Annotated in this window: 52 protein-coding genes (1 of these 52 cut by a window edge); 26 read left to right on the top strand and 26 right to left on the bottom strand. The window is 63.8% G+C overall.

Features of this window, described 5'->3' with window-relative positions:
• From ilvD to AB6809_RS33060, 3 genes are all read right to left on the bottom strand, one after another.
• Positions 1-1,134, bottom strand: partial view of a dihydroxy-acid dehydratase gene (gene ilvD / locus AB6809_RS33070; RefSeq protein WP_029971773.1) — the 5' portion only. Its footprint begins 726 nt before the window's first position; 1,134 of the gene's 1,860 nt are visible here — the first part of the coding sequence; it begins with the start codon at positions 1,132-1,134; its stop codon lies off the left edge, out of view.
• 316 nt (positions 1,135-1,450) lie between these two features.
• Positions 1,451-2,749 carry an MFS transporter gene (locus tag AB6809_RS33065; protein WP_053860241.1) on the bottom strand — a complete coding sequence of 433 codons (1,299 nt, stop codon included), beginning with the start codon at positions 2,747-2,749 and terminating at the stop codon, positions 1,451-1,453.
• Positions 2,750-2,781: 32 nt separating this feature from the next.
• Entirely contained in the window at positions 2,782-3,639 is an 858-nt protein-coding gene (locus AB6809_RS33060) for an NAD(P)-dependent oxidoreductase (RefSeq protein WP_006052347.1), read from the bottom strand.
• A 555-nt stretch (positions 3,640-4,194) separates the two neighbouring features.
• On the opposite strand from AB6809_RS33060, the gene AB6809_RS33055 reads away from it, so the two are divergent.
• From AB6809_RS33055 to AB6809_RS33040, 4 genes are all read left to right on the top strand, one after another.
• On the top strand, positions 4,195-5,607 hold the full coding sequence (locus tag AB6809_RS33055; protein ID WP_029971775.1) for a cytochrome ubiquinol oxidase subunit I: 1,413 nt from the start codon (positions 4,195-4,197) through the stop codon (positions 5,605-5,607).
• 30 nt (positions 5,608-5,637) lie between these two features.
• On the top strand, positions 5,638-6,642 hold the full coding sequence (gene cydB, locus AB6809_RS33050) for a cytochrome d ubiquinol oxidase subunit II (protein ID WP_006052349.1): 1,005 nt from the start codon (positions 5,638-5,640) through the stop codon (positions 6,640-6,642).
• Positions 6,617-6,775, top strand: a complete 159-nt coding sequence (locus AB6809_RS33045) for a hypothetical protein (protein WP_006052350.1) — start codon at positions 6,617-6,619, stop codon at positions 6,773-6,775. Before cydB ends, AB6809_RS33045 begins: the two co-directional genes overlap by 26 nt.
• Before the next feature lie 340 nt (positions 6,776-7,115).
• Positions 7,116-7,880 (top strand): response regulator transcription factor, encoded by a 765-nt coding sequence (locus tag AB6809_RS33040; protein WP_029971777.1) that lies wholly within the window; start codon positions 7,116-7,118, stop codon positions 7,878-7,880.
• Here AB6809_RS33040 and AB6809_RS33035 read toward each other — a convergent pair.
• Entirely contained in the window at positions 7,846-9,666 is a 1,821-nt protein-coding gene (locus AB6809_RS33035) for a hybrid sensor histidine kinase/response regulator (RefSeq protein ID WP_029971778.1), read from the bottom strand. The two genes, AB6809_RS33040 and AB6809_RS33035, sit on opposite strands and share 35 nt — an antisense overlap.
• A 354-nt stretch (positions 9,667-10,020) precedes the next feature.
• On the opposite strand from AB6809_RS33035, the gene AB6809_RS33030 reads away from it, so the two are divergent.
• Both AB6809_RS33030 and AB6809_RS33025 read left to right on the top strand, forming a co-directional pair.
• Entirely contained in the window at positions 10,021-10,812 is a 792-nt protein-coding gene (locus AB6809_RS33030; protein WP_029971779.1) for a hypothetical protein, read from the top strand.
• Between the two features lie 246 nt (positions 10,813-11,058).
• Complete coding sequence (locus tag AB6809_RS33025; protein ID WP_029971780.1) at positions 11,059-14,469, top strand: alpha/beta fold hydrolase; 3,411 nt, start codon at positions 11,059-11,061, stop codon at positions 14,467-14,469.
• Positions 14,470-14,491: 22 nt separating this feature from the next.
• Here AB6809_RS33025 and AB6809_RS33020 read toward each other — a convergent pair whose 3' ends face one another.
• Entirely contained in the window at positions 14,492-15,907 is a 1,416-nt protein-coding gene (locus tag AB6809_RS33020) for an FAD-binding oxidoreductase (protein ID WP_029971781.1), read from the bottom strand.
• A 13-nt stretch (positions 15,908-15,920) separates the two neighbouring features.
• Positions 15,921-16,910 carry an isopenicillin N synthase family oxygenase gene (locus AB6809_RS33015; protein ID WP_029971782.1) on the bottom strand — a complete coding sequence of 330 codons (990 nt, stop codon included), beginning with the start codon at positions 16,908-16,910 and terminating at the stop codon, positions 15,921-15,923.
• A gap of 281 nt (positions 16,911-17,191) precedes the next feature.
• Between AB6809_RS33015 and AB6809_RS33010 the strand changes: the two genes are divergently transcribed.
• The 5 genes from AB6809_RS33010 (at position 17,192) to hutC (AB6809_RS32990) (ending at position 21,174) form a co-directional block, all read left to right on the top strand.
• The gene (locus tag AB6809_RS33010) at positions 17,192-18,019 is read left to right on the top strand and encodes a transporter substrate-binding domain-containing protein (protein ID WP_029971783.1); all 828 of its coding nucleotides are present in this window, start codon (positions 17,192-17,194) and stop codon (positions 18,017-18,019) included.
• Between the two features lie 72 nt (positions 18,020-18,091).
• Positions 18,092-18,742: an amino acid ABC transporter permease gene (locus AB6809_RS33005; protein WP_029971785.1), complete on the top strand. Its 651-nt coding sequence runs from the start codon at positions 18,092-18,094 to the stop codon at positions 18,740-18,742.
• Between the two features lie 18 nt (positions 18,743-18,760).
• A complete protein-coding gene (locus AB6809_RS33000; protein WP_029971786.1) occupies positions 18,761-19,423 on the top strand; it encodes an amino acid ABC transporter permease in 663 nt (220 codons plus the stop codon).
• Between the two features lie 17 nt (positions 19,424-19,440).
• A complete protein-coding gene (locus tag AB6809_RS32995; RefSeq protein ID WP_029971787.1) occupies positions 19,441-20,313 on the top strand; it encodes an amino acid ABC transporter ATP-binding protein in 873 nt (290 codons plus the stop codon).
• A 51-nt stretch (positions 20,314-20,364) separates the two neighbouring features.
• Positions 20,365-21,174 (top strand): histidine utilization repressor, encoded by an 810-nt coding sequence (gene hutC / locus AB6809_RS32990; protein ID WP_029971788.1) that lies wholly within the window; start codon positions 20,365-20,367, stop codon positions 21,172-21,174.
• A 29-nt stretch (positions 21,175-21,203) separates the two neighbouring features.
• Here hutC (AB6809_RS32990) and hutC (AB6809_RS32985) read toward each other — a convergent pair whose 3' ends face one another.
• From hutC (AB6809_RS32985) to AB6809_RS32945, 9 genes are all read right to left on the bottom strand, one after another.
• A complete protein-coding gene (hutC, locus tag AB6809_RS32985) occupies positions 21,204-21,887 on the bottom strand; it encodes a histidine utilization repressor (protein ID WP_029971790.1) in 684 nt (227 codons plus the stop codon).
• 218 nt (positions 21,888-22,105) lie between these two features.
• Positions 22,106-23,761: a histidine ammonia-lyase gene (hutH, locus tag AB6809_RS32980; protein WP_029971791.1), complete on the bottom strand. Its 1,656-nt coding sequence runs from the start codon at positions 23,759-23,761 to the stop codon at positions 22,106-22,108.
• Positions 23,762-23,833: 72 nt separating this feature from the next.
• Complete coding sequence (locus AB6809_RS32975; protein WP_029971793.1) at positions 23,834-24,625, bottom strand: ABC transporter ATP-binding protein; 792 nt, start codon at positions 24,623-24,625, stop codon at positions 23,834-23,836.
• A 33-nt stretch (positions 24,626-24,658) separates the two neighbouring features.
• Positions 24,659-25,414: an ABC transporter permease gene (locus AB6809_RS32970; protein WP_006052366.1), complete on the bottom strand. Its 756-nt coding sequence runs from the start codon at positions 25,412-25,414 to the stop codon at positions 24,659-24,661.
• Positions 25,415-25,427: 13 nt separating this feature from the next.
• Complete coding sequence (locus AB6809_RS32965) at positions 25,428-26,150, bottom strand: ABC transporter permease (protein ID WP_006052367.1); 723 nt, start codon at positions 26,148-26,150, stop codon at positions 25,428-25,430.
• A 102-nt stretch (positions 26,151-26,252) separates the two neighbouring features.
• Complete coding sequence (locus AB6809_RS32960; protein WP_006052368.1) at positions 26,253-27,113, bottom strand: transporter substrate-binding domain-containing protein; 861 nt, start codon at positions 27,111-27,113, stop codon at positions 26,253-26,255.
• A 279-nt stretch (positions 27,114-27,392) separates the two neighbouring features.
• Entirely contained in the window at positions 27,393-28,073 is a 681-nt protein-coding gene (locus AB6809_RS32955) for an isoprenylcysteine carboxylmethyltransferase family protein (RefSeq protein ID WP_107710433.1), read from the bottom strand.
• A gap of 20 nt (positions 28,074-28,093) precedes the next feature.
• Complete coding sequence (locus AB6809_RS32950) at positions 28,094-28,930, bottom strand: arylamine N-acetyltransferase (protein ID WP_029971795.1); 837 nt, start codon at positions 28,928-28,930, stop codon at positions 28,094-28,096.
• 51 nt (positions 28,931-28,981) lie between these two features.
• On the bottom strand, positions 28,982-29,671 hold the full coding sequence (locus tag AB6809_RS32945) for a hypothetical protein (protein WP_029971796.1): 690 nt from the start codon (positions 29,669-29,671) through the stop codon (positions 28,982-28,984).
• A 252-nt stretch (positions 29,672-29,923) separates the two neighbouring features.
• On the opposite strand from AB6809_RS32945, the gene AB6809_RS32940 reads away from it, so the two are divergent.
• Positions 29,924-31,468 (top strand): carbohydrate porin, encoded by a 1,545-nt coding sequence (locus AB6809_RS32940; protein ID WP_029971799.1) that lies wholly within the window; start codon positions 29,924-29,926, stop codon positions 31,466-31,468.
• Positions 31,469-31,550: 82 nt separating this feature from the next.
• Here the strand turns inward: AB6809_RS32940 and AB6809_RS32935 are convergent, their stop codons facing one another.
• Positions 31,551-32,423 carry a LysR substrate-binding domain-containing protein gene (locus AB6809_RS32935; RefSeq protein WP_029971801.1) on the bottom strand — a complete coding sequence of 291 codons (873 nt, stop codon included), beginning with the start codon at positions 32,421-32,423 and terminating at the stop codon, positions 31,551-31,553.
• A 113-nt stretch (positions 32,424-32,536) separates the two neighbouring features.
• On the opposite strand from AB6809_RS32935, the gene AB6809_RS32930 reads away from it, so the two are divergent.
• Positions 32,537-33,469: a DMT family transporter gene (locus tag AB6809_RS32930; RefSeq protein WP_029971802.1), complete on the top strand. Its 933-nt coding sequence runs from the start codon at positions 32,537-32,539 to the stop codon at positions 33,467-33,469.
• A gap of 75 nt (positions 33,470-33,544) precedes the next feature.
• On the opposite strand, the gene AB6809_RS32925 is transcribed toward AB6809_RS32930, so the two are convergent.
• Positions 33,545-33,796, bottom strand: a complete 252-nt coding sequence (locus AB6809_RS32925) for a Txe/YoeB family addiction module toxin (protein WP_029971803.1) — start codon at positions 33,794-33,796, stop codon at positions 33,545-33,547.
• A gap of 10 nt (positions 33,797-33,806) precedes the next feature.
• Positions 33,807-34,100, bottom strand: a complete 294-nt coding sequence (locus AB6809_RS32920; RefSeq protein ID WP_029971804.1) for a type II toxin-antitoxin system Phd/YefM family antitoxin — start codon at positions 34,098-34,100, stop codon at positions 33,807-33,809.
• A 565-nt stretch (positions 34,101-34,665) separates the two neighbouring features.
• Between AB6809_RS32920 and AB6809_RS32915 the strand changes: the two genes are divergently transcribed.
• Genes AB6809_RS32915 through mdcH form a run of 8 tightly spaced genes read left to right on the top strand, consistent with a single transcriptional unit; the run spans position 34,666 to position 41,801 of the window.
• Positions 34,666-35,442, top strand: a complete 777-nt coding sequence (locus tag AB6809_RS32915) for a GntR family transcriptional regulator (protein ID WP_006052377.1) — start codon at positions 34,666-34,668, stop codon at positions 35,440-35,442.
• Positions 35,443-35,450: 8 nt separating this feature from the next.
• Entirely contained in the window at positions 35,451-37,112 is a 1,662-nt protein-coding gene (mdcA, locus tag AB6809_RS32910; protein WP_029971805.1) for a malonate decarboxylase subunit alpha, read from the top strand.
• Positions 37,112-38,149 carry a triphosphoribosyl-dephospho-CoA synthase gene (locus tag AB6809_RS32905; RefSeq protein ID WP_029971806.1) on the top strand — a complete coding sequence of 346 codons (1,038 nt, stop codon included), beginning with the start codon at positions 37,112-37,114 and terminating at the stop codon, positions 38,147-38,149. The genes mdcA and AB6809_RS32905 overlap by 1 nt, the downstream gene beginning before the upstream one ends.
• Before the next feature lie 5 nt (positions 38,150-38,154).
• Entirely contained in the window at positions 38,155-38,469 is a 315-nt protein-coding gene (locus tag AB6809_RS32900) for a malonate decarboxylase subunit delta (protein ID WP_029971807.1), read from the top strand.
• Positions 38,466-39,362 carry a biotin-independent malonate decarboxylase subunit beta gene (locus AB6809_RS32895; RefSeq protein ID WP_029971808.1) on the top strand — a complete coding sequence of 299 codons (897 nt, stop codon included), beginning with the start codon at positions 38,466-38,468 and terminating at the stop codon, positions 39,360-39,362. The genes AB6809_RS32900 and AB6809_RS32895 overlap by 4 nt, the downstream gene beginning before the upstream one ends.
• Positions 39,359-40,174 carry a biotin-independent malonate decarboxylase subunit gamma gene (mdcE, locus tag AB6809_RS32890; protein ID WP_029971809.1) on the top strand — a complete coding sequence of 272 codons (816 nt, stop codon included), beginning with the start codon at positions 39,359-39,361 and terminating at the stop codon, positions 40,172-40,174. The genes AB6809_RS32895 and mdcE overlap by 4 nt, the downstream gene beginning before the upstream one ends.
• On the top strand, positions 40,174-40,869 hold the full coding sequence (locus AB6809_RS32885; protein WP_029971810.1) for a malonate decarboxylase holo-ACP synthase: 696 nt from the start codon (positions 40,174-40,176) through the stop codon (positions 40,867-40,869). Before mdcE ends, AB6809_RS32885 begins: the two co-directional genes overlap by 1 nt.
• Positions 40,869-41,801, top strand: coding sequence for a malonate decarboxylase subunit epsilon (gene mdcH, locus AB6809_RS32880; RefSeq protein WP_029971811.1), 933 nt, complete (start codon positions 40,869-40,871; stop codon positions 41,799-41,801). Before AB6809_RS32885 ends, mdcH begins: the two co-directional genes overlap by 1 nt.
• Positions 41,802-41,828: 27 nt before the next feature.
• Here the strand turns inward: mdcH and AB6809_RS32875 are convergent, their stop codons facing one another.
• Positions 41,829-42,767, bottom strand: a complete 939-nt coding sequence (locus AB6809_RS32875) for a LysR family transcriptional regulator (RefSeq protein ID WP_029971812.1) — start codon at positions 42,765-42,767, stop codon at positions 41,829-41,831.
• 198 nt (positions 42,768-42,965) lie between these two features.
• On the opposite strand from AB6809_RS32875, the gene AB6809_RS32870 reads away from it, so the two are divergent.
• Both AB6809_RS32870 and AB6809_RS32865 read left to right on the top strand, forming a co-directional pair.
• The gene (locus AB6809_RS32870) at positions 42,966-43,745 is read left to right on the top strand and encodes a putative hydro-lyase (protein WP_029971813.1); all 780 of its coding nucleotides are present in this window, start codon (positions 42,966-42,968) and stop codon (positions 43,743-43,745) included.
• 68 nt (positions 43,746-43,813) lie between these two features.
• Complete coding sequence (locus AB6809_RS32865) at positions 43,814-45,115, top strand: MFS transporter (protein ID WP_029971814.1); 1,302 nt, start codon at positions 43,814-43,816, stop codon at positions 45,113-45,115.
• Between the two features lie 36 nt (positions 45,116-45,151).
• Here the strand turns inward: AB6809_RS32865 and yjfF are convergent, their stop codons facing one another.
• The 5 genes from yjfF to AB6809_RS32840 all read right to left on the bottom strand — a co-directional run bounded on the left by yjfF (position 45,152) and on the right by AB6809_RS32840 (position 51,418).
• Entirely contained in the window at positions 45,152-46,249 is a 1,098-nt protein-coding gene (yjfF, locus tag AB6809_RS32860) for a galactofuranose ABC transporter, permease protein YjfF (RefSeq protein WP_029971815.1), read from the bottom strand.
• Complete coding sequence (locus AB6809_RS32855) at positions 46,246-47,289, bottom strand: ABC transporter permease (RefSeq protein WP_029971816.1); 1,044 nt, start codon at positions 47,287-47,289, stop codon at positions 46,246-46,248. Before AB6809_RS32855 ends, yjfF begins: the two co-directional genes overlap by 4 nt.
• Entirely contained in the window at positions 47,286-48,899 is a 1,614-nt protein-coding gene (locus tag AB6809_RS32850) for a sugar ABC transporter ATP-binding protein (protein WP_006053250.1), read from the bottom strand. The genes AB6809_RS32855 and AB6809_RS32850 overlap by 4 nt, the downstream gene beginning before the upstream one ends.
• Before the next feature lie 294 nt (positions 48,900-49,193).
• On the bottom strand, positions 49,194-50,180 hold the full coding sequence (locus tag AB6809_RS32845; protein ID WP_006053251.1) for an ABC transporter substrate-binding protein: 987 nt from the start codon (positions 50,178-50,180) through the stop codon (positions 49,194-49,196).
• Between the two features lie 623 nt (positions 50,181-50,803).
• Complete coding sequence (locus tag AB6809_RS32840) at positions 50,804-51,418, bottom strand: alpha-ketoglutarate-dependent dioxygenase AlkB (protein WP_029971818.1); 615 nt, start codon at positions 51,416-51,418, stop codon at positions 50,804-50,806.
• Between the two features lie 346 nt (positions 51,419-51,764).
• Between AB6809_RS32840 and AB6809_RS32835 the strand changes: the two genes are divergently transcribed.
• On the top strand, positions 51,765-52,349 hold the full coding sequence (locus AB6809_RS32835) for a malonic semialdehyde reductase (protein ID WP_029971819.1): 585 nt from the start codon (positions 51,765-51,767) through the stop codon (positions 52,347-52,349).
• A 9-nt stretch (positions 52,350-52,358) separates the two neighbouring features.
• Here AB6809_RS32835 and AB6809_RS32830 read toward each other — a convergent pair whose 3' ends face one another.
• Positions 52,359-52,697 carry a hypothetical protein gene (locus AB6809_RS32830; RefSeq protein WP_029971820.1) on the bottom strand — a complete coding sequence of 113 codons (339 nt, stop codon included), beginning with the start codon at positions 52,695-52,697 and terminating at the stop codon, positions 52,359-52,361.
• A 416-nt stretch (positions 52,698-53,113) separates the two neighbouring features.
• Between AB6809_RS32830 and AB6809_RS32825 the strand changes: the two genes are divergently transcribed.
• On the top strand, positions 53,114-54,277 hold the full coding sequence (locus AB6809_RS32825) for a metallophosphoesterase (protein ID WP_029971821.1): 1,164 nt from the start codon (positions 53,114-53,116) through the stop codon (positions 54,275-54,277).
• A 98-nt stretch (positions 54,278-54,375) separates the two neighbouring features.
• Here AB6809_RS32825 and AB6809_RS32820 read toward each other — a convergent pair whose 3' ends face one another.
• Positions 54,376-54,909 (bottom strand): hypothetical protein, encoded by a 534-nt coding sequence (locus tag AB6809_RS32820; protein ID WP_029971822.1) that lies wholly within the window; start codon positions 54,907-54,909, stop codon positions 54,376-54,378.
• Between the two features lie 341 nt (positions 54,910-55,250).
• Here AB6809_RS32820 and AB6809_RS32815 point away from each other — a divergent pair, with 341 nt between their 5' ends.
• A complete protein-coding gene (locus AB6809_RS32815; RefSeq protein WP_029971823.1) occupies positions 55,251-55,505 on the top strand; it encodes a GlsB/YeaQ/YmgE family stress response membrane protein in 255 nt (84 codons plus the stop codon).
• The last annotated feature ends 1,250 nt before the right edge of the window (positions 55,506-56,755 follow it).

Raw genomic sequence — 56,755 nt, 5'->3', positions numbered from 1 at the left:
CGCTTCGTCGTCAGTGCGAACGATGTCCCACTGATCGAGCGCGTCTTTCAGCGTCGGCGCGTGGACCGTGGGCACGTCGGTGTGCAGCTTGCCCGCGCGATCCAGCTCGCCGAGGATCGCCATGATGCCGCCCGCGCGATGCACGTCTTCGATGTGGTACTTGTTGGTGTTGGGCGCCACCTTGCACAGTTGCGGAACGACGCGCGACAGGCGGTCGATGTCCGTCATCGTGAAGTCGATCTCGGCTTCCCGCGCGATGGCCAGCAAATGCAGAATCGTGTTGGTCGAGCCGCCCATCGCGATGTCGAGCGTCATCGCGTTTTCGAACGCCTTGAAGCCGACCGCGCGCGGCAGCACGCTCGCCTTTTCCTCTTCGTAATACTCGCGGGCCAGTCCGACGATGCGGCGGCCGGCGCGCTTGAAGAGCTGCTCGCGGTCCGCGTGCGTGGCGACCACCGTGCCGTTGCCCGGCAGGGAAAGACCGAGCGCCTCGGTGAGGCAGTTCATCGAATTGGCCGTGAACATGCCCGAGCACGAGCCGCACGTCGGACATGCGGAACGCTCGACTTCGGCGACGTCGGCGTCGGAATACGCCTTGTCGGCGGCGATCACCATTGCATCCACGAGATCGAGCTTCTTGAATTCGATGGTGCCGGTTTTCGGATTGGCGAGGCGCGTCTTGCCCGCTTCCATCGGGCCGCCCGACACGAAGATCACCGGAATGTTCAGGCGCATCGCGGCCATCAGCATGCCAGGCGTGATCTTGTCGCAGTTCGAGATGCACACCATCGCGTCGGCGCAGTGCGCGTTGACCATGTATTCCACCGAATCCGCGATGATGTCGCGGCTCGGCAGCGAATACAGCATGCCGTCGTGGCCCATCGCGATGCCGTCGTCGACGGCGATGGTGTTGAATTCCTTGGCGACGCCGCCGGCGGCCTCGATCTCGCGCGCGACGAGCTGGCCGAGATCTTTCAGGTGCACATGGCCGGGCACGAACTGCGTGAACGAATTGACGACCGCGATGATCGGCTTCGAGAAGTCTTCGTCTTTCATGCCGGTGGCGCGCCACAGCGAGCGCGCGCCCGCCATGTTGCGGCCGGCGGTGGAGGTTTTGGAACGGTATGCGGGCATCGTGGTTGTTGAATGAATATCGCTTGAAAGAAGCGGGCCAAGGGAGTGACGGCCCCTCGAGCGCCCGTGCGAACAACCTCGTGAGCCGCGCCGCGGGCAAAACGCGCAATTATCCCACAGGGTCCGGCGGTGTGCGGGTCGCAAGTGCGGCTGGGCGGCGTTCGCGGCGAGGCTTGCGGCGGTGTGCAACGGACTGACCCGTGAACGAAAACGGCGCCCGCAGGCGCCGCTTTGGCTGAACGTCAGCGCCGCGTGATGCCGGCGCGGACGCTTCGTCGAATGTGTCCGTCGAATCTTCGTCGAATATCTGCGTCGATTACTTGGCCGGGACCGCGCCATTCGCCTGCGACCAGCGCGGCTCAGGCGTCTTGTCCGCGCTCTTCGCGAGCAGGCACACCACGCCGGCCGCGATGATGTCGAACACCGCGAGCACCACGAAGAGCGGGCTGTAGCCGACCTGCGTCACGAGCACGCCGAACAGCGCCGTGAAAGCCGCCGCGCCGAGATAGCCGGCCATGCCGCCCATGCCGGTGGCCGTCGCGACTTCGTTCTTGCCGAACATATCCGACGTGATAGCGTACAACGCGCCCGACAGCGTCTGGTGCGCAAAGCCGCCCACGCACAGGAGCGCGACCGCCACATACGGACTCGCGACGAGGCCCACGCACGCCGGCCCGATCATGCACAGCGCGCCGACCACGAACACCATCTTGCGCGACGTGAACAGCGAAACCTTCGCGTACTTGTGAAACAGCGGGCTCAGATAACCGCCGAGCACGCAGCCGATATCCGCGGCGAGAAACGGCATCCACGCATACAACGCGATTTCCTTCAGGTTCATGTGACGCTCGGTCATCATGTAAAGCGGAATCCACGCGTTGAACGTCTGCCATGCCGGCTCGGACAAAATGCGCGGAATGCCGATCGCCCAGAAGTCGCGGCTTTTCATCATCGCGAACCAGTTGCGCTTGGGCGCGCCATCGTCGCTATGCTTCGCTTCCTGACCGCTCAGGATGTAGTCGCGCTCCGCGTCGCCGAGCAGCTTCTGCTTGCGCGGATGCTTGTACAGCACCATCCACACGGCGCTCCACACAATCCCCGCCACGCCGACAATCACGAACGCCAGTTGCCACTGCCCATGCAACAGCGCCCAGACCACGAGCGGCGGCGCGAGCAGTGCACCGATCGACGAACCGATGTTGAACCAGCCGATCGCCACCGAACGCTCCTTGGCCGGAAACCATTCGCTGGTGGCTTTCACGCCGGCCGGAATGCCCGCCGCCTCGGCAATGCCGAGCAGGCCGCGGAAGAAAGCGAGGCTGCGCCATCCCGTCGACCACGCTGCCGCCGCACAGGCGAGCGACCAGGCCAGCGCGAACGCCGCGAAGCCGATCTTGGTGCCGACCGTGTCGAGCAGAAAGCCCGCGACCGGCTGCATGAACGCATAGCAAAGCTGCCATGCGACTACGACGTGAGCGTATTGCTCAGTCGTGATGTGCAGGTCTTTCATCAGCGTCGGCGCGGCCACCGACAACGTATTGCGCGCCAGATAATTGATGATGAGCCCGGCTGCGACCAGACTGACCATCCACCAGCGGATGCCCTTGATCTTCATTGCTGCGTCTCCTGGTAATGCTTTAACTTGCTTCAGGCCGGCCGCGCCGCCGAAGCGCTGCCCGCGCCGGTGCCCGCGCCCGTGCCGGCGCCCTCTTCCTCACGCCGCGAATAGTCGATGCCGACAAAGCCGCCGCCCTGGAAGCGCTGGCCCAGCGCATCGAGCGGATTCGGACGGGCCAGGATTTCGTCGGCGTAGTCTTCGGCGTTCTGCTTCGGCGTGTAGCCGAGGCGCGCTGCGCCGCTGTTGTCCCACCAGCTACGCGTATTGGCCGACACGCCCCACACGGTGATGAAGCCGAGATCGTCGGCTTCGATGCAGCGGTCGAGGAAATGCATCAGGTCCGCGTGGCCGAACCAGGTGCTGAGATGGCGCGGCTCGGTCGGACGCTCGAGGCAACTGCCGATGCGCACACACACGCTCTCGATGCCGTGCTTGTCCCAGTACATGCGGGCAAGCGCTTCGCCCCAGACCTTGCTGAGGCCATAAAAACCGTCGGGGCGCAGTTCGCAATCGAGGCTCAGGCGCTCCGTCACCGGATACATGCCGATCGCGTGATTCGAGCTGGCGAACACGATGCGCTTCACGCCGTGCCGCCGCGCGCCCTCGTACACCTCAACGAGACCGCGCAAATTGTTTTCGATGATCTCGGGCAGCGGACGCTCGACGCTCGTGCCGGCGAAGTGGATCAGTACATCGACGCCTTCCAGCAGCCGGTCGACGACCGCCGGATCGCGCAGGTCGCCGTGCATCACATCCTCGCCGTCGATGAGCGGCGTGAGCGGCTTCGAGCCGGCCGCCGAACGCAGCGGCGTGCCCCGCGCAATGAACGCGGCGCGCACGACCGAGCCAAGCTGGCCACCGGCGCCACTAAGGGCAATCTTCTTCATAGGGGTTCCTTTACTGCACCGGCTCGTGCGCGGGCTAGTTGTACGATAACGTACTATCAACGATGCGGAATCGGATTTCAACTAGGCATTTACCCGAGGTGTCGGCGTGCCTTTCGATACTTCCAGGCACTGAACGACAAGCCGCAGGCTTAATTTATGGTGCGATGTCGTATGACATTGAAAACAAACCGGCCGCACTCGACACTCACCGCGCCATTGGACACCGCCGCAAAGCGCATCGCTCTCAACAAGCAGCCCTCGACATAACCCAACTCCCGCGCCCACCGTTTGCTGCGACGCGGTCGATTGCCGCACTCACGCCCCACCTGGCGCAAAACGCGCCCTCGCAAGCAATAAGAAAAAACTGATACAGATCAGTCATTTGCCACGCGCGAACGGCAAAACCGCACAAAACAACGCGGTTCTTTGACGCACGTCGCGCCGCAGCATAATTCGCCGCGTTGGCCTAATCTTCGGCCATCTGCGAAACGCAGTGCGCACCGACACCGGTCGACGCGCGTAGTCCGCAACGAGCGGCATCACGCCTTCACGATCATGAACTCCGCAATATCGGCATTCGACCTCGCCCGCATCCAGTTTGCGTTCACCGTTTCGTTTCACATCGTTTTTCCGGCGCTGAGCATCGGCCTCGCGAGTTTCATCGCCGTGCTCGAATGGCGCTGGCTCAAAACCGGCAAGACCTACTACAAGGACTTGTGCCTCTTCTGGTCGAAGATCTTCGCCGTCGCCTTCGGCATGGGCGTCGTCTCCGGCGTCGTGATGAGCTATCAGTTCGGCACCAACTGGTCCGGCTTCTCGAGTTTCGCCGGACCCGTCACCGGACCTTTGCTGATGTACGAGGTCATGACCGCGTTCTTTCTCGAAGCCGGCTTCCTCGGCATCATGCTGTTCGGCTGGCAGCGCGTGAGCCCGCGCGCGCATTTCGGCGCGACGCTGATGGTCGCGATCGGCACGCTCATCTCGACCTTCTGGATTCTCGCGTCGAATAGCTGGATGCAGACGCCGCAAGGCTTCGAGGTGGTGAACGGCCAGGTCGTGCCGCTCGACTGGTTCAAGATCATCTTCAACCCGTCGTTCCCGTACCGGCTCGCGCATATGGCGCTCGCGGCGTTCATCGTCGCGGGGCTCGTGGTCGCCGCGGTCGGCGCGTGGCATCTGCTGCGCGGACGGCGCGATCCGGCCGTCAAGAAGATGTTCTCGATGGCGCTCTGGCTGCTGCTGATTCTCACGCCGATCCAGGCGGTCGTCGGCGATCAGCATGGTTTGAACACGCGCGAATATCAGCCGGCGAAGATCGCGGCAATCGAAGGTTTGTGGGAAACCGAGAAAGGCGGCACCGCGCTCAACCTGTTCGGCATCCCCGACATGCAGGCGGAAACCACGCGCTACGCGGTGTCGATTCCGCACCTGGGCAGCCTGATCCTCACGCATAGCTGGGACGGCGAAATTCGCGGCCTCAAGGAATTCCCACCGCAAGACCGGCCGAATTCGACGGTGGTGTTCTGGAGCTTTCGCATCATGGCCGGGCTCGGCATGCTGATGATCGCGATGTCGATTGGCGCATGGGTGCTGCGCCGCCGCGGCACGCTGTTCGAGTCGAAGTGGTTCCAGCGCGTCGCGGTGGCGATGGGTCCGAGCGGTTTCATCTCGCTGCTGGCCGGCTGGGTGACCACTGAAGTCGGCCGTCAGCCGTGGGTCGTGTACGGCGTGATGCGCACGTCGCAGGCCGTGTCGCCGCTTACCGCGCAGCAGGTCGGCATTTCGCTGATGGCCTTCGTGGTCGTGTATTTCCTCGTGTTCGGCACGGGCATTTACTACATGCTGAAGCTGATGCGCTCCGGCCCGGCGCTGCCCGGACAGACGCCGCACGACGCGCCTGCCCACACGCCGGACCAGACCGCGCGCCGCCCTTTCTCCGCCGCCGATCAGGCGATCGACGCCGCGTAACCCGATCTCTTCTCTTAGCCGAGTCACAAAATGGACGTAACCGTAGTGTGGGCCGCGATCATCGCGCTAGGTCTTTTCATGTATGTGGTGCTGGACGGCTTCGACCTCGGCATCGGCATCGTGTTTCCGTTTTTCCCCGACGAGAAGGAACGCGACCTGATGATGAACACCGTCGCGCCCGTCTGGGACGGCAACGAAACCTGGCTGGTGCTGGGCGGCGCCGCGCTCTTCGCCGTCTTTCCGATGGTGTATTCGACCGTGCTGTCCGCGCTTTATCTGCCGCTCATTTTCATGCTCGTGTGCCTGATCTTTCGCGGCGTGTCATTCGAGATTCGCGCGAAGGCGAATCGAACGAAGCACCTGTGGGATCTCGCGTTCATCGGCGGCTCGGCGGGCGCGGCGTTTTTCCAGGGCGTCGCGCTGGGCGCGTTTCTGCAAGGCATTCCGGTGATCGACGGCGCGTATGCCGGCGACGCCTTCGGCTGGCTTACGCCGTTCAGCCTGCTGGCGGGCCTCGGACTCGTCGTTACTTACGCGCTGCTCGGCTGCTGCTGGCTCGTCGCGAAGACGGAAGGCGATCTGCAGCGCCGCCTGCATCGCATGGTGTGGCCGCTGACGGTCGTGCTGCTCGGCTTCATCGCGATGGTGAGCCTGTGGACGCCGCTGCAGGACGCGAACATCGCGCAACGCTGGTTCGACGACGGCCTGTTCTACCGGCTGCTGCCCGTGCCGTTCATGGTCGCGGTCTGCGCGTTCTTCATGCGCCGCGCGGTGCGCGAGCGGCATGACAACATGCCGTTCGTGCTCGCGCTCCTGCTCGTGCTGCTCGGTTACGGCGGGCTGCTGGTGAGCTTGTGGCCGTACGCGATTCCGTCGAGCGTGACGTTGTGGGAAGCAGCCGCGCCGCGCTCGAGCCAGACCTTCACGCTGGTCGGCGCGGCGGTGATTCTGCCGATCATCGTCGCCTATACGACGATGGGTTACTGGGTTTTCCGTGGAAAGGTGCGTCATGGCGACCAACATCACTATCACTAGGATCAGATCCGCGCGCAGGCTGCCAGGCTGGCTCTGGTTCATCGCGCTCTGGTGCTTCGGCGTGGGCTCGGCGATGTCGCTCGGCTACGCGTTCAAGCTTCTGATGAATGCGACGCTGTTTGCCGTGAAATAGCCGCTCGCCGCGTGCGCGCGCGGGCAATTCGATCCATGCCGCATAAGCTTTTGCGTCCGCCCGGCGGCGCTTAAAAAACGGCGCGCGCGGCTCGTCTACCTAGCAAGCCGGGGCCGATGCGCGAGAGAGACCTGCCCGCACAGGGCACACAAAAAAACGTGGCGCCGGCGATGCCACAAGCAGAGAATGACCGGCGCGGCGAGCCGCAAGGCCGCCGCGTCAACCGATCGGCTTAGATCACGGGGTAGCCGGCAATGATGCGATTCACGACAATAGAAGTAAAACGGGGCCTGGCAACAGCGGTAGTCCACAACACGCAAGCTCGACTCGTGGAGACATCATGAAGTTTCTTGTGGCGGACGACCATGAACTGATCCGGCAAGGCGTCAAGGGAATGCTGCGCGGGCTGGATGCCGACGCCCAATTCGACGAAGCCGATACCTGGGAAACCCTCGCCGCAGCCGCGCGGCCCGACGCGGATCACGATCTCGCGATCGTCGATCTTCATATGCCGGGCATGAGCGGAGCGTCGTCGCTGGAAATGCTGTTGAAGGCGAATCCGGCGCTGCCGGTGGTCGTCCTTTCCGCCGAGGAGTCGCCAGACGAGATGCGCGCGGTGCTGGCCGCGGGCGCGCTCGGTTTCGTGCCGAAGCGGCAGCCCGCGAGCGTGATGCTGAAGGCGATCGAACTCGTGCTGTCCGGCGGCGCTTATGTGCCGATGGAAGCGCTGAGCCTGCTCGGCTCGCGCGATGCGCAACCGGCGCAGGCATGCGCGGAGCACGCCGCCGCTTCGCCTCAACAGGTGGCAAGCACCTCCGCGGGCCAAAACCCAGGCACCGCGACGCTCACCGAGCCCATCGTGCAACTTCAGCCGTTGCAGCCGCATCAGCAGCACTTGCTGGAAAACCTGTCGCCGCGTCAGCAGGACATCATGCGGCTCGTGCATCGCGGCTGGACCAACAAGATGATCGCGCGCGAACTCGGCGTGGCCGAGGGCACGGTGAAGGTGCATCTGTCGGTGATCTTCCGGGCGCTCGGCGTGCACAACCGGTCGACGGCAATCGCCGTGATCAACGGCTGGCTTGAAGCGGGGAGAACGCTGTAGCGGGCGGCGGCGTTGGTCCTTTATCGATCTCCGCCTGCTGCCACAGCATGTCGAGCGTGCGCCGCAAGCGCGCCGCCGCCACCGGCTTGTGCAACACCGGAATGCCTTGTGCGGCGAGCGCCGCCAGTTCCGCCGACGCCATATCGCCTGTAATCAGCAGCATCACGACACCTTCGTGGCCCGAGCGCGCCAGTTCGCTGCGCACCGCCGTCAGCGCCTGCGCGCCCGTGCGGTGATTGGCCAACTGGTAATCGCAAAGCACCGCGTCGGGGACGAAACCGTCCTCGAGCGCGGCCAATGCGGCGGTTTCGTCGCGTACGCCCTGCACGATGCAGCCCCAGCGGCCGAGCAGGCTCGAAAGACCTTCGAGAATCGACGGCTCGTCGTCGATGCACAGCACGCGGCGTCCTTGCGCCGTCGGTCCGCCCGTCACCGCCTCGTTCAGACTTGCGACGATGCCGCTCGCGTCGCCCGCCTGCACCGGAAAGCGGAACACCGAGCCGCGTCCCGGTGCCGAGCGCAACTGCAATTCGCCGCCCAGCATGCCGACGAGGCGCTTCACCGTCGGCAGGCCGAGGCCGTGCCCCTGGCGCGCGTCGCGCTGCGGATTTGCGACCTGATAGAACTCCTCGAAAATACGCTCGTGCTCCTGCTCCGGAATGCCGATGCCCGAATCGCGCACTTCGATATAGCCGCCGTTGGTTCGCCCCGCGCGCCGGAAGCCGAGCCAGATCGCGCCTTCCTCGGTATAGCGGACAGCGTTCGACAGCAGATTGCTCAGCACGCGTTCGAGCAGCACGGGATCGTCGTGGACCACCATCGACGTCGGCGCGATTCGCAGCGCGAGCCCCTTCGCCGCCGCTTGCGGACGATACTGGCTGCCGACGCGCTCGAACAGTTCCGAGAGCCGGAAATGCAAGCGGATCACCTGCGTGACGCCGCTTTCGAGCCGCGCGAGATCGAGCACCTGGTTGAACAACTGGTTCAGCGCCTCGACGTTATGGACGATGTGCTCGGCGGTCTTCGCGTGCTGCGCGGGCGTCGCGGCGGAATCGTTGAGCGACGCCGCCAGCAGCCCGATTGCGTGCAACGGCTGGCGCAAATCATGGCTCGCCGCCGCGAAAAAGCGCGTTTTCGCGAGACTCGCCTCTTCGGCGACATGCTTTTGCGCCGCCAGCGATTCCGCCAGGTACTGCTGATCGACGCGCGCCTGCACGACCTGCTGGAACAGTTTGCGGTAACTGAGCGCATACACGTTGATCGCGCAGAAGAAGAACGCGAGCACGATGGCAAGAATCGTGCGATCGAACGTATGCATGCCGAAATGCAGCACGATCGACGGAAACAGCAGAAACGGAATGGCGGTGGCGAAGTTCAGCAGGTCGAAGCCGTTCGACATGAACACGCCCGCTGCGAGCGTGACGAGCATCACCGTATGCAGCAGCGGCAAGTCGCTCTGCGGACTCTGGAACGCAAACCAGATCGCGATGCCCGGTGCGCTGTACAGCAGCACGCCGCGCACCGCGTGCACGTTGATCCAGCCGCGCGGCGACAGCAGATGCGGATAGCGCCGATTGCAGATCCATAGCGCGAGACCCGCGCAGTTGGCGGCCGCATAGAAGCCGAAGCAGGCGATGAAAAGCGGCGGCGACGGTATCGCGGGCCAGTAAATGGCCACCAGCACCGCGATCGAAAACCAGTGCGAGAAGAAAGCGATCGGGTCTTGTGCGTACAGCACGCGCACCAGGTCTTCGTCGATTGCACGCTGGATCGGGTCAGCCCGCATCGCGCGGTCTCCTTGTCGGGCACGGCAAATTCGGTGAGGGGGCGCGAGAGCCTGGCGCTTGCACGGAGCGCGCTGCGGCGTGTTTGCGCAAGAGCTTGCACGGTTCTACTGCAATGCAGCGGCGCACGGCCGCCGCTTTCTTATCAGACGAATCAGGGGCGTGCTGCCGGATGGTTTACCCGGCAGTTTACCCATCAGCTAACACTTAATCCATATAGGCGAAGCCGCCGCCGACGACCATACTGGCCTCACTACCTGGCGCGGCCGCAACGATTCTTCCTTCCGCCTTTCGCCTGCATTCCGGGCTCGCCGCGCTTCTCGCCTTACTCACGCCTAACCCTAATGGAGGCTTTCATGGGCGCAGTTCCGAGCCACGAGTTCGTCCGCAATCTCGACGACGCGATCCTGCCCGATCTGTGGCGCCGCCGCACGCAGTTGTCCGCCGACGAAATGGTGTCGATGGTCGAACTCGTCAAGCGGGCGTTGCGGACTTACCATCCGCTGGAACTGCAGGCACTCGGCGAAGATAAGGAAGAACTGGTTGCGCAGTTCATTTATTCCAAGGTTCTGCGCCTTGCCCCCGGCCACACCGAAACGCATGCGTGCGCCGATAGCGCGCCGTCCAATGGCTACGCACTGTGCGCGTATTTCCGCCGCTATCTGATCGACTGCCTGCGCAGCGCGGGGCATCAACGCAATGTGTCGATGGAAACCGACGGCATGGCGCAGGAAATCGATCTGCACGCCCAGGCATTGGAAGACCCCGTGCAAAGCGTGCTGCTGCAATACGGGCTCGACGAACAACGGGTGCGGCACGCGGCGCGCGCTTTTATCGAAAGTCTCGACGAGCCCGAACGGATCGTGCTGGCCGGCAGCCTTGGCTGGTGCTCGGAAGGCAAAGGCGGATTGTCGGCGGTTGCGGCTTCGCATCGGGTGCCCTCGTATCACTATCGCGCCGTCAAACTCGGCGTCACCATGAAAAAGACGGCCACCGCCGACGATTTTTCCAATACGAAGATCGGCCGCTGGCTCACGGACGTGCTCGGGATCGAGATCGACATCGACAATCGCAGTGCGATTCTGCTGGCGCTGAATCTGCTCGCGGCCGAGTCGATCGATAGCGAAATGAATGAAGCGGCCGCATGACAGGCTGCAGCATCGACACGAAAAAGAACACGTAAAAAGCCGCATGAGCGGACTCAACAACAACGGGCTCAACAATACTAATGGGGAAATCATAGAGGCACAGGGGACTCCTTTGGGCGCATCGCACAGATGCGCCTTTTTTTGTCGGCGCGCACCGCCTACGATAAAAAAGCCGCGGCAGCGCGCCGTCTTTCTTCCGACGCCCGGTTTCCTTCCCTGCACCGATTCCTGACGAGGTGGTCGCGTATGAATCGCTTATCGAGCGCCGTGACGGCGATGAAGTCGCATTACGAAGTGGTCGTGATCGGTTCCGGTTATGGCGGTGCGATCGCGGCGAGCCGCATGGCGCGCGCGGGCCGCAGCGTCTGCGTGCTCGAACGCGGACGCGAATTCATGGCCGGCGAATACCCGCGCACGCCGTTTCAGGGCGCGGAGCAGATCCAGTACAACACGCCGCTCGCGCAGATCGGCTCGCCGCTCGCGCTGCTCGAAGTGCATGTGAACGACGACGTCAACGCGGTGGTCGGCTGCGGGCTCGGCGGCACGTCGCTGATCAACGCGAACGTCGCGCTGAAAATCGATTCGCGCCTGTGGGACGACACACGCTGGCCCGCTGCGCTGCGCGGCGATCAGACCGGACGCGACAAGGGCTATCAACGCGCGTGGGACATGTTGCAACCTGCGCCGGTGCCGAGCCGCTTCCGCGAATTGCCGAAGCTGCTCGCGCTCGCCAAATCCGCCGAGGCGCTCGGCATGGGCGACCGCTTCAGCACGCCGCCGATAACCGTCACCTTCGAGGATCGCACGAACGCGGCCGGCGTCGCGCAAAAAGCCTGCACCGGATGCGGCGACTGCAACTCCGGCTGCAACTACGACGCGAAGAACTCGACGCACATGAATTATCTGCCCGACGCCGTCGCTCACGGCGCGCAGATTTTTACGGGCGCCGCGGTTCATTCGGTTGTGCGCAACGTCGATACGCAGAAGTGGCAGGTCGGCTATCAGCTCGTGCGCTTGGGGCGCGAAAGCTACGACGCGCCGGATCTCTTCGTGAGCGCGGACATCGTGATCGTGTCGGCGGGAACGATCGGCTCGACCGCGTTGCTATTGCGTTCGCGCAATGAAGGCTTGAGCGTGTCGGACATGCTCGGCCGGCACTTCACCGGCAATGGCGACGTGCTCGCGTTCGCGTACAACACCAATGACACGATCAACGGCGTCGGCTGGGGCGCGCATGTGGACCGCGATATTTCGCCGGTCGGTCCGACCATCACGGGCCTAATCGATCATCGCAATACCGCGGACGTCAGGGACGGTTTCGTGATCGAGGAAGGCTCGCTCGCCGGACCCGTGGGCGCCGCGCTCGTCGGCATGCTCGGTGCGGCCGCGCCGCTCGCGGGCGTGGATGTTTCGGGGCCGCGCACCGTGGACCAGCAACTCGAATACGACGCGCGCGTGGTCGAAGGCTTCCTGCACGGTCCGTATCGCGGCGCGCTCAATCACACGCAAAGCTATCTCGTGATGGCACACGACGACGAGAGCGGCCAGATCAGCGTGAACGACAAAGGCCGGCCGCGCATCGCGTGGGAAAACGCCGGCAAGCAGCCGATTTACGAAACCGTCGAGCAGACACTGAAGCAGGCGACGGCGCCGCTCGGCGGCAAATATCTGCGCGATCCGATTTCGAACGACATCTTCGGCAATCGCACCGTGACCGTGCATCCGCTCGGCGGCTGCGGGATGGGCGAGGACGCGGAGCATGGCGTGGTCGATCACCTGGGCCGCGTTTTCAGCGGCACGACCGGCACCGGCGTGCACGACGGCCTCTACGTGATGGACGGCGCAGTCATGCCGATGTCGCTCGGCGTCAATCCGTTGTGGACCATCTCCGCGCTCGCCGAGCGCAATTGCGCGCTGCTTGCGGCGTCGCGCGGCTGGAGCATCGACTACGATTCGAAAGGCACCGCCGACACACCGCCCGCGCAAAAGATCGGCTTGCGCTTTACCGAAACGATGGTCGGCCATTACACGCCGACCGGCGCGAGCAAGGACGCCGCGATCCCGATGGCGTTCACGCTGACCGTCGAATCCGACGACTTGGCGACAATGCTTAGCGATCCGAATCACATGGCAAAAACCGCCGGAACGCTGACCTGCCCCGCCCTTTCCTCGCAGCCGATGACGATCACGGACGGCACCTTCAATCTGTTCGTGGCCGACCCGCAGGACGTGGACGAGCGCAACATGAATTATCGAATGACGCTCAACTCGGCGGAAGGCAAAACGTATTATCTGAGCGGGCAGAAGATCATCACGCGCACGTCGCCGCTCGAACTGTGGGAGCAAACGAACACGCTGTACGCGCAGATTTTCGCCGCGCCCCAAGCCGACGCGCCGGCGATCGGCAGCGCGACGCTCATCATCACACCGGAAAATTTCCTCAAGCAGCAGCGCACGCTCGAAGTCACCAACGCACCCGATCTGAAGACACGTCTCGAATGGACGCTGAAGTTCGGCAAGTTCTTCGCGGGCGTGCTGTTCAGCGAATACGGCGGCGTGGCCGCGCCTTTGCAGTATCACGATCCCGCCGCGGAGCCGCGTATGAAGCGTGCGTTGCGCGCGCCGGCGCCGCAAATGTTCTTCTTCGATACGCCGGACGGTACGCGCTTGCGTCTCACGCGCTATGTCGACCCTGCGCGCAAGAATGCGCGCCCCGTGCTGCTGATTCACGGCTCCGGCGTGTCGAGCCGCATCTATTCGACGGATCTGATCGGCACCAATCTCGTCGAATATCTGTGCGCCGCGAACTACGACGTGTGGCTCGTCGATCTGCGCGTGAGCATCGAAATGCCGAGCGTGCTCGTGCCGACCAACGTCGATAAAGTCGCGCTCGAGGATATTCCCGCGGCCGTCGCAAAGATTCGCGAGGTGACGGGCGCGACCGGCATCCAGGCGCTCGGTCACTGCATGGGCGGCCTCGCGTTGAGCATGTCGCTGATGGCGGGACTCGAAGGCGTGCGTTCAGCGGTGATTTCGCAGGTCGCCGTGCATCCGGTGCCCGGCACGCTCGCCAGAATCAAGGCGGGTTTGCACATTCCGGACATCATGCAGCATCTCGGCGTGACCGATCTGACCGCCTATACGAAGGACAAAAGATGGCCGCACAATCTCTACGACGAAGCGCTGCGGCTCTATCCCGTCGATCATGACGAGGGCTGCGGCAACCCGATCTGCCATCGCGCGACCTTCATGTACGGGCTGCTATACGAGCACGCGCAGGTGAGCGAGACGCTTCATTCGAATCTGCAGGAACTGCTCGGCGTGCATGACGTCGGCGTGTTCAAGCATCTGGCCGCGATGGTGCGCGCCGGCAAGGTCGTCGACGCCGACGGAGACGACGTCTATCTGCGCGGCGCGCGCGGCATGAAGGGGCTTGCGGGCATGCGCATTCCGATCGGTTTCATTCATGGCGACTGCAATGAAACCTATGTGCCGCAAAGCACCGCGCTCACCTATGAGATGTTGGTCAACGCGTTTCCCGAGCAACCTTATGAGCGGCATCTGATTGCGGGCTATGGACACATCGATTGCATCTTCGGCAAGAACGCCGCGCGCGATGTTTATCCGACTATCGCGCGCTATCTGAACGCGCATTGAGTTCGCACTGAGTTCGCGCTCGCTAGAACAGCTTGCCCGGATTCAGGATGCCGTGCGGATCGAGCGCATGCTTGATCGCCCGCATCGCCGCGAGTTCGGCGGGCGAGCGCGAGATCGGCAGGAACTCGCGCTTGAGCAGACCAATGCCGTGTTCCGCCGACACAGAACCGTGCAGCGGCCCGAGCATTTCATAAACGAACGCGTACACCGCGTGATGATCGACGCCGGGAATTGAATGGCCGTCCACGGTGACGTGCAGATTCGAATCGCCGATATGGCCGAAGAAATAGGATTCGTTGCCGGGCCAGCGTTCGTCGAGCGCCGCGCGGCAACGCTCGACAAAGTCGCCGATCACGCTGATCGGCAGGCTCACGTCGAAGTTGATTGCGTCGAGCCGCACGGGAAATTCGGCCGTGCATTCGCGGATCGCCCACAACGCGCGCGCGTCGGCCACCGATTGCGCGATCACCGCGTCGCGGATCGCGCCTTCTTCGAGTGCGCCGGTCAGCGCTTCAGCAAAGCGCTCGCCGTCGTCGCTCGAATCGAAGCTCGCGTGTTCGATCAACGCGTAGAGCGGATACGCGCCGTCGAATGGCGAACGCGTGCCCGTCAGCTTGACGCCAAAATCGTAGAAGTCCGGCCACATGATTTCGAATGCGCCGATGTCGTTGCCAAAGCGCGTCGACAAACGGCGCAGCAGATTCACCGCCGCATCGTAGCCGTCGAGCGCGACGAGCGCCGTATGACGCGCGGCGCGTTGCGGATGAAGCCGCAACACCGCGCGCGTGATCACGCCAAGCGTGCCCTCCGAACCGATGAACCAGTGCTTCAGGTCGTAGCCGGTGTTGTTCTTGACCATCTTGCCGAGCGAACTTAGCACGTCGCCATTGGCGAGCACGACTTCGAGACCGAGCACCTGGTCACGCGCGGTGCCCGACTGAATCACGCGATTGCCGCCGGCATTAGTCGCGAGATTGCCGCCGATCTGACACGAGCCGCGCGCGCCGAGATCGAGCGCGAGTTCGAAGCCCGCTTCGGCAGCGACTTCCTGCGCGCTCTGCAATGTCGTTCCGGCGCGCACGGTCAGCGTGGCCGAAGCCGCATCGACTTCCTCGACGCCGCTCAGCCGTTCCAGCGACAACGCGATGTCCGTCGTGCGTGCAATCGCGCCGCCCGCAAGCCCCGTCATGCCGCCTTGCGGCACCACAGGTTGATGGGCCGCGTGGCAAATGGCGAGCGCGCGCGAGACTTCGTCTGTGGTGCGCGGCAGCAGCAACGCTGCGGGACGCGTCGGATCGTGGCGCGTCCAGTCGGTCATCGCGCGTTCGCCGATCTGTTCGCCGACGCGCACCGCATCGTCGCCGAGCGCGGCACGCAGCACGTCGAGCGTGGCGGCAAGCGGCGCCGTGCAGGGTTGCGGCTGCGTGTCGTGATTCATGTCGTGACGCGCGTTATCGCTTTGTGTCATGCAGCGTTTCCTGGTTTTGCTTCTTCCGATAACCCATCGAATCGTTGATGCGCCCGAGAATGTAATCGCCCGCGGCCACCGGCTGATATTTGACGTCGTCCGCACTCGCGCCCAGTTCGCGCGGATCGACCATCGCGCCGTACGTCGGATCGTAGAACGTCGCGATCGAATAACGCTCGCGTCCCGAAGCATTGATCACGCGATGCAGCGTCGAACGAAAACGGTCGTTGGTCCAGCGCGCGAGCAGATCGCCGACGTTCACCACAAAGCTGCCTTCCACAGGAGGCGCATCGATCCAGGTATCGTTGGCAATTTCACGCACCTGCAATCCGCCCACCTGATCCTGCCATAGCAATGTGATGCAGCCGTAATCGGTATGCGGCGCGACGCCGAATTGATCTTCATCGGACTGTGGCGGCTGCGGCGGATAGTAGACCATTTGCGTGCGCTGCATTCGCTTCGTATAACGCGGCGCAAAAAAATGTTCGTCGACGCCGAGACTCACCGCGACTGCGCGCAGCAGATCGGCGCCGCATGCGCCCACCGCTTCATAGTAGCTGTACAGCGCGGGACGCAACTCGGGCATGAAGTCCGGCCAATTGTTCGGGCCGCGCAGCGCCTGGCCCGCGAGTACATCGGGATCGTCCACGGGCAACTCGAGTCCGATGCTGAAAAACTCCTTGTAATCGGGGCGTTTCGCCTGATACATGGTCGCGTCGCCAAGCGCATTGAAACCGCGATGCCGATGATTGACCGCCGCCCGCCGCTTCGTCTCTACCGGAAATGCGAAGAAGGTTCGCGCGGCCTGCGCGGCGGCGTCGATGGTCGCTTGCGGCACGCCGTGATTGACGATGTAGAAGAAGCCGATGGTCGTGCACGCGTCGCGGATTTCGCGCGCCACGCTTTGCAACGCATGCGGGTCGCCCGCGCGAACGCCGGCAAAGTCGATGAGCGGAATGCGGGTCACAGGCATCGCGTTACTCCGTGAGAAGGTCCGACGATTTGCGGGGGCGCCATAGCCGGGGGTGCCATCGCCGGGGGCGCCTTAGCCATTGCAGTGGTATATACCGCCAAAAGCGCACCCGCAAGTGAACTCGCGGCGCTGCACGTAAGGGCTTTTCTCTACTCGCGCGTTTATTTATTTTGCGCGAAAACTGCGGTATATACTGCCTCGAATGACTTGCGCCGCGCCGATCTTTTGCGGCGCGTTTCGCGTCGCTCGTACGACCCGCGCTGTGCCCACTGGAGAATCTCATGAGCATCCTTGCAGGCTGGAAGTGTCGTCTGGTCATGTTGGCGTTGTGCGCGGCAAGCGTCAGCGCTTATGCGGAAGACCAGCTCGCCAAAGTGAAGAAAGCCGGCGAGCTCGTGGTCGGCACGGAGATGCAGTTCGCGCCTTTCGACTTCCTCGAAAACGGTCAGCAAGCGGGCTTTAACAAGGATCTGTTCGCCGAGGTCGGCAAGGAACTCGGCTTGAAGGTGCGTTTCATCGACCTGCCGTGGCCGAGCGTGTTGCCCGGTCTCGAAGCAGGCAAGTTCGATATGGTCGGCGGTCCGATCACCGTGACGAAGGCGCGCATGGAGCGCTACACGTACACGCTGCCCATCGCGGACGCCACCGACGCGCTGCTCAAACGCGCCAACGATTCGGCGCTCAAGCAATCGTCGGATATTGCGGGTAAAACCGTGGGCGCGGGCAAGGGCTCGGCGCAACTCGACCAGTTGAAGGCGTACGTCGCCACCTTGCCGAAACCGCCTGAAATCCGCGAATACGTCGACAACAATCAGGCTTATGCGGACCTCGCCGCCGGCCGCATTGCGGCGGTCGCGAACTCGATGACCAACATCGCGTATGTGGCGAAGCAGCGCCCCGAAACGTTCGCGGTGGTGCAACCGCCGTTCGGCGCGAAAGTGTACTTCGCATACTGCCTGCGCAAGGACGCGGACAGCAAGCCGCTCGCCGATGCCTTCAACGCGGCACTCGTGAAGATGCACGGCGACGGACGCCTCGCCGCGTTGCAGAAGAAATGGTTCGGCGTGGCGATGGACGCACCGACCACGATGCCGACGCCGAATTATTGACGCGTGCTCGACAGGCGCGTTTAAACGCACATTCACCGCACTATTGACCGCACATCAGCGAGGGCGACGCTCATGTTCAGCACGACCGTCTTCGTTCAGGGCATGCCGCTGTTGTTGCACGCGGCGCTCGCGACCATCGGCGTTTCGTTGACGGGGCTTTTCATCGGCTTCTTCGTCGCGGTCGGCGTGTGCGCGGCGCGGCTGTCGCCGAATCGCGCCGCGCGCCGCTTCGGCGGTGCGTACGTGTTCTTCTTTCGCGGCGTGCCGATGCTCGTGCAACTGCTGCTCGTGTACTACCTGCTGCCGTTCGCGGGCATCAACGTATCGCCGCTCGTGGCCGCGATCAGCGCCGTGTCGTTGTGCTCGGCGTCGTATATCGCTGAAATTCTGCGCGGCGGTTTTCTCAGCATTCCGCCAGGTCATATCGAGGCCGCGCGCATGCTCGGCCTTTCGCCGTTCGACACGCTGCGGCGCATCCTCGTGCCGCAGGCATTCCGGCTGACGTTGCCTTCGCTCGTCAACGAAATGGTGCTGCTGATCAAGGCTTCGTCGCTGATCTCGGTGGTCGGCGTCGCGGAGTTGACGCGCACCGCGCAGAACCTCGCGGCGAGCACCTACAGACCGCTCGAAGCGTACCTCGCCGCCGGCCTCATTTACTTCGTGATCTGCGGCGCGCTCGCACTCGTTGCGCATGCAGCCGAGTATCGGCTGAAGCACGCCTGATCGACCGGAGCCCATGCGATGCAACAGTTCGATCCCACCGTCATCACGCACAATCTTCAGCCGATTGCCGCGGGTCTCGCGACGACGCTCGGCACGTGGGCCGCGGGCGTCGTTATCGGCATGCTGATCGGCTTCGTGATCGCGGTGGTGCAACTCTTTTGCGGACGCTGGGGGCGCGCGCTGTTGCGTGTGTATATCGAGCTATTTCGCGGTACGCCGTTTCTCGTGCAACTGTTTCTGCTGTACTACGGCGGCCCGTCGTTCGGCCTCACGCTCGAACCGATGACAGCCGGCGTGCTCGGACTCGGCCTCTATGGCAGCGCCTATTTTGCCGAAGCGTTCCGCTCGGGATTCGAATCGGTGCCGCCGGGTCATTTGGAGGCCGCCTCGTGTCTCGGCTTGACGCGCATGCAAGCGGTGCTGCGCATCCAGATGCCGCAAATGCTGGTGCTGATCGTGCCCGCGCTTACGAATCTCATCATCGTGTTGAGCAAGGAGACCGCGGTGCTGTCGATCGTCACGGTGCCCGAGCTGACATTCGTGCTGACGGGCATCGGCTCGGCGACCTTTGCTTTCGTCGAAACGCTGCTGATGCTCTGCGTGTGCTATCTCGCGCTCGTCGAACTGACTTCGCGCGCGGGCATGTGGGCCGAAGCCCGCATCGCCCGTTTCATGGCATAAAGGAAACGGACCACATCATGAACGCCATCGCCGACATGCCCTCTTCCGCGTCTACTGTCGCGCAGTCTCAGCGCGGCGCACCGTTGATCGAGGTGCGCGATCTGCGCAAACGCTTCGGCGAAGTCGAAGTGCTGCGCGGTGTCGATCTCGAGATTGCGCGCTCGGAAGTGGTGTGCATCATCGGTCCTTCCGGCTCGGGAAAAAGCACGCTGCTGCGCTGCCTCGCCGCGCTCGAAACCTACGATCACGGGGACGTGCGCATCGAAGGCGAACTGCTCGGCTACAGCGAGCGCAACGGCAAGCGTGTGCGCGCGTCGCAAGCGGACATCAACCGCGTGCGGCGCAACGTCGGCATGGTGTTTCAGCAATTCAATTTATGGCCGCACATGACGGCGCTCGGCAACGTGATGGAAGCGCTTTTGCGAGTGCAGCGCCTGTCGCACAACGAAGCGCGCCGCCGCGCGAATGCGATGCTGGAAACCGTGGGCCTTTCGCACAAAGGCGACGCGTATCCGGCGAAGCTTTCGGGCGGTCAGCAGCAGCGCGTGGCAATCGCACGCGCGCTCGCGATGGAGCCGCACATCATGCTCTTCGACGAGCCCACGTCCGCGCTCGATCCCGAACTGGTCGGCGAGGTACTGCAAGTGATGAAGCAACTCGCGCGCGACGGCATGACGATGGCGGTCGTCACGCACGAAATGGGTTTTGCCGCGCAGGTCGCGGACAAAGTCGTGTTCATCGACGAAGGACGCATCGCCGTGCAGGGCAAACCGCGCGAGGTCTTTCACGACGCAGGGCAACCGCGCTTGCGGCAGTTCCTGCAAAACTACTTCGACCGCAACGCTTTCTGGGCGCGCGGCCCCGACGACGCCGACGCTGAAGCGCTATGAGCGCGCGCACTGCGCCAAGCGCATTGCGCGAACCGTGAAAAGGGGCCGCCGATGTCCGCCATGCTTCGCAGCAAGCGTCACCATGCCGATGAGCGGCCGCTAGCCGACGCGGCTAAAAATGCGCGCGCCGCCGAACATGCGCCGGCTGCGCGCTACGAACAGGTCAAGCATCACATTCGCGGCATCATCGAATCGGGCGCGCGTCAGGCCGGCGAACGCCTGCCTTCCGAACTCGATCTCGTCGCGACGCTCGGCGTGTCGCGCATGACGGTGAATCGCGCGCTGCGCGAACTCGCGCACGAAGGGCTCGTCACGCGCGTATCGGGCGTGGGCACCTTCGTCGCACAAGCGAGGCCGCAATCCACGCTGCTGATGATCGCGCATATCGGCGACGAAATTCGATCACGCGGACACGAATACAGCTACCGTACCGTGCTTTTGCAACGCGAGACCGCATCCGTCGTGGTATCGAATGCGTTAGGCCTCGCGCCCGGCGCTTCGGTGTTTCATGTGATTTGCGTGCATCGCGAGAACGGTCTGCCGGTGCAGTTGGAGGATCGCTACGTGAACCCGATCATCGCGCCGGATTTTCTGCAACAGGATTTCTCGGCGATCAGGCCGTCGGAATATCTATATGAAACGGTGCCCGCGCACGACGTTGAACATATTGTCGACGCCGGGTTGCCCACTCCCGCGGAAGCGGAACTGCTCGACATTCGCGCGGAAGAACCGTGCCTCACGCTCGTGCGCCGCACATGGACGAGCGGCGTGGCCGTCACCTTCGCGCGATTCGTGCACCCGGGATCACGTTACCGGCTCGGCTGCCGCTTCTCGCCGGATACGTCGCAACGGCAAGGCTGACGCGATGCAGCTTATAGCGCCGCTTGCCGCTAGACATTCCCCGCCAGATGAAAACGCGACGCCGGGTGCCACAACTGCACGGAGGTCGCCACATCGTCGCCGACCCACGTACGACGCCACAGCAGCAGACACGGCTCGCCGATCTCCATCGACAGATGACGCCGCACATACGCGTCGGGCTTTTGCGCGTAGATGCGGAATTCCGCGCGCTGAATCGGCGCGAGCCGCACCATGTAGTGATTGGGCGTCTCGACGCTGAAGTCCTGTTGCAGATATTCGGGGAACACCTTCGGATTGACGTAGCGGTCCTCGTACTGGATCGGCTCGCCCTCCTCGCTATGGACGATGCACGAGTGAAACGCCGGGCCGCTCGTAAGGCCGAGCGCTTCGAGCGCGTGCGGATCGTCGCTCGGTTCGAGCGTCAGCACGCGCGCCGCGTGACGATGACCGCGCGCGGCGATTTCGTCGGCGATATTGCGGATTTCCAGCACGGTCGATTCGTACCGCTGCGGCGCGACGAACGTGCCTGAACCTTGCACGCGCGTCAGCACGCGTTCGGCGGTCAGCTCGCGCAGCGCGCGCGACACGGTCATACGCGCGACGCCAAACTCCTTCACCAGTTCGGTTTCCGAAGGGATCAACCCGCCCGGCTTCCAGTCGCCCTCGCTGATGCGCCGGATCACATAACGCTTGATCTGTTCGTAGGCGGGCATCGCTTTCGCCGGGGTCTCCTTGCAAGCGGCGCGCTGAGAAGTGCCGCCGCTATGCGCGCCTGGCTGCGCCGGCTGCCGGCCTTCTTTCTGATTATTCGTGACTGTGTTCACTCCGACCTCGTGAGTGGGTTGGGGGTCGTAGCCGTCGTACCGCTCGTACGTCCGCACGACGTCTCTGGCTCGCCGGCGGGTAAGCCCGCGCGCCAGCGGTTTTTGTGTCAGGCGACGCGCGCTGTGTTCAGTGGGCTGTTTATGTTGTTCGTGCTGTTCGCTGCCGCGGGAAATGTGGCCGCCGCGGCGAGGCTCGCAATCGATGCGCCCGCAACGAACTCCGCGCCCCCACCAGGTGTTATATGGCGCGGCCTCATCTTACCCGGACTCGGCAACGGCGGCGGCGCCTCGCCGGCGATCATGCGGAATGCGACGCTCATGTCGTCGGCGAGAGGACGGTCGTCGCGATACGTCGGCACGATCTGCCGCACGCGTTGCCAGAGCGCTTCCGTATGCGGCGCACGCGGCGCGTCGGTGGCTTGCAGATCGTAGGCTTGCGCGGCGGCCAGCAATTCGATGGCGACGATGCGCCCCGCGTTATCGACGATCTCCAGCGCCTTCAGCGCGGCAGGCGTTGCGTGGCACAGGTGGTCTTCCTGCAAGCCCGACGTGATGCCGCCGTCGAGACTCGCGGGCAACGCAAGGCGCCGGTTCTGCGCGACCAGCGAGGCTGCCGTGTACTGCGCGATCATGAAGCCGGAGCAGGTGCCGCCAGGCTCCGCGAGGAACGCGGGCAAGCCGCTGACGAGCGGATTGATGAGGCGATCGAGCCGCCGTTCCGCCATCGCGGCGACTTGGGCGATGGCGGTGGCGAGGCTGTCCATCGCGAGCGCAATGGATGCACCCACCGCATGCGCCTGCGAATACACGCGCGGCGCTTCGGGCGTGCCGGCGACGATCGGGTTGTCGGTGATCGACGCGAGTTCGCGATTGACCACGTCGGCGGTCGCGGTCAGCACGTCGCGCGCCGCGCCGTGCACGTGAGGAATGGTGCGCATCGAAAGCGGGTCTTGCGTGCGCTGCCCGACCACCGCCGCCAGAATGCCGCTGTCGGCGAGCGCGGTACGCATGCGTTCGCCTACCAGGTTGAGCCCCGGCGACACGCGCAACGCAAGCGAGTCTTCGTCGAATGCAACGAGCTGGCCGCGCAGATTCTCGAAGCTCATGGCCGCGACTACATCGGTCCAATCGAGCAGCCGCACCGCGCGTGCGAGCGCCAGCGCCGCCAGCCCCGTCACGCAAGGCGTACCGTTGACGAGGCTAAGCCCCTCTTTCGCTTCGAGCACGAGCGGCTCGCGGCCGAGCAGACGCAGTGCGTCGCGGCCCGTCAGACGCTCGCCGCGATAGCGCACATGACCCTCGCCGATGCACACGAGCGCGATATGCGCCATATGACTCAGATAACCGACCGAGCCGAACGCGGGCACTTCGGGCAAGCAATCGGCGTTGAGCAAGGCCACGAGTTGATCGGCCACTTCAAGGCGAATGCCCGAGTGTCCATGCGCGAAGTTGTTGACCGCGGCGGCCATGATCGCGCGCGTTTCAGCCACGCCGAGCGGCGCGCCGACGCCGACCGCGTGGCTCATCAGAATGTTGCGCGACAGCGTGCGCTGTTCGCTTGGCGACACGATCACGTCGCACAGCGCGCCGACTCCGGTGTTCACGCCATACGCGCGAATGCCGCGCTCGACGATCTGCTCGACGAGCATGCGCGCCGCCGCGATGCGCGCGCGGGCGTCGGCGGAAAGTTCGAGCGGTTCGCCGGCGGCGACCGCCGCCACCTGGGTCCAGTCGAGAGGACGATCGGAACGGATCACGGCCATGATGTTGCCTTGCGCGATAACTTACGTGTGTGATGCGGATGCCGATACAGCGACGTGCCGACGATGCGCCGCTCAGTTCGTCGTGCGGTCGTGGTGACTCGACACGAATTGCCGGAAGCGCTCGGACTTGCAGTCGACGAATACTTCGTCGGGCGCACCGTCCGCTTCCACTTGCCCTTGATGCAGGAACATCACGCGGTTCGACACGTGACGCGCAAAACCCATTTCATGCGTGACGACCAGCATGGTGCGGCCTTCCTCGGCAAGCGAGCGCATCACGCGCAACACTTCGCCGACGAGTTCGGGATCGAGCGCTGAAGTCGGTTCGTCGAACAGCATGACCTTCGGATGCATCGCGAGCGCGCGCGCAATTGCGACGCGTTGTTGCTGGCCGCCCGACAGATGCGCCGGATAGTGGCCGCGCTTTTCCGCGAGACCGACTTTCGCAAGCAGCGCCTCGGCTTCTTCGACGGATTCCGCACGGCTCCGTTTGAGTACGCGCATTGGTCCTTCGATCAGGTTTTCGAGCACCGTCATATGCGACCAGAGATTGAAGTTCTGGAACACCATGCCGAGTTGCGAGCGCACGCGATCCACCTGGCGGCGGTCGCTCGGTTGCAGCTTGCCGTCGCCGCGGCGTTTCATTTTCAGTTCTTCGCCGGCGAGCGCGACTGAGCCGTCGTCCGGTGTTTCGAGCAGGTTCAGGCAGCGCAGAAACGTGCTTTTGCCCGAGCCGCTCGCGCCGAGAATCGAAATCACGTCGCCTTGATGGGCGTCGAGCGAAATGCCTTTGAGCACATGATGATCGCCGAACGATTTATGAATGTTCTTGACCGACAGTGCAACGGGTGCCGTAGCGTTCATGGAATTCTCCAGGTTCATCCGGAATGGCGGCGCTTAAGGCGCGGCGCGGCGTGCTTCAGTCGTGGCAGACACCGGGCGGCTCGGCGCGGCAGACTTCGGCGCCGCGCGCAGATGCCGCGACAGACGCGTCTCAAGCATGCTGAGCGCGCGCACGATGACGAAATTCAGGAACAGATAGATCAGCGCGGCGCAGATGAACACTTCCGTCGTGCGATACGTTTGCTGAATGATCTGCTGCGCGACGCCCGTCACTTCCCACACGGTGACGAGGCTCGCGAGAGCGGTCGATTTGACGAGCAGCACCGCTTCCGTCGAATACGCCGGCAAACACTGGCGTAATGCAATCGGGCCGATCACGCGGCGCAGCAGTGCGAAACCCGACAGGCCAATCGAATAACCCGCTTCGATCTGCCCGACGGGGACGGCCATCAGGCCGCCGCGAATGATCTCGGCGGTATAGCCCGCCGTGCACAGCGCAAGCGACAACACCGCGCACATATACGGCTCGCGCAGCACCGGCCACAGAAAGCTCTCGCGAATTACGCCGAACTGACCCATGCCGTAGTACACGAGGAACATCTGGATCAGGAGCGGCGAGCCGCGGAACACGAGAATATAAGCGCGTGCAAAACGATTCGGCAGCCAGTGCGGCGACACGCGCATCGTGACGATCACGAGCGAGAGCAGTCCGCCGAGAACCAGCGAGCAGAAGAAAAGCCCGAGCGTGGTCGGCACGGCCGCGAGCAATTGCCGGATCGTGTCGAGCAGGAAGTCGAAGTCGAAATTCATGATGCGGCCGCCGTCAGTTGCGCGCGAAGTTGCGCTTGAAGGACCGGCCCACGCGCGCCTCGGCGCGGTTGAAGACCCGGTTCGAGATGCTGGTCATCAGCAGATACAGCGCGCCGCCCACCACGAAGAACGTGAAGTATTGATGCGTGGAGCCGGCCGCCACCTGACTCGTGCGCAGCAGTTCGGCGAGACCCGTCACCGAGATCAGCGCGGAGTCCTTCAGGCTCAGTTGCCACACATTGCCGATGCCCGGCAACGCGAAACGCAGCACTTGCGGAATGAGGATGCGGCGCGCCATGGTCAGCGTCGGCATGCCGATGGAACGCGCCGCTTCGAGTTCGCCGCGCGACACCGCGAGCACCGCCGAGCGATACACCTCGGCCTGGTACGCGCCGGAAATCATGCCGACAGCAAGCGCGCCGATCACAAACGGCGGCACGCCGACAAAGCCTTCCGCGCCGAACCACTGGCCGACCGTGGTCACGAGCGTCGAGCCGCCGAAATAGAACAGATAGATGACGAGCAGTTCGGGCACGCCGCGAAACACCGTCGTATAGGTTTCGCCGATCACGCGCAACACGCGCAGACGCGACAGCTTGGCCGCCGCGATCAACGCACCGAACACGGCGCCGACCGCGAGCGCGGCCAGCGTGAGCGCGACGGTCATCAACGCCGCGAGCAGCAATACGCCGCCCCAGCCTTCCGGCCCGAAGCCGAGCATCTGTATCAGAGCCATTGCCTACCTCTCATTCATGACGGCCGATGCAACAGCCGCACGAAACAGCCGCACGCACGAGCTCGCGCCCGCACGTGCCGCATTCGTTCGACGCCTCGTGAATCAGGGCGTCACGTCGGTCTTGAACCACTTGGCGGAGAGCTTCTTGACCGTGCCGTCGGCGAGCGCCGCGCTGATCGCGGTGTCGAATTTCGCCTTCAGGTCGGCGTCCTGCTTGCGGAACGCGAGGCCTTCGCCCGGGCCCCAGATCGGGCCGCCGATCTTCGGACCGGCCATCGAAATCGACGCGGTTTCTTTCTTGTCGACGTTCGCCGCGTAATACGTGACGTCGTCGAACGATGCGTCGATGCGGCCGTTCGCCAGATCGAGATCGCGCTCCGGCGAGGTCTTGTACACGCGGATCGTGGCGATGTCCTTGAAGCCCTCGTTGATGAACTTCGTGTAGACGGTGCCGGACTGGATGCCGATCGTCTTGCCCTTCAACTGCTTGCGCAGCGCGTCGACAGTCGGCTGATCGGCTTTAGCATCGCCCGAGAGTTTGACGACGGCGGCGCCAGGCGGGGCCTTTGGCAGCACTTTGGTATCAGCGACGGCGAAGGTTGCGGGCGTGGCCGCATACGGCTTCGAGAACGCGATGATCTTTTCGCGCTCCGGCGTGATCGAGATGGCGTCCATCAGCACGTCGAACTTGCCTGCTTGCAGGCCCGGAATCATGCCGTCCCAATCTTGCGCGACCAGGTTGCATTGCAGCTTGATGCGCTCGCAAAGATTGGCGACGAGTTCCGGTTCGAAGCCGCCGAGCTTGCCGCCGGGCAACGTCAGGTTCCACGGTGCGTAGCCGCCTTCGAGCGCGATCGTCACCGTCTTCCAGTCTTTGGCCTGCGCCGGTGCCGCGAAAATTGCCGCGGCGCCGAACACGGCGCCGATCAATGCTTTTGCTGCCGTCGTGCGTTTCACTTTCACGTCGAAACTCCTTGATAGGGGGAACCGTCGAGCCGAATGTTTACTGCCGCTGAATTTGTATAGACAAGTCTGCACGAGTCAAAAAGCAGTCGCAAGGGGATTCATGCGAAATCGCGCGAATCATCGGGTAAGCCCCTAGGCGCCCTGACAGGACGGGGCTTCTACGGACATGATCGAAGAACGGCGAGCGCGCGGCGAGATTAATTCATGCTCGCGTGTGGTGCGTTTTGTCTAGACAGGTTCATGCGTGCGCCGCAAATGTGCGGCGGCTTTGCGCGTCTACCAGATGAGAGGAACGAAGCGAAAACGCACGCGCGTCATGTACTCCGTATAGCCGTCGAGTTGTTCGGCGAGCACACGCTCTTCGCGCACCGCGCGCCAGCCGAGCCCGATCGTCATGAGCGGAACGAACGCGAGACCCCACCATGAGCCGAGCAGCAACGGCGTGCCGACGAACAACAGCAGCGCCGCCGAATACATCGGATGACGCACGCGCGCATAGGGACCGCTGTCGATCACCTTGTGACCGCGGCTCGACTGGATCTTCACGACGGGCGCCGCATAGCTGTTCGCTTCGAACACGAAGCGGCACATGAAAATGCAAAGCGCCACGCAAAGCGAGCCGAGGCTCACCAGCGCGACGGGCAGCGGCGCGGACCAGTGAAAGCGCATCGCGTCGAGTCCTATCACGATCAGCCAGCCGCACCACACGCACGCCACGCCGATCATGAAGAGCCGGTCCCAGCGGCTTTGCTGTTGCTGCACGAACGGCGCGAGGCGCTCGGCGAGCAGGCCGGGATCATGGCCTGCGAGCCACACGCCGATCCACAAGCTCAATACGCCGAGTTCGATCAGATACCACCACGCCGCCGGCCACGCGAGCGTGCCGGCCGCGCCAAACAGCAGCACGCCCATGCCCGCGAGCCACAGCACGGTCTGGACGACGAGGCGCGCAATCATGGCATGGCCTTGTGCCGCGCTCACGCCGAATCGGCCCGAGTGCGCACGCGCTCGAAAATATCTGCGATGTCGATGTCGCCGACATTCAGACCGAAGCGCTCGCGCAAACAGGCCGCGAGTTCGTCCGCGCTCGCAAGGCGCTGGTCGCCGATCAGGCTGCCGTCTGCCGCGCGTTCGTTCACCTGGTCGTTGAGCAGCGTGAGCCGCGTCCCGGACAACACGCGGCATACGATCAGATTGCTCGCGAAGATCGCTTCCGGCGACGTCGACGTGTACCAGTTCGAGGTTTCGTAATCGATCCACTCGACCGGATGCAAGTCGAAGCGATACGCGCGCGACCAGCTTTCATCGCGTGCCTGCACTTCGAGGTAGAGCGCGTCGCGCGACGCGTCCGCGAGCCGGAAGATGCCGAGGTCCGTGCGCTGCGCGAGACCCGGAGACAGCCGCAGCGGCGACGTCAGCGTGACGCTGCCGAGACCCACGTCCGCGATCCATGCTTCGTTATCCAGATCGATACGCAGCACCATGTGCGTGCGCGGCGTCACCGCGTCGGGCTCGCGGCCCCACAGCACGCGCCCTATCAGCGGCGTCACGCGAAAGCCCAGCTCCTGCAGCACATTCGCGAGCAGCGTGTTCTGTTCGAAGCAATAGCCGCCGCGATGATCGTCGACGAGTTTTGTTTCGACGGATTCGAGGTCGAGCTTCACCGCGCGGCGCGTGAGCGGATTCAGGTTTTCAAACGGAATGGCCCGTGGATGCAGACGGTGAATGGCCTGCAGCACCTCGAGCGTCGGCGCGCGCGGGCCCGCATAGCCGATGCGCGCGAAGTAGTTGTCGAGATTCAATGTGTGTGACATTGGTGATCCGTTCGTGGCTTATGGGGTGTTACTGCGCGCCTCACTGCGCGCTCATTGCCCGCCGAGCGCCGACCTCGCGATCGACGGCACGCTGATTCCCTGGCTCGACGCAAACTGTACCGCGGAACTGAGCGTGGACATCAGCGATTGCAATTGCCCCGGCGCCGACTGCGCGATATACGACGCGCTTTGCATCGTCTGCGGATTCATCCCGGCCTGCAACAGCGACGAAGGGTTCATCTGCCCGATGCTGCCGAGCCCCGACTGCATGCTCGAATACTGGGTCACGCCTTTGGCGAGCGACGATAACCCGTCGGTGAACGCCTGCTTGTTCACCGGCGTTTGCGATGCGCCGCTCGCACCGCCTGCGCGGCTCGCGAAAGCCTGCGTGAGCGTTTGCGACAGCGACTGCTGCGTGCTGCCGACCTGCGTCAACTGACTGACCGACGGCGTGCCACCACTGCTTAGCAAGCCGGCTGCCTGCTGCGCCTGGCCGGCCGCGCCGCTCAGACCCATCGCGGACGCAAGCGTGGACTGTCCGCTCAGCACTTGCTGGTTCGCGCCCACGTAGGTCTGCAACAACTGCGAGAGCCCGCCGGGAGATGCGGCGGCGCCGGCATCCGCGGAGCTGTCTCCGCCGCCAATGCCGAACTGCTTCAGATTCAGTTGTGCGTTCGCGGCGCCGCTTGCGAAAAGGCCAGCACTCGCCAGCAACGAAATCAGGAGGGTGCGCTTCTTCATCATGTAAGTCCTTGTAAGTGGGCTGCGGAAATCTCGTGCGGTTCGACAAACGCTGTCTCCGCGCGTTCGCGCGAATTCATCAATTTGTCAGCTTGCCGTGCGTCGGCCCGTCTCGTTGACGCCCCCAGGCTGCGTCGGTACGATCACGCCCATTCTGCAAGTCGCGCGAACCGATGCGTCGACGCACGCGTTAAACAGCCATTTAACCGCGCAAAAACACCCGGCAGTCGATAACAACATTAAAGGCTTTCGATGAAGCTCGCATCCTCCCTTCGACGCGTTGCGCTGCTGCGTGCAGGCCGTGAGTTCGCACGGTCGAGCGGCGCGGCCGGCCGGCGCCCGCGCCTTTTTTCGCTGCGCCATGCGGCGTTGTATGTGGCGCTCGCGTGGGCTTCCGTTTGCGGCGCGGCAGTGGCGCAAACCAGTTCCGACGCCACGCGCGACGCAAGCGAAGCGAGCGGCGCGGATGCGAACAAAACGCCGGCCAACGAGACCGGTCTCTGGAACCGCGATCAGCTATTCGGCGACATGGGCGGCTTGCGCCCGTGGCTCGGCCAATACGGCGTGACGTTCGCGCTCACGGAAACGAGCGAACTGCTCGGCAACCTGCGCGGCGGACTGGCGCGCGGCGTCGCGTACGACGGCCTGACGACCGCGACCTTGCAACTCGACACCGAAAAAGCCTTCGGTCTGCCAGGCGGCCAGTTCAACGTCAGCGCATTGCAGATTCACGGCCGCAATCTCAGCACCGACAAGCTGGGCACTTTGAACACCGCGAGCGGCATCGAAGCGGATGCCAGCACGCGCCTGTGGGAGCTGTGGTATCAGCAGTCGTTCCTGAACAAACGCGTCGACGTGAAAATCGGTCAGCAGAGTATCGATCAGGAATTCATCTCCAGCACGTACTCGGCGCTATTCATCAACACGATGTTCGGGTGGCCCGCACTGCCCTCGTACGACATGCCGTCCGGCGGCCCCGCGTATCCGCTCGCGGCGCTCGGCGCGCGCGTGCGCGGACAGATCACGCCTTCGTTGACGGCGCTCGCCGGTGTGTTCGACGGCGATCCGCTCGGTAACAACCCGAATAACCGCAGCGGCACGAACTTCAATCTGCATAACGGGACGTTGTTCATCGGCGAGCTGCAGTATGCGATCAATCAACCGGCCGATAGCGACGCGGCTGCGGCGCCAGGCGCAGCGCCAGGCGCAACCCGAGGCGGTCTGCCGGGCACCTACAAGATCGGGCTCTGGTACAACAACGGCCCCTTCGCGGACCCGCGCTACGATAACAACGGTGTGTCACTCGCGAGTCCTGTGTCCACCGGCGTTGCGGCGAACCATCGCGGCGATTACAGCTTCTATGCGGTGGCCGACCAGACCATCTGGCGGCCTAATCCCGGCGAGGCACGCAGCCTCGGCGTATTCGCGCGCGTCATGGGCGCGCCGGGCGACCGCAACCTCGTGAGCCTCGCGGCGAATCTCGGCGTCGTGCTGAAAGCGCCGTTCGCGGGCCGCGACAACGATAGCGCGGGCCTTGCGCTGACGTATATCAAGATCGGCAGCCACACGCGCGGAATCGATCAGGATAACCTGGCATTTAGCGGCGGCCCGTACGGCGTGCGCACCAGCGAAACCGCGCTCGAAGCGACCTACCAGTATCAGATCGCTCCCTGGTGGATGCTGCAGGCGGATGCGCAATACACGTTCAACGCGGGCGCCGGGCAAAATCCGAACGATCCGACGAAGCCGCTGCGCAACACGTTCGTCGTGGGTGTGCGGACGAATATCGCGTTCTGATGTTTTTGATGTTGCCCGCGCCGCCGTTGTCCGCGCCGCCGCGCGCGAACGGCGCTGCGCCGTGTCACGAAGCCGCCGCCGCTTACGCGCGCGGCTGTGCGCGCAGCGACAGATCCTGCACCATCTGCGCCGCCAGATAATCGCAAGTCGGCCGGTCCGACTTCGCGCTGCGCGCCACCACGATTTCGAGCGGCTCGATGTGCGGCAAGCCTTGCGCTTCGCCGAGAATGGCGAGCCGCGACGGCACGCTGCAGCGCGTCAGCGCAACCACCGACAAACCCGCGTCCACGGTGGCGACCAGGCCCATCAGGCTCGCGCTGCTGAAGGCCGCGCGGTAGCGAATCCGCGCGCCGTCGAGCGCGGCCAGCGTATGCTGACGCGCCACGCAGCCTGGCTCGTATAAGCCGACCGGCAATGGCGACGCCGCCAGCACCGGCGTATCGACGGAAGCGCCCACCCAGACCATCGGCTCGCTGCGCACGAATTCGCCGCGCAGCTTGCGGTCGCGCGTGACGAAGGCAAGGTCGATCTTGTTGTCCGCCAGCATCGGCGCGAGCGACGTGCTCTGCGCGCAGACAATTTCGATTTCGACGTGCGGGTACAGGTTCGAAAAGCGCCGCAATACCGGCGACAGCAGCGACGACACGTAATCGTCCGGCGCACCGAGCACCACGCGCCCGGTCACCTCGGGCCGCACGATCGCGGACCACGCTTCTTCATGCAACGCGAGCACGCGCCTCGCATATTCGAGCAGCGTATTGCCGGGCCGCGTCAGCGAAAGATTGCGCGTGTTGCGCGCGAAAAGCGTCGTGCCGAGCATGGTTTCGAGCCGCTTGATCTGCATGCTGACGGCGGCCTGCGAGCGATGCACGGTTGCCGATGCCTTCGTGAAGCTGCCCGTATCCACGACTGCAACGAAGGTGCGCAGCAGATCGACGTCAAATTCCGGGTGCATGATTTATCAATGGCGCTTATGGAATTTCTCAATTTAATTCGTTTGTGCGTGGCCCGCAAGCGGCGCAATACTTCAATGCATCACCCAACGGAGATCTAACGGAGACGCGGCGCATGTCCCTCACCCAACGTCAACAAGGCGCGATCACACTGGCCGGCGGCGGGCTGCTGATGGGCACGCTCGGCGTGTTCGTCGAGGAAGCGCGGCTCGGCGCGCTGACACTGGTGTTTTTCCGCTGCCTGTTCGGCTTTCTGTCGCTGGCGGCGTATTGCGCGTGGAAAGGCTACTTCACGCGCGCGCATTTCACGCGACGCACGCTCACGCTCGCGCTCATCTCCGGCGTATTGATGGTCACGCAGTGGGTCGGCTTTTTCGATGCGATCCATCGCACCAGCATTGCCGTCGCGACCGTGGTGTTTCATGTGCAGCCGTTCTGGGTCGTGCTGATCGGCGCGGCGCTCTTCAACGAACGGCTCGGCGCGGATCGGCTCGGCTGGATCGCGGCGGCCTTCGGCGGGCTCGTGCTCGCGTCGGGCGTGGCGGCCACGGAAAATCTGCAGGGCCATGCAAGCTACGTGATCGGCATCGGCGAGGCATTGGCCGGCTCGGTGCTCTATGCCAGCGTCACGTTGATCGCCAAAGGGCTCGGCAATTTGCGCCCGCACCTGCTGACGCTGATGCAATGTGCGGTGGGCGTGGTGTGCCTGCCGTTCATCGCGCCGCTCGTTGCACCTTTCGACGCCACGCATATCGAGCCGATGCAATGGTTCTGGATTGTCGGCATGGGCGTGCTGCACACGGGGCTTTCGTACGTGCTGATCTATGGCGCGCTGCCAAAGCTGACCACGCCGATCATCGCGGTGCTGCTGTTCGTCTATCCGCTCACCGCTATTGCCGTCGATGCGATCGTGTACGGCCGCGCGCTTTCATTGGCGCAGTGGGCCGGCATGGCGCTGATCGTGATCGCGAGCCTCGGCGTGAATCTCGGCTGGCCGCTCTTTTCGTTGCTGGGTTCGGGCGGGCGCGCGCGGCGACAGGCCGAGTGAGCGGCGCGGGCGGGGTTGGGCATGCCGCTGGTCGCTGGTCGCGCAGTGGTCGCTCGGTACTCGCTCAGTGCTCGGTCAATGGTCATAGTGAAACCGGCATGCGATCACATAGATCTTTCCATCTTTCGGCAGATACACGAGCCGATCGGCAAACGTGATGCGGCGCGACCAGAAACCGCTCAGGCTGCCGACGAGCGGCTCCGGTTTTCCCGTGCCGATAAACGGATCGCGCCGGCACTCCTCCAGCAACGCATTGATCTTGCGGACGACCTTGCGATCGGTCTCCTGCCAATACACGTAGTCGTCCCAAGCGTCGTCGGTAAACATAAAGATGCTGTCAGCCTTTGCGGCGTGTTCGTTGCGGCTTTTGTGTCGGTTCATCGGTCAGCAGTTCGCGCGGGGCCGCACCGCCGGCATTCAACTGGGCAATGGATCGCGCGAGCCGCTGGGCATTCTTCGACGAACTCAGCAGATACAAGGTCTCCTGCATCGCGTTGAAGTCTTCCAGCGACACCATCACCACGTTTTCGCCACTTTGTCTCGTAATGAGCATCGGTGCGTGGTCGCGGCAGACTTCATCCATTGCCTGCTTAAAGCCGGCTCGGGCCTCGCTGTAAGTAAGGACGTTCATGGGTTATCCGGCCTGCGAGGTTGCCCTCCGGCCACTCCTGTCAAAAGTTAGAAAACGCTTCCGCCGCCGTGCGGTTTGCCTGCCCTTGCGGTTGCGGGTCGGGCTGGCGATTTGCGGCTGCCGGTCGAAGCGTGGCGCAAAAGAAAAGACTTGGGGCCACTGCGACCATTGTACAGACCACTGTACAGCGCGGCAAACATCGGACTGCGGACGAACGCACCTTCTAACGAACAGCAGCATGCCTCTCCACGACCGCCTGCGCCAGTCGGCCGAATGGCCAGGGGCCACGCCGAGCGGCCCTTTCGCCTTGCTGGACGGTGCTTTGCGCTTGTCTGTGGCGCGAACGAAATCACAAGCAAACGAGCGACTAGCGCGAGCGCTGTCAGAGCGAGCGGCAAGCCCATCGCATGCACGCGAAAAGACGCCGCGACAATCAGAAAATTCACGCACTCACCGCTGAGCGGTCCGAACGATGCCGCCCACGAAACGCCCGCGCCGCCCACGCAAAAAATCTCCGGGTTTGCCCGCGTTTAAATACCTCATTTTTGTATATAATATTTGAACCATGAGCGACACAACCACCGACCTTCTTCCCTTGGACACCCCCGCGCGCGCCCCGCTGCTGCGGGCGGCCGCACCGCGCGAAAGCACATCACGCGTGATCGCCGACGCGTTGCGCGAAGCGATTATCGACGGCACGCTGGCGCCCGGCGCGCCGCTGCGTCAGGACGCGATCGCGCGGCACTTCTCGGTCAGCGCAATTCCGGTGCGCGAGGCTTTGCGCCTGCTCGAAACCGAAGGCTGGGCGAAGGTCGCGGTGCACAAAGGCGCGACGGTCGCGCCGTTGTCGGCGGATGAAGCGCGCGAAATCTACGAGATCCGTTCGGCGCTCGAGAGCCTTGCAATCGGACTCGCCATTCCGAAGCACACGGCCGCCACGTTGCGCGAATGCGCCGCGCTCGGCCGGGCGGCGGAGCGCGAGGCAGACCCGTCGCTCTACGTCGCGCGCAACGCGGCGTTTCACATGAGCCTGTATGCGCCGGCCGCGCGTCCGCAGCTCGAAGACCTGATTCGCGTACTGCATCGGCGGGGCGAGCGTTACTTGCGCCTGAAGTTCGGCTTGCCGTCCTACAAGGGCGAATCCGACGATGAACACACCGAATTGCTCGACGCCGTGCGGCGCCGCGACGTGCCGGCCGCCCAGGCGCTCGTCGTCGCACATCTGCTCGGCACGGGCGAACTGCTGCACCGTTTCCTGACCGAACGCGCGCAGGCGGAAGCCGCGCTCGCAAGCCAACCCAAGCCGCGCGGCCGTCCGCCGCGCGCTACTACCGGGAGTTGATTGAGCCGATGAACGCACCCGCCGAAGCACCATCCGCCGCACGTTCGTGGACCACGCGCCGCGACGAAAAAAAGCGCCGCCTCGCGGCCATCGCGCCGTGGCTCGAAGACGGCGTGCTGCCGTCCACGCGCATCGTCGATGCGCTCGAGACGCTGATCCAGCCCGGCGACCGCGTCGCGCTCGAAGGCGACAACCAGAAGCAGGCCGACTTCCTGTCGCGCTCGCTGGCCAAGGTCGATCCGCAGAAGCTTCACGATCTGCATCTGCTCATCTCGAGCATCAGTCGTCCTGAGCATCTGACGCTGTTCGAGCGCGGCATCGCGCATAAAGTGGATTTTGCGTTTGCCGGCCCGCAAAGCCTGCGCGTCGCGCAACTGCTCGAAGACGGGCAACTGGAGATCGGCGCGATTTATACGTACGTCGAACTGTATGCGCGCATGTTCGTCGACCTCACGCCACATGTCGCGCTGCTGTGCGCGGAAAAAGCCGACCGTCACGGCAATCTCTACACCGGTCCGAATACCGAGGACACGCCCACCATCGCCGAGGCCGCAGCGTTTCGTCATGGCATCGTGATCGTGCAGGTCAATGAGATCGTCGATGAACTGCCGCGCGTCGATATTCCCGGCTCGTGGGTCGACGTGGTCGTGGAGGCGGACCGCCCGTTTGCCGTCGAACCGCTGTTCACGCGCGATCCGCGCCATATCGGCGACCTCCAGGTGTTGACCGCGATGATGGTGATACGCGGCATCTACGAACCGTACGGCGTGACGTCGCTGAATCACGGCATCGGCTTCGACACTGCGGCCATCGAACTGCTGCTGCCCACTTACGGCGAGTCGCTCGGCCTGAAGGGCAAGATCTGCCGCAACTGGACGCTTAATCCGCATCCCACGATGATTCCCGCGATCGAATCGGGCTGGGTCGACAGCATCCATTGCTTTGGCAGCGAGGTCGGCATGGAGGCGTATATCGAGGCGCGCCCGGACGTGTTCTTCACCGGCAGCGACGGCACGCTGCGCTCGAACCGCGTGCTGTGCCAACTGGCCGGGCAATATGGGGTCGATCTATTCATCGGCTCGACGCTGCAGATCGACGCGGACGCCAATTCGTCGACGGTCACGCGCGGCCGCCTCGCCGGCTTTGGCGGTGCGCCCAACATGGGTCACGATCCGCGCGGCCGGCGCCATTCGAGCGAAGCGTGGCTCAAGCTGCTGAAAGATCAGGGGCCCGTGTCGCGCGGTCAAAAGCTCGTCGTGCAACTGGCCGAGACGTATAAGAAAGGCGGCGAGCCGACTTTCGTCGATGAACTCGACGCGGTCGCGGTCGGCGCGAAAAACGGCATGCCGATCGCGCCCGTCATGATCTACGGTGACGACGTGAGCCACGTCGTCACTGAGGAAGGCATCGCGCATCTGCACAAGGCCGAGGGCATCGACGAACGGCGCGCGGCGATTGCCGCGGTCGCCGGCGTGACGCCGATCGGCCTGCGCGCGAAGCCGGAGAAGACGGCCGAGTTGCGCCGGCGCGGCATCGTCGCGTATCCGGAAGATCTCGGCATTCGACGCGGCGAAGCGAAGCGTTCGCTGCTCGCGGCACGCAGCATCGACGATCTCGTCACCTGGTCGGGCGGTTTGTACGCGCCGCCGGCGCGCTTCAGGAGCTGGTAATGAGAGCCGCTGCTTTGTTGGAGCGTGAAGATGTGTCATGCGCGTCCGCGATAGAGATGCCCGAGCCGCTCGCGCGAGCGTGTGCCTGGACCGAGCGCGGGGACGCGCCGTATGGCCGAGCCACGCAAGCTCTGTATCCGGTCACGACAGCGGCCGCTGCTTCTGACGAACGTGTCGCGAAGCGCGCACAAGACTCATGCCCTGACTCGCAACTTGCCCATTACGCCGTGACCGCGCTGATCGACGAAGCCGAACTCACGCCGAAGCCCGCGCTCGTCGACCGGCGCGGCAGCGGCGCGCATCGCGATCTCGACCTCGCCATCATGCGACGCTCGGCGCACGCGCTCGAGCCGACCTTCGCCGCGCTCGCGCGCACGGCGCGGCGGCGCGGCGAGCCGTCGGCGCTATTGCGCACCGAACTCGCGCAAATCGGCCGCGCGGGCGAGCAGGACATGCTGCGCGCGACCGGCGGCAGCAACGCGCATCGCGGCGCGATATGGATCGTCGGGCTGCTGGTCGCGGGCGCGTCGTTCGCGGATGCCGCGCTCCGGCTCGACGCCTCGGCGATCTGCCGGCGTGCGGCGCAGATCGCCTGCTTCCCCGATCGCTTCGCAGCCGCCACCGACAGTCACGGCGAACGCGCGCGTCAACGCTATCAGGTCGGCGGCGCGCGCCGCGAGGCGCAGGAAGGCTTCCCGCATGTGATCGCCGTCGGCTTGCCGGCGCTGATCGCGGCACGCGAGCGCGGCATTGCCGAAGATGCCGCGCGCGTCGACGCCCTGCTCTCCATCATGGCCTCGCTCGACGACACCTGCCTGCTGCATCGCGCGGGTCTCGCAGGCTTGCATGCCGGCCAGCACGGCGCGCGGCGCGTGCTGCAAGCCGGCGGCAGTTCGACACGCGCAGGCCGTGACGCGCTCGCCGCGCTCGAACGCGACTTGCTGTCGCTCAACGCATCGCCCGGCGGAGCAGCCGATCTGCTCGCCGCCACCCTTTTCCTCGACATGCTGGCGCATCACGACGTCAGCGGGAGCTGAGCCTCATGGAACATCTGACCTTCGACTATCCGGCGCAACGCGCCGTCACGACCCGCGCGCACGTCGGCGTGGTGGGTTCGGGCGATCTGGAAGTGTTGCTCTCGCCCACCGATAATCCGAACGCGCTCGCTGCACATGTCGTCGTGCGCACGAGCGTCGACGGCTACAGCCATATCTGGAAAAGCGTGCTGGACCGCTTTTTCACCCGCTACGACGGCGCCGCGCAAATCGAAATCAACGACTTCGGCGCGACGCCAGGAGTGGTTGCATTGCGGCTCGCGGAAGCGGTCGAGGCCGCCGAACAGGGAGACGACGCATGAGCACGCCCGCGACTGTGCATGCCGCGCCGCTGCTGCGCGAGAGCTTCATCGAACTGCCCGCGCGTGAGCGCGCCCGCGCGCTGCTCGACCCGGGCAGCTTCCGCGAACTGCTCGGCCCGTTCGACAGGATCGAATCGCCGTGGCTGCCGCTGCAAGGCGTCGTGTGCCAGGCCGACGACGGCTGCGTGATCGCGCGCGGCACGATCGACGGCGAGCCCGCCGTGATTGCCGCGATCGAGTCCGCGTTCCAGGGCGGCAGCATCGGCGAAGTGTCGGGCAGCAAGATCGCCGCCGCGCTCGAGATGGCGTTGCGCGATTGCGAGCGCGGCAAGATCGTACGGCCGGTCGTGCTGTTCGAAACCGGCGGCGTGCGGCTTCAGGAAGCCAACCTGGGTCTCGCCGTAATCGCCGAGATGCAGGCGGCCATCGTCGCGCTGCGCCGGCATGTGCCGGTGGTCGGCGTGATCGCGGGCATGGTGGGCTGCTTCGGCGGCATGTCGCTGGCCGCGGCGCTGTGCTCGTATCTGGTCGTGACCAAGCAGGGGCGGCTCGGCATGAACGGACCCGAAGTGATCGAGCAGGAAGCGGGCATCGACGAACTGGATGCGTCCGACCGGCGCCGCGTGTGGCAGTTGATCGGCGGCGAGCAGCGCGTGGCGAGTTCGCTCGCGGACCGGCTCGTGGACGACGACGCCGCGGACGTGCGCGCCGCCGTGCATGCCGCGTTCGTGCAAGGCGTGCCGGCCGCGCATCGCAGCGAACAGGTCGACACGTTCTTGCAGCGGCTCGCGCGGATCGATCCGGCGAGCGTCACGCCGGAGAGCATGCGCGAGGTCTATGCAGCCGAAGCGACCCAAGCGCCACAATCCCACTCACGCAAGGAGCAAGCATGAGCGACATCTCACTGAGCCGCGGCGCGCGCTGGTTCCATGCGCTCGCCGGCGAATCCCGCAACGCGGCGCCCGTGTGGAGCGCCGACGCGCCGCTCGGCGGCGAAACCGCCCGCTTCATCACCGTCGTGCCCGACGCCGCTAACCGCTTTCCGCGCGCGACCGACAACGTCGTCGGACTCGAACAGGGCTGGCTGCTCGCGCGAGCCGTTCGCGAAGTGATCGCCGACGATGCGGCAAGCGCCACGCGTCGTCCGATCGTCGCGATCGTCGATGTGAAGAGCCAGGCGTACGGCTATCGCGAGGAAATGCTCGGCATTCATCTCGCGTGCGCCGCCGCGGTCGACGCGTATGCGTCGGCTCGCGATGCGGGGCATCCGGTGATTGCGCTGATCGTCGGACCGGCGATGTCGGGCGCGTTCCTCGCGCACGGTTATCAGGCCAATCGCATCGTCGCGCTCGACGCGCCCGGCACGATGGTTCACGCGATGGGCAAGGAAGCCGCCGCGCGCGTCACGCGCCGCACAGTCGAAGCGCTCGACGCACTCGGCGAAACCATCGTGCCGATGTCTTACTCGATGGCCTCGTTCGCGAAGCTCGGGCTGCTCGATCAACTGATCGAAGGTATCGACGCCGACGCGCCGGACGCCGCGCAGATCGCGCGCGTGCAGCAGGTGTTGTGCGAACAGATCGACAGTGCGCGCGCCTGCAGCCGCACGCTTGCGCGTCGGCTGGAATCGGCGGCGGCGCAGAAGAACCGCGCGGCGTCCATCGAAGTGCGGCGGCGTCTCGCCGAGCAATGGGATGCCGTGTAATGCCGGTCTGCGCCGCGCCGCCGTTTGCGAGCAATGCCGCGGCGTCGTGCGACGAACGCTGGCGCGCGCATGACTTGCTGCGCTTGCGGCGCCTCGCTGCATTCGACGGCGAACCCGACTGGGTGCGCGATGCGTTCGAGCGCGCGCCGTATGCGGTCGTGCGGCGCGCGCTCGCCGCGCCCGGCTTCGTCGCGATTGGCTTGCGCGGCGCGCAGCGATCTCAGCGGTACGGCACGTGGGCCGCATCGACGGATATTGTCGAAGCCGTTTCGCCCGAGGCGTTGGTGCGAAACGAGCCCGATGCAACGCGCGCCGCGTTGCCCGCGTTCGTCGCGTTCGCCCGGTTGCAACGGGATGCACAGAGCGCACTCAACGCGCTTGTCTGGGGCCCGACCGGCAGCGTTGGTTTCGAACTCGCCACGCAAACGGCAGCAGCCACGCAATCGAGCGATCTCGATCTATTGATTCGGACACCGGAACGTTTGTCGCGTGAACGCGCGGCGGGCTCGCTGAGCTATCTGCAAACGCTTGCATGCGAAACCGGCATTCGCATCGACGCGCAACTCGAGACACCAGCAGGCGGCGTCGCGCTCGCCGAGTGGGCCGCCGGCAAGCCACGCGTGATGGCGCGTCATGCAAGCGGTCCGCAACTGCTTGCCGATCCGTGGGTCTGCGTTCATCGGACGGAACTCTGATGCTCGCGCTGATCTTCCCAGGCCAGGGCGCGCAGAGCGACGGCTTTCTGCATCGGCTGCCGTCGCATCCCGCCGTGCGCGCAACACTCGATGAGGCGTCCAGCGTGCTAGGCGCCGACGTGCTCACACTCGACACGCCCGATGCGTTGCGCTCGACTGTTGCCGTGCAATGCGGACTGACCGTCGCAGGCGTGGCGATCGCGCGTGCCCTCGCGGATGAAGGACTGACGCCGGACCTGAGCGCCGGTTTGTCGGTGGGCGCGTACCCGGCGGCGGTGAGCTGCGGCGCGCTCCCTTTCCCCGACGCTTTGAAGATGGTCCGCCGCCGCGCGGAACTGATGGAAGCGGCGTATCCATCGGGCTACGGTCTCGCGGCTGTGTCGGGACTGACGGAGCATGAACTCGCCGCGCTCGCCGCACGGCACATCGACGAAGGCGAGCCGCCCGTCTACATCGGCAACGTGAACGCGCCGCGCCAGATCGTGATGGCAGGGGCGAACACCGCGCTCGATAGCTTCATCCACCGCGCTCTGGATGCGGGCGCGCGCAAGGCGACGCGTCTTGCGGTCAGCGTTCCTTCGCATTGCGAACTGCTCGCGCAAGCAAGCGACGAACTCAGCGCGTATGCGCGCACGATTCCGTTTCGCGCGCCGCAAAGCGTGTACATCGGCAATCGCGGCGGCCGTCCGTTGTATACGGCCGATGCAATTCGCGACGATCTCGCGACCAACATGCGCTACACGGTGCGCTGGTTCGACGCGCTCACCGTGATGCAGGAAATGGGCGCGCGCGTCGCGATCGAGGCACCGCCTGGGCAAGTGTTGACCGACATCACGCGCGAGCATTATCCGGAGATGGCCGCGCTTGCAGCGAGCACGCTTCCGTTCGAACGGCTCGCCGCGACGGCGCGGCGGCGCCTCGAACGCGAGTAGCGAGCCGCGCTGAATGCAGCGCTTGATCTAGCGCTTCTCGATCAACTGCCGTCCCATCGCTTTCGCGTACTGATCGCACGCATTGCGCGCGACGCGCGCGGCCGCCAGCACGCCGACGTCGGCATCGTCGCGGTAGTACATCGCCACATTGATCGGCGGCGGCAGCGGGCGCACCTGCAAGTGCCCCAGTTCTCCGCTCGCGAGAAACGGCTCGACAAAAAGCGCGGGCACCGCCGCGATGCCATAGCCGTCGCGCAGCAGTTTGACGATGACCGCCACCGACGGCATGCAAGTCACCTGCGTGTCCGCAAACGGCACGCCGGCACGGCGCGCAAGCGTCTGCACGATAGCCTCGACGGCAATTTGCGGCGCGGTGCCGCGGCCGAACGTCAGCACCGGCTTGCTCAACAGCGTGTCGGCATGCTTCGCGCGAGTCGCGGGGATGAGGTCGCTGCGCGCGATCCAGCGCACCGGATAACTCGCGAGTAGCGCGGATACGATCGACGTCTCCAACTCTCCCACTTCTTCCACCTGAATCACGAGATCGAGTTCGCCCGCGCGCAGACGAGGGCCGAGCACCGCGCTTGAATCCACGGTCAAGTCCACGACGATGCGGTGGTACTCGAGGTTCAGCATGCGAATGTAGTCGGGCAGCCAGCTATGCACGACCGTTTCGATCACACCGAGGCGCAGACGCGTCGCCAATTGCGTTTCGTCCTGCGCGGCGAGTTGCAGCGAGCGCGTGGCCTGCACGACCGAGCGCGCGTGCGCGAGCAGACGCTCGCCGTTTGCCGTGAGCTTGAACTCGGGCGCGTCGCGCTCGATCAATTCGACGCCAAGCTCGGATTCCAGCGTTTTAATACGCAACGAAATCGCGGCGGGGGTGGCGTGCATCGCGGTCGCCGTCGCGCGAAAACTGCCGAGCCGCGCGAGCGTGAGAAACGTTTCGACGAAGCGGGTATTCATTGCATGAGGTCTCGCGATAACGAATGAGGCGCGAATGAGACGCGAATGAGGCCCACGATCATCGCCGGAAAACGGGTCGCGCCGCCGTTAAGTTTAATTTAACGAAACGCAAGAAAAACTCGCTGGATCGATATTTTTGACGTTACTAATCTGGAACGCATCAGAAGGCCAGTCCCGTCAACTTCAGTCGAGCAGTTCATGCCCTACACGCCATCCGAGTTTCGTCAGCAAGTGCGCAGCGGTCGCCTGTCCGGTCCCACCGCGGGTTATTGCGGCGACTATGCGCAAGCCAATCTCGCCATTCTTCCGCAGCAATACGCTGGCGATTTCCTGCGTTTTTGCACGCTCAATCCGAAGGCGTGTCCGTTGCTCGGCATCGGCGAACCGGGCGCGTGGCGCGTGCCCGCACTCGGCGCGGATCTCGACATTCGCAACGACGTGCCGGCGTTCTATGTGTATCGCCACGGCGAATGCGCGGAGGAAGTGCGCAGCCTCGATGAACTCTGGCGCGACGACCTCGTCGTGTTCGCGATCGGCTGCTCGTTTTCATTCGAGGAAATGCTGCGGCGTGAAGGCATCGGTCTGCGTCATATCGAACAGCAGGTCAATGTGCCGATGTATCGAACGCGCGAGCCCAATGTGCGCGCCGGCGTGTTCGGCGGCAATCGCGTCGTCTCGATGCGTCCGATGAAAGCCGCCGACGCCATCCGCGCGATTCAGATCACGAGCCGCTTTCCTGCTGTCCACGGCGCGCCGGTGCATATCGGCGATCCGTCGTTGATCGGCATTCGCGATCTGTCGCGGCCCGATTTCGGCGATGCGGTCGACATCCACGACGACGAACTGCCTGTGTTCTGGGCCTGCGGCGTCACACCGCAAGCCGCGATAGAAAGCGCGCGCCTGCCGTTTGCGATCGCGCACAAGCCGGGGCACATGCTCGTCACCGACATTCTCAACACCACGCTCGCCGTGATCTAGCGCGGCGCTATTTTCATCCGCAAGCCGCGCGCGAAGACGCGGTCCATCACGACGACCGGAGTTCAAGCATGGAAACCGAAGCGCAGTTGACCGCGGACGCCGAGCGCTACGGCGCGTCCGACGCGGGGAAAGGCCCGTTCGCATGGTATCGGCGGATCTCCGCGGCCGAGAAGCGTGCGTTCTGGAGTTGCAAGATCGGCTACGTGCTCGACGCAATGGACACGCAGTTCCTGAGCTTCGTGATTCCGACACTGATCGCGACGTGGGGCATCACGCGTGGCGACGCGGGACTGATCGGCACCGTCACGCTGCTGAGTTCCGCGGTGGGCGGATGGGCAGCGGGCGTACTGTCCGATCGCGTCGGACGAGTGAAGACCTTGCAGATCACGATCCTCTGGTTCGCCGTTTTCACGCTGGCGTGCGCGCTCGCGCAGAACTTCTCGCAGTTGCTGTGGGCGCGAGGATTGATGGGACTCGGCTTCGGCGGCGAATGGACGGCGGGCGCCGTGCTGATCGGCGAAGTGATTCGCGCACGCGACCGCGGCAAGGCGGTCGGGCTCGTGCAGGCGGGATGGGCGATTGGCTGGGGCGTATCGACGTTGCTCTTCATGGCCGTCTTCTCGCTCGTTCCCGCCGACTACGCGTGGCGCGTGCTGTTCGCGATCGGCATCGCGCCGGCGCCGTTCGTGATCTGGATTCGCCGCTTCGTCGAAGAACCCGAGGTGCATCGGCGGCAGAAAGAGGCGCAGGATGCGGCGCAGGCGCGTCCTGCGCTGCTCGATATTTTCCGCGGCGACATCGTCTGGACGACATTGCGCGCGTCCATTCTCGCGACGGGTGTGCAAGGCGGCTACTACGCGGTGACGACGTGGCTGCCGACGTATCTGAAGACGGAGCGGCACCTGAGCGTGATCGGCACCGGCAGTTATCTTGGCGTCGTGATCGTCGGATCGTATTGCGGGTATCTGACGGGTGCGTATGTGAGCGACCGTATTGGCCGCAAGCGCGCGTTCATTGCGTTCGCCCTCGCTTCGTGCGCGATTGCATCGATCTACACGCAGCTTCCGCTAGATAACTTCTCGATGCTGATGCTCGGCTTCCCGCTCGGGTTCTGCGCGTCCGGTATTTTTTCAGGCATGGGTGCGTTCCTGACCGAACTGTTTCCTACGCGCATTCGCGGTTCGGGCCAGGGCTTTTGCTACAACTTCGGCCGCGCTGTCGGTGCGACCTTCCCGTTCCTGATCGGCTACGTGTCGCAAACGATGACGCTCGGCCACGCAATCGGCGCATTCGCGGCGGCGGCCTATGGAATCGTGATTCTCGCCGCGCTTACGCTGCCGGAAACGCGAGGCCGGGCGCTCGACGACTAAAAAAGCGCGCCCCTGCCACCCTCTTTAGTGCGAGGCTCAAGCCTGTTCGGGCGCGCGGCCTATCACATGCGAGTCGGTCGCTGCCGACGTTTCTCCATGCGCGCGTTCGCGTCCAGACGTGACGACCGCGCCGGTGCCGCCGGGACGCCGCACCGACTTCGCATGCCGTTCGATCAGCCGCTGCAGCAGGCAGAAAGCGCACAGCAGCGCGCCGATCACGATGCGGGTCCACCAGGAACTGAGCGTGCCGTCGAACGTAATCAGCGTCTGGATGGTGCCCAGAATGCCGACGCCGAACAGCGATCCGACCACATAGCCGACGCCACCCGTCAGCAGCGTTCCGCCGATCACGGTCGCGGCAATCGCGTCGAGTTCCATGCCCTGCCCTTGCAAGCCGTAGCCGGACAGCACATAGAACGTGAACACCGCGCCACCGAGCGCCGAGCAGAAGCCGCTCAGCGCATACACGCCGATGCGCGTGTGCGCGACCGGCAAGCCCATCAATAGCGCGGAGCGGGCATTGCCGCCCACCGCGTACACATTGCGGCCAAAGCGCGTGAAGTGCGCGATAAAAATGGCGCCGACGAGCGCGACGAACGCGATCAGCACGTTCGCGGTCACGGAGCCGATGCCGATGTCCAGACGGAATGCGGAGATCGCGTGGAAGGTCGGATCGGTGATCGTGATCGACTGCGTGGTGATCAGAAAACAGAGGCCGCGCGCGAAGAACATGCCGGCGAGCGTCACGATAAACGCCTGCAGACGAAAGAAGTGAATCAGCGCGCCCTGCACGGCGCCGAAGACGGTGCCCATCAGAAGAACGATCGGCAGAATGATCCATACCGACAGATGCAGCCGCTCGGACAATACCGCTTCTACAATCGTAGTGAGCGCAACGACGGAACCGACGGACAGATCGATCCCGCCCGACACGATCACGAACGTCATGCCGATGGCGACAATCAGCAGGAACGCGTTGTCGACCAGCAGATCGAGCAGCACCTGCCACGAGAAAAAGCCGGTGTACATGACCGAGCCGAAGCCGAACAGCGCGCAGAACAGCAGGATCGTAACCGCGATGGGCAAGGTGCGCGGATCGACGATATGCGCCCACGCTGCGAACAATCGTCTCATCGTGCCACCCCGCGTTGCTTGATAATCTGCATCCCGAACGAAACCGCGAGCGCTCGCGCAGCCGGCGACTGAATAACGCTCACCGCCAGCACGACCGCTGCCTTGACGACCAGCGTCGCTTCTGGCGGCACGCCGATCGAATACGTCGTGTACGTTAGCGTCTGAATGATCAGCGCCCCGAGCACCGTGCCTGCGAGACTAAAGCGGCCGCCGAGCAGCGACGTGCCGCCGAGCGTCACCGCGAGAATCGCGTCGAGCTCCAGGAGCAGGCCGGCGTTGTTGCCGTCGGCGCTGCGCACGTTCGAGCTGATGAGAATGCCCGCCATCGCCGCCGTCAATCCCGAGAATCCATACACCGCGAAAACCAGCGCTTTCGAGCGCAGGCCGACAAGGCGAGTCGCCACCGGATTCACACCGATGGCGCGGATAAAGAGCCCCAGCGCCGTTCCCTCGACGAGCGCCGCGGTGGCCAGCACAGCGAGCGTCGCAATCCACACCGAGCATGGCACGCCCAGCCAGTATCCGCCGCCGACAAACAGATAGCCCGGCGCGCCGATCGGAATGATTTGCCCCGCCGTCAGTAGTTGCGCGATGCCGCGTCCCGCGACCATCAGAATCAACGTTGCGATGATCGGCTGCATACCGACAAACGACACGAGCACGCCGTTCCACATGCCGCTCAGCACGCCGACGATCAACGCCGCGAGCAACGCCTGAGCGATCAGGCCGCCCGTCGGCACCGGTTGCGTGGCGAGGATCGTCGCGGCCGCCGCGCCTGCGATAGCCACTACTGCGCCGACCGAAATGTCGATGCCGCGCGTCGCGATGACGAGCGTCATGCCCGTTGCGACGAGCACGAGCGGAGCCGCACGATTCAGCACGTCGATTGGCGCGCCGAACAGATGGCCGTCGAGCATACGCAATGACAGAAAGTGCGGATTGACCCAGAGATTGAGCGCGCACAACAACGCCAACGTCACGCATGGCCAGATCAACGGACGCTCGACGCCGTCACGCGCGAGCCAGTTCGATAGCTTCATTCGCCGCTCCCCGCGATGAGTCGGTAGATATTGTCTTCGTTCGATGCCGTGCCTTTGACTTCCGCAATTTTGCGGCGATCGCGCAGCACGGCTACCCGATGACTGACGCGCAGCACTTCGCTGATCTCCGACGAAATGAACAGAATGCTCAGGCCGTTCCCACACAGCGCGAGCAGGCGATCCATGATGTCGAATTTCGCGGCGACGTCGATGCCGCGTGTGGGCTCGTCCAGAATCAGGAGCTTCGGATCGGTCGCAAGCCAGCGCGCAAGCAGCGCTTTTTGCTGGTTGCCGCCGGACAGCAGACCGATAGGCTGCTCCGCGTCCGAAGCCTTGATGCCGAGCCGCTCGATCCACAGATCGGCCAGCTCGCGCGCGCGCTGACGGTTGATCTTGCGCCACCAGCCACGCCTCGCCTGCAACGCGAGAAGGATGTTCTCGCGGATCGACAGGTCGGCGACGATGCCCTCTTTCTTGCGATCTTCGGCGCAGTACGCAATGCCGTGGCGCACCGCATCGTGCGGGGATCGCAGGCGCACCGGCTTGCCGTCGACGAGCATCGTGCCGCTGTCGGCACGGTCTGCGCCGAACAGCAGCCGCGCGGTTTCCGTACGCCCGGAGCCGAGCAACCCGGCGAGTCCGAGTATCTGACCGCGCTGCACGTCGAGGTCGATTGGCTGCAAAGTGCCGCGTTTGCCGAGGCCGCGTAGTTCGATAAACGGCGGCGCGCTGTGATCGTCTTGCGTGTCGTCGCTGGGGTCGCATGCTTCGTGAGCGGCTTCGCGCAGACGCTCGCTCATGCGCTCGTGACCGACCATCTTCGAGACGAGGAGATCGGCGGGCAAATCGCGCGCGAGATATTCGCCCTCGCGTTCGCCGTTGCGCATGACCGTGATGCGGTCGGAAATGGCATACGTCTGCTCGATGAAGTGCGTGACGAACAGTATGGCAATACCCGATTGCTTAAGATGCCGAAGTATCTTGAAGAGCTGCGCGACCTCGCTGTCGTCGAGGCTCGACGTGGGCTCGTCGAGGATCAGCACACGGGCATCGACGGAAAGCGCTCTGGCGATCGCCACCATCTGCTGGACCGCGATCGGATAAGCGTCGAGCGAGCGTGTGACGTCGAGCGTGATGTCGAGGCGCGCAAGCGCGGCTTGTGCGCGGCGCTTGATGTCGGGCCAGTCGATCGCGCCGAAGCGCCGCGGCTGCCGGCCCGCAAAAATGTTTTCCGCGACCGACAGGTTCGGGCACAGATTCACTTCCTGATAAAGCGTGCGCACGCCTGCCGCTTCGGCTTCCTGCGGCGACGCGAAGGCCACGACTTCGCCTGCGAGACGGATCGTGCCGGAATCGGGCGCGAGGACGCCTGTCAGCACATTGATCAGCGTCGATTTGCCGGCGCCGTTCTGTCCCATCAACGTATGGACTTCGCCGGGGAAAAGCCGGAAATCGACGCCCTGCAGCGCCTTCACGCCAGGGAATGTCTTCGTGACGCCGGTTGTTTCGAGGATCGGCTCGTGCGCGTCGCCGTGGTCGGCGGACGCAGCGGCGGCGGACCTTGTCGTGCTCGTGGCCGGCGGTTTGGGTTCGGAAGCGGGATGCGTCATAGACCTCGCTCGAGCGGCGGTGCGTGGGTGGTCTGGTGCCTGCGTGCCGTGGTGCCTGTGTGCCGTGGTGGCTTTATGCGGCACGTTTCGGCATCGGGTGAAAAGAGACCGTCCGCTGCCCAAGCAATCGGACGGTCAGGCACCGCTGGAGAAACGTTACGTGCTGGTTTGGCTGTGTGCGTTTGCTGGTTGCGCTTGCTTGTTTCGCTTGCTGCTCGTTGCTTGCTGCTGCGTTATTGCCGCTGACGCAGCTTGCAAGCAAGTGTGTTTGCAAGGATGCCTAACTAACTTTTCCTAGTACTTTCGCGTCGGCAAGGTCTGCGCTGCGACGCTCATCGGGAACACGGTCTCTTCCGTCAGGATGCGCTTCGGCAAAGGCTTGCCGGCCACTACGTCCTTGACCGCCGACATCAGTTGCGGTCCGAGCAGCGGGCTGCACTCCACGTCGACATTCATCTTGCCTGCGGCCATGGCCTGGAAGCCACCCTTGGTTGCATCGAACGAAACGACCACGACGTCCTTGCCCGGATGCATGCCCGCCTCTTCCATCGCCTGGATTGCGCCGAGCGCCATGTCGTCGTTATGCGCATAAACCACGTTGATCTTGTTGCCGTAGCTCTTGATAAACGCTTCCATCACCTGCTTGCCGCCGGCCAAGGTGAAGTCGCCGCTTTGCGACGCAATGATCTTGAACTTCGGATCGCTCTTGATGACTTCGATCAGGCCGGCGTGCCGGTCATTCGCCGGCGCGGAGCCGACCGTTCCCTGCAATTCGGCGATGTTGACGGGACCCTGTGCGTCCTTATAGTGATCGGCGAGCCATTTGCCGCCGCGGCGTCCCTCTTCCAGGAAGTCGGAGCCGATCATCGTCACGTACAACGAGGTATCTTTGACGTCGATGTTGCGGTCCGTCAGGATCACCGGAATCTTCGCGGCCTTCGCCTCACGCAGCACCGGTTCCCAGCCGGACTCGACGACCGGCGAGAAGGCGATCACATCGACTTTTTGCGCGATATACGAGCGGATCGCCTTGATCTGGTTTTCCTGCTTTTGTTGCGCGTCGGAGAATTTGAGTTTGATCTTGGCGTCGGTTGCCGCGGATTTCACCGACTCGGTATTGGCGGTCCGCCATGCGCTTTCCGCGCCGACCTGCGCGAAACCCAGCGTGATCTGTTTGTCCTGCGCGTGTGCGCCGGGGGTTGCCAGCGTCAGCGCGCCGACACCCGCGCACAGCGCGAGCGCACCCAACGCACGACATGCGGCGCGTCGTGTATTCGCCATGACTGTCTCCTGATCGTTGTTGTGTAGGCGATCCATCGAATCCGACCGGCCGTTGCGGCTGCCGCGAAGCGTGGATCGTGATGTAGCGTAGTGTGCCGGGCGTTAACAGTCCAATCATATGATTCGCGGGAGCAATATCAATTTTGGTATAGACGGGGGTTGGGGGCTGTGCGGGTGTGTGCGGTAGTTGACGTGGTGGTTACGGCTTGGGGGTCGGCTGGTCGTTGCTGGTTTTTATGCGCTTACATTGGCGAGTCGAGCCGTGCGTCGCCTGGTTGGCAGGTCGCAGGGTGAAGTCGAGATGGGTGGTCCGGGTGCCTCGGACGCCTCGGACGCCTCGGGTGCGTCGGGTGCGTCGGGTGCGTCGGGTGCGTCGGGTGCGTCGGTGCATTTGCGTCGGGGTGCGGTCTGCGTTGGGGTGCGGTCTGCGTTGGGTCGCGTTGCCGTGGGTCCGCCGTGGGTCTGCCGTCGGTCTGCCGTGGGTCTGCCGTGGGTCTGCCGTGGGTCTGCCGTGGGTCTGCCGTGCGGTCTGCCGTGGGCGTCTGCGGCAAGTCTGCCCTAGGCCTGCCTGCGGCGGGTCCGGTCCCGGCGAAGAACTTTGCAGGCGCACATCGCCGCCGGATTTAGCCGCGCGACGGTCCGCCGGTCCGCGCCCGAGGCGTAACCCACCGGAAAGTCAAATTAATGCGCTCGCCGACAACCCGTGGCTCTTTCGGCACCCGATGCCGCCATTCCGCCTGTGTCTTGCCCTTCATGACCAGCAAGCTGCCGCCTTTGAGCGAGAACGACTGGACGGCGCCGGCCTTGTTGTGCCGCAAGTCGAATGTGCGTGCCGCGCCCAAGCTCACCGATGCAATTACCGGTTCCGGTCCTAGTTCCGGCTCGCGGTCGGCATGCCAGCCCATGCTGTCCGCGCCGCTTCGGTAGCGGTTGAGCAGGACGCTGTTGAATCGGGCTCCGCAAGCCGCCTCAGCATCGGCCTTCAGTTCGGCGACGGCTGCTGTCCACGGTTGAGGTTCGTTACGGATACCGGAATAGACATACACAGCGTCGGCGTCGCCCTGCCATGCCGTCAGCCGCGGCAGCGCGACGCGACCGCCGGGCGTGCCCATGGTGTCCTGCCGCCATTCCACTTCGACGATGAGTCGCGCGAGGAACTGCTCGGCCGTTTCGGGCGCCAGCCAGTCGGGATACCAGTCGACGTCGGGAGCCGGAAGATCATTGAAAAGATCCGTCATGTTTGTGTGTGCGAGCGCAGCGCGGCGCGGCGGTAGAACGTTGGCTATTATGGCTGCAATGGCCGTTAGGAGTTTCGCGGCATCGTGGCGGCTTCACGGCAGTCTTGTCGCGGCTTTACTGCGGCTTCGTTGTGGTCTCTTGCCACTTCACCGCAGCTTCGTTGTGGCTTCGTCGCGCTACTGTCGCTGCTCGACTGCGGCCGCCTGTGGCTTCGGTTCCCGCCTGCTGGCGCTATTTAGTGCGCGTTGCGGATGCGTCTATGGCGCCGCCTGCCGAAGTTTTCATTCCGCAGACTTCTTCCCGCCAACGCGCTTCCAGTATCGGTTCCTTGAGTGGACAACCATCATGACTCTTTCGGATCAAGCACTCGACCAACTGTTCCGCCAAGCGCGCACGCACAACGCCTGGCAGCCGAAACCCGTCGATGACGCGCTGCTCGGTCAACTCCTCGAACTCACGCTGCTCGGCCCCACATCGGCCAACTCGAGCCCGGGCCGTTTCGTCTTTGTGAAAAGCGCGGCGGCCAAGGAGAAGCTGCGGCCGGCATTGTCGGCCGGCAATGTCGATAAAACAATGGCGGCACCGGTTACGGCGATTGTCGCAATGGACATGGCGTTCTATGAGTATCTGCCTAAGCTTTTTCCGCACGCCGACGCTCGGCGCTGGTTCGCTGGTAACGACAAGGCGATCGCCGAAACCGCATTTCGCAACTCGACGCTGCAGGGCGGCTACCTGATTCTGGCGGCCCGCGCGCTCGGCCTCGACACTGGCCCAATGTCAGGCTTTGACGCGGCGAAAGTGGACGAGGCGTTTTTCGCGGGCACGACAGTGAGGTCGAACTTCCTGGTCAACCTCGGCTACGGCGATGCGTCGACTCTGTTTCCGCGCAGCCCGCGCTTCAGCTTTGACGAAGCCGCGCGGATAGAGTGAAGCGCCGCTTTAGCTGAAGATCGCGATGTAGAACACCACCACGCCGATCACTGCGCCGACAAAGCAGAAATTCTCTTCTGTGCCGTCGCCATTCGAACGGAGCCACGCGCCGACCACGCCGAAAAACCCCGCGATACCCAGCGCGACGCATAGCATGACGATGTAGAAAAGCGCGCTCTTGCCTAGTTCGGAGAAGTCGACATTGCGCACGCCGAGATATAAACCCAACGCCATCAACGATATGCCAACGAGAGGGAGCATGACATGGCTGCCCTCATATCCAACGTGATGCGCGCGGTGCGCAGAGTCCCCGTGATGAAAACGATGGCCTGATCCGAGCAGTTTCATGATCGCCTCCCGCCTCGCCGTTTGCAGGCGATAACAACAATCGAGCCGGGCCGCTGTTTGGTCAGTCGATTTGGCAGCGGCTCTTGATGCCGACCGGCTCACTTCCAGAATACTCCACCCGCATCGGCAATTCAAAGCCCATTTAATTAGGGTTATCCGGGAACTTGCGGACCTTTTAGACACGCCAGGGACCCTGGATTGAGCACGCCCGTTGCATGTCTCAACAGCACTGCTGCGCAGCAATACAAGCTGGCGTCGCTTTGCACGCTCAGTGTTTTTGCGGCCGTCTGCGCACGAGCGCGCATGCCGGTAGAATGGCCTTCGCCCTAGCCTTGGTCGCTAGCCGCGTCGCTACGGCAACTGGCCGCCGCCGTTCGGCTCATGCTCGCCGGCTCTTACCCGCCCTCACCTTCCCTATGCGCCGCTCATCGTTTCTTGTACGCCTCATCTTTATTGGCATTCTGCTGCACATCTATGTGGGCTTCCGCCTGATCCCCGACATGCCGGTGAGCATCACTGTCCGCTGGCTATCGGGGTTGTGGCTTGTGCTGTCCGTCTTTGTGATTCCACTGGGCATGCTCGCGCGCACCATCAAACAGCAGCCGCTGGGCGATCGGCTAGCGTGGGTCGGCTTGCTGGCGATGGGTTTCTTCTCCTCGCTGCTCGTGCTGACGTTTGTGCGCGACCTGACGCTCGCCTCACTCATGACCGTGGACGCGATGCGGCCTGGCACGATCCCTCTCGAACGTTGGCGAACCGGCACTGCGGCAGCTGTGCCATTGCTTGCATTACTGTCGACGCTGATCGGCCTCTTTAACGCCCGCCGTCGCGCAAGAGTCGTGACAATCGAGGTCCCGATCGACGACTTGCCCGCTGCCCTTGACGGCTTCACCATCGTTCAGATCAGCGACATTCATGTGGGCCCAACCATCAAACGGCGCTATGTCGACGCTATTGTCGACGCAGTGAATCGTCTGAAGCCTGACCTCATAGCCATAACGGGCGATGTCGTAGACGGCAGCGTGCCGCAGTTGACTCACCACACGCAGCCGCTCTCGCGGTTGGCTGCGCGTCACGGCGCATACCTTGTTACAGGCAACCACGAGTACTACGCGGGAGCCAATGCATGGATCGACGAGTTCCGTCGGCTCGGACTCCACGTGCTACTGAACGAGCATGTGGTGGTCGAGCACGACGGCGCCCGCGCCATAATTGCCGGCGTGACCGACTATTCAGCCGGCCATCATGATCCCCTTCACCGCAGTGACCCAATGGCCGCAATCGCGGACGCACCAGGCGACGTACTGATCAAGGTACTTCTCGCCCACCAGCCACGGTCCGCCGAAGCAGCCGCTGAAGCGGGCTTTACACTGCAGCTCTCAGGTCATACACACGGTGGTCAGTTCTTCCCGTGGAATTTTTTTGTGCGGTTTCAGCAACCCTTCACCGCCGGCCTCGCTCGCCTGAACGGGCTGTGGGTGTACACGAGTCGCGGCACCGGCTATTGGGGACCGCCAAAACGGCTCGGCGCACCATCAGAAATCACACGATTGCGCCTTGTGCCCGGCCAGCCAGACTAAGGCAGGAATCTAGCGAAGGCGACTGTGACGCTGAAAGGACTACGCCTTATTAGCTTGGACGCCAGTCAATCGTTATAGGCGCAACATGAATATGCGCTTTACTGCACGGGCGCCACGGCGACACTGACTTGCGGCGCGAACGCGACCAACACCTGCATCCCCGGCGTTACATTGACGAGTTTTGCCGGGTCGCGGCCCTGAATGTGGAACACGGCTCCGTTCGGCCCTTTCAATGCCATGACACCCGACGCGTGGTCGATCGCCTGGACTTCTGCACTGACATTCTGTTCCGGCTTCGCTTGCCCGATCGACGCCGCAACAGCGGCCGCACCCTGTCCATCAGCACCGCGCGTAACGCTGATCACGGCATTGCGCATCATGCGGATATGGACTTTGCCGCCTTGAGCTATTCGCGCAAGATCTCGCGTATCCGTAATATCGAACGACGCCTCGCCACCCTGGGGGTCGCGCACAGTCACTGAATGCCTTGCGTGGTCGACGGATTTCACCACGCCCTCGGCCTGCAACGTGCTGCTCCCTTCAAACGGCGCGGGCAGCCCTGCAGCGAACGACGCAAAGGAAGCTGCGGCGACGAACGCACCAGCAACGATCCCAAGAGCTTTACGTTTCATACATTCCTCATTGACGTGAACGGACTCGAACCGGCGCCGTGGTGCCAACCGGTATCGTGCGCCGAGGCTTAGAACCATTGCCGCGCGCGCACAGATACGGGTAGTTCGGATAGTGTGTTTTTAATGATGGCGGACGTCAACGTTTGGACTCCGTATCGTCTTGTCGATTGGTCTGCATCGGCAACCGAAATTTCCCAAAGACGCCGGTACACGTTTGGTCTACAGCTGGCTTACAAGACATTGAGACAATGTTAATTCTGTATCCTGAATATGGACTGCCCAGGCAGCTTCGACTAAGCTCTGTCACCGCGCATTGTTCACTTAACTATGGAGTCTCGATTATGGAACACAGCATCATTGCATGGCTTATCATCGGCGCGATCGCAGGCTGGCTTGCTGGCGTGCTCGTCAAAGGTGGTGGCTTCGGGCTTATCGTCGACATCATCGTCGGGATCGTTGGCGCGTTCGTCGGCGGTTGGCTCGCCCGCGTGCTGCACATCTCGCTCGGGAGCGGCTGGATCGGTTCGATCATCACCGCAGTAATCGGCGCAGTCGTTCTGCTGTTTATCATCCGGCTCGTCCGACGAGGCAGCTGAGTTCAGCGTGAGCCTCTCCGGCGTCAGCGGCAATGCCGCTGGCGTCGGTCTCGCGCTCTTTTCACCGGCCTTGCGCTTTTTGTAGCGGTCTCGAGCTTGCACCGCTTTGCGGCCGGTTACACCTTCCCTTCGCTGCGTCGGCAACATTGATTACTGCTTGCCGCAGCCGCCTATGCCAGCGTAAAGCAAGTTGCAGCCGATGCGGGTGGTCCCCCGCTCTCTGCGCATCTTGCAGCACTAACGACATATCTTCCGATATTGCTGATGCGCTCTGTCTTGAATATCGGGCATGACGCGTCTGCGCGGCGCGAGGTTTCGCAGTCGTCGTTGCGATTGAGTCGACGTCGCGTTAGTCATGTCGACGATGCAGAGCCTCCAGCACTAAATTCAGAATGCGACTGCGTTCGCAAATGACTTCGTCGCAAACATGACGCGTCCCTTATTGCCTTAAAGATCGCGTCGCCCGCGGGTGTCATTCATCTATGTGTGCCACTCGCCCGTGTGGCTTCCGTCCGGTTCTATTGCGACCGGACAAAAGCCACTGAATGACTTGCGGACGATTGTTGAGCTCGTGTGGCGTAGCATGAACCGACGGCAGTGACGATCGGGTTCGCCGAACACTAACGCGTAAAACGCAGCCGAGAAAAGTCTATCGACTCCGGATGGCGAGCTTAAGCTTGCCGACATGCTTGAGTTCAACGGTCTAAGGCGCGCCGCGCTTTTCCAATAGTTCTCGATGGCGCAAAGACGCACGTAGACGATGCACCCGTACTATATCCACAATCGTACTGATCCCCGCCTGGAATCGCTGCAAACGTCGAATGGAATTGCGCGAACGTGCAGTCCTGAATTTGTCACTTACGGCGCCGTACCACCGCTTTTTTTGAAGCCTCGTCGAGGCGGCAATGCTTTGGGACTATCTGGCCGAGGCCGGCGATTCGCCTCGCGATAATACCGCTATGCAGCGTGGTAGCGGCATACAACCGATATTCACTGAGTTATGAACTCGCGGAAAATCGAAGTCATACTGACAAAGACTGGCGACTCGTGGGCGGCTAACGGCCGCATTCGGTTGGCTGGAACTGAGTGGTTATGCGGGCGCTCTGCGCATGGGCGGGCCGTGACGGCGCTCCGTATTTTGCCGCCCTTTGTTCCGCCGTTTATTCCAGCGCGGTAAACGCAGAAACCCCACCTTTTCGGGGTGGGGTTTCTGACACTGCTGGGGAGCCTGACGATTACCTACTTTCACA

The sequence above is a fragment of the Paraburkholderia sp. RCC_158 genome, assembly GCF_041355255.1.
Lineage (GTDB): Bacteria > Pseudomonadota > Gammaproteobacteria > Burkholderiales > Burkholderiaceae > Paraburkholderia > Paraburkholderia graminis.
This window is presented reverse-complemented; position numbering and strand designations above follow the sequence as displayed.

Bases quoted from the DNA above. Each gene is read 5' to 3' on its own strand.
- AB6809_RS32995 (WP_029971787.1), top strand. From the start codon at position 19,441: ATGAACGCCATCGCCGACATGCCCTCTTCCGCGTCTACTGTCGCGCAG.
- AB6809_RS33055 (WP_029971775.1), top strand. From the start codon at position 4,195: ATGAACTCCGCAATATCGGCATTCGACCTCGCCCGCATCCAGTTTGCG.
- AB6809_RS33015 (WP_029971782.1), bottom strand. From the start codon at position 16,910: ATGCCTGTGACCCGCATTCCGCTCATCGACTTTGCCGGCGTTCGCGCG.
- hutH (WP_029971791.1), bottom strand. From the start codon at position 23,761: ATGGCCGTGATCCGTTCCGATCGTCCTCTCGACTGGACCCAGGTGGCG.
- AB6809_RS32835 (WP_029971819.1), top strand. From the start codon at position 51,765: ATGACTCTTTCGGATCAAGCACTCGACCAACTGTTCCGCCAAGCGCGC.
- AB6809_RS33000 (WP_029971786.1), top strand. From the start codon at position 18,761: ATGCAACAGTTCGATCCCACCGTCATCACGCACAATCTTCAGCCGATT.
- AB6809_RS32950 (WP_029971795.1), bottom strand. From the start codon at position 28,930: ATGTCACACACATTGAATCTCGACAACTACTTCGCGCGCATCGGCTAT.
- cydB (WP_006052349.1), top strand. From the start codon at position 5,638: ATGGACGTAACCGTAGTGTGGGCCGCGATCATCGCGCTAGGTCTTTTC.
- mdcE (WP_029971809.1), top strand. From the start codon at position 39,359: ATGAGCGACATCTCACTGAGCCGCGGCGCGCGCTGGTTCCATGCGCTC.
- AB6809_RS33045 (WP_006052350.1), top strand. From the start codon at position 6,617: ATGGCGACCAACATCACTATCACTAGGATCAGATCCGCGCGCAGGCTG.
- AB6809_RS32865 (WP_029971814.1), top strand. From the start codon at position 43,814: ATGGAAACCGAAGCGCAGTTGACCGCGGACGCCGAGCGCTACGGCGCG.
- AB6809_RS33065 (WP_053860241.1), bottom strand. From the start codon at position 2,749: ATGAAGATCAAGGGCATCCGCTGGTGGATGGTCAGTCTGGTCGCAGCC.
- AB6809_RS32850 (WP_006053250.1), bottom strand. From the start codon at position 48,899: ATGACGCATCCCGCTTCCGAACCCAAACCGCCGGCCACGAGCACGACA.
- AB6809_RS32920 (WP_029971804.1), bottom strand. From the start codon at position 34,100: ATGAACGTCCTTACTTACAGCGAGGCCCGAGCCGGCTTTAAGCAGGCA.
- AB6809_RS32870 (WP_029971813.1), top strand. From the start codon at position 42,966: ATGCCCTACACGCCATCCGAGTTTCGTCAGCAAGTGCGCAGCGGTCGC.
- AB6809_RS32845 (WP_006053251.1), bottom strand. From the start codon at position 50,180: ATGGCGAATACACGACGCGCCGCATGTCGTGCGTTGGGTGCGCTCGCG.
- AB6809_RS32930 (WP_029971802.1), top strand. From the start codon at position 32,537: ATGTCCCTCACCCAACGTCAACAAGGCGCGATCACACTGGCCGGCGGC.
- AB6809_RS32825 (WP_029971821.1), top strand. From the start codon at position 53,114: ATGCGCCGCTCATCGTTTCTTGTACGCCTCATCTTTATTGGCATTCTG.
- AB6809_RS32840 (WP_029971818.1), bottom strand. From the start codon at position 51,418: ATGACGGATCTTTTCAATGATCTTCCGGCTCCCGACGTCGACTGGTAT.
- AB6809_RS33060 (WP_006052347.1), bottom strand. From the start codon at position 3,639: ATGAAGAAGATTGCCCTTAGTGGCGCCGGTGGCCAGCTTGGCTCGGTC.
- AB6809_RS32885 (WP_029971810.1), top strand. From the start codon at position 40,174: ATGCCGGTCTGCGCCGCGCCGCCGTTTGCGAGCAATGCCGCGGCGTCG.
- yjfF (WP_029971815.1), bottom strand. From the start codon at position 46,249: ATGAGACGATTGTTCGCAGCGTGGGCGCATATCGTCGATCCGCGCACC.
- mdcH (WP_029971811.1), top strand. From the start codon at position 40,869: ATGCTCGCGCTGATCTTCCCAGGCCAGGGCGCGCAGAGCGACGGCTTT.
- mdcA (WP_029971805.1), top strand. From the start codon at position 35,451: ATGAACGCACCCGCCGAAGCACCATCCGCCGCACGTTCGTGGACCACG.
- AB6809_RS32970 (WP_006052366.1), bottom strand. From the start codon at position 25,414: ATGAATTTCGACTTCGACTTCCTGCTCGACACGATCCGGCAATTGCTC.
- AB6809_RS32855 (WP_029971816.1), bottom strand. From the start codon at position 47,289: ATGAAGCTATCGAACTGGCTCGCGCGTGACGGCGTCGAGCGTCCGTTG.
- AB6809_RS32830 (WP_029971820.1), bottom strand. From the start codon at position 52,697: ATGAAACTGCTCGGATCAGGCCATCGTTTTCATCACGGGGACTCTGCG.
- AB6809_RS32875 (WP_029971812.1), bottom strand. From the start codon at position 42,767: ATGAATACCCGCTTCGTCGAAACGTTTCTCACGCTCGCGCGGCTCGGC.
- AB6809_RS32905 (WP_029971806.1), top strand. From the start codon at position 37,112: ATGAGAGCCGCTGCTTTGTTGGAGCGTGAAGATGTGTCATGCGCGTCC.
- AB6809_RS32915 (WP_006052377.1), top strand. From the start codon at position 34,666: ATGAGCGACACAACCACCGACCTTCTTCCCTTGGACACCCCCGCGCGC.
- AB6809_RS33005 (WP_029971785.1), top strand. From the start codon at position 18,092: ATGTTCAGCACGACCGTCTTCGTTCAGGGCATGCCGCTGTTGTTGCAC.
- AB6809_RS32925 (WP_029971803.1), bottom strand. From the start codon at position 33,796: ATGTTTACCGACGACGCTTGGGACGACTACGTGTATTGGCAGGAGACC.
- hutC (WP_029971790.1), bottom strand. From the start codon at position 21,887: ATGCCCGCCTACGAACAGATCAAGCGTTATGTGATCCGGCGCATCAGC.
- AB6809_RS32975 (WP_029971793.1), bottom strand. From the start codon at position 24,625: ATGAACGCTACGGCACCCGTTGCACTGTCGGTCAAGAACATTCATAAA.
- AB6809_RS32965 (WP_006052367.1), bottom strand. From the start codon at position 26,150: ATGGCTCTGATACAGATGCTCGGCTTCGGGCCGGAAGGCTGGGGCGGC.
- AB6809_RS32900 (WP_029971807.1), top strand. From the start codon at position 38,155: ATGGAACATCTGACCTTCGACTATCCGGCGCAACGCGCCGTCACGACC.
- AB6809_RS33040 (WP_029971777.1), top strand. From the start codon at position 7,116: ATGAAGTTTCTTGTGGCGGACGACCATGAACTGATCCGGCAAGGCGTC.
- AB6809_RS32815 (WP_029971823.1), top strand. From the start codon at position 55,251: ATGGAACACAGCATCATTGCATGGCTTATCATCGGCGCGATCGCAGGC.
- AB6809_RS33035 (WP_029971778.1), bottom strand. From the start codon at position 9,666: ATGCGGGCTGACCCGATCCAGCGTGCAATCGACGAAGACCTGGTGCGC.
- AB6809_RS32940 (WP_029971799.1), top strand. From the start codon at position 29,924: ATGAAGCTCGCATCCTCCCTTCGACGCGTTGCGCTGCTGCGTGCAGGC.
- hutC (WP_029971788.1), top strand. From the start codon at position 20,365: ATGTCCGCCATGCTTCGCAGCAAGCGTCACCATGCCGATGAGCGGCCG.
- AB6809_RS33010 (WP_029971783.1), top strand. From the start codon at position 17,192: ATGAGCATCCTTGCAGGCTGGAAGTGTCGTCTGGTCATGTTGGCGTTG.
- AB6809_RS32820 (WP_029971822.1), bottom strand. From the start codon at position 54,909: ATGAAACGTAAAGCTCTTGGGATCGTTGCTGGTGCGTTCGTCGCCGCA.
- AB6809_RS32955 (WP_107710433.1), bottom strand. From the start codon at position 28,073: ATGATTGCGCGCCTCGTCGTCCAGACCGTGCTGTGGCTCGCGGGCATG.
- AB6809_RS33025 (WP_029971780.1), top strand. From the start codon at position 11,059: ATGAATCGCTTATCGAGCGCCGTGACGGCGATGAAGTCGCATTACGAA.
- AB6809_RS32935 (WP_029971801.1), bottom strand. From the start codon at position 32,423: ATGCACCCGGAATTTGACGTCGATCTGCTGCGCACCTTCGTTGCAGTC.
- AB6809_RS32895 (WP_029971808.1), top strand. From the start codon at position 38,466: ATGAGCACGCCCGCGACTGTGCATGCCGCGCCGCTGCTGCGCGAGAGC.
- AB6809_RS33030 (WP_029971779.1), top strand. From the start codon at position 10,021: ATGGGCGCAGTTCCGAGCCACGAGTTCGTCCGCAATCTCGACGACGCG.
- AB6809_RS32945 (WP_029971796.1), bottom strand. From the start codon at position 29,671: ATGAAGAAGCGCACCCTCCTGATTTCGTTGCTGGCGAGTGCTGGCCTT.
- AB6809_RS33020 (WP_029971781.1), bottom strand. From the start codon at position 15,907: ATGAATCACGACACGCAGCCGCAACCCTGCACGGCGCCGCTTGCCGCC.